The organism is Streptomyces sp. NPDC050287 (assembly GCF_044459385.1).
Lineage (GTDB): Bacteria > Actinomycetota > Actinomycetes > Streptomycetales > Streptomycetaceae > Streptomyces.
Genome location: NZ_JBITIY010000015.1, coordinates 57,672 through 113,486, shown reverse-complemented (window position 1 = coordinate 113,486; position 55,815 = coordinate 57,672). Strand labels below are relative to the sequence as shown.

Sequence of the window (55,815 nt, the reverse complement as noted above, 5' to 3'; positions counted from 1 at the left end):
GTCCGTAGACGACGAAGCCCGTGGAGGGGCCGGAGCGGCGCGGGCGGTAGACGTTGCCCAACTGGGCGGTGAGGGTGCGCAGTGCGTCCACCTGCCGGCGGACCCGCTCGATGTCCCGCACCAGCAAGTGCAGGCTGGCCCGAGCCTGGGCGTCGTGGGTTGCGTGGTCGGCCATGAACAAGCCTCTCGAACCGGCGTTGAAAAGGATGGGGCCGCGTGCGGGCGGCCCGTTGTGGTCAACTCTTTCTTGACCAACGCGGATTCGCTCCGCAGGTCACGCATCGGGGGCGTGTGGGTTTATCTGTACGCCCCTGGTGGGGGTTTGCGCCTCGGCCTACTGCCTCGGAGGTTCTTCCACCCGCGCACCACCCGTTGCCACGGGGCAAGATGTGGGACTCTCCCGGGGGCCCGACATCGGCGGTTTTCCAGCCGCGGACATAGGCCCGGTCATCCGTGCTTTCAGGCGTACGCAGGTCTGGTTCTCGCCGCCGAAGGCCCGCCTCCATTCGTGCGCGGGCCCCCTCCATTCGTGCGCGGGCCCCTCAGGTCGTGCGCGGGCCCCGCCTCAAGTCGTGCTCGGGCCCCTCCTTCAAGTCGTGCTCGGACCCCCGCAGGTTGTGCGTCGGCCTCGCCTCCAGTCGTGCGCGGGCCTCGCCCCCCGTCGTCATAGACTTGTGCGTTGCCCGCCGCCCATCCCGTCCGAGAGGCCCGCACCCACCCATGAAGCTTGTCTTCGCCGGTACCCCCGAGGTCGCCGTTCCCGCTCTGGACGCTCTGCTGGAATCCGGGCGGCATGAGGTGGCCGCTGTCGTCACGCGGCCCGACGCGCCGGCCGGGCGGGGGCGGAGGCTGGTCGCCTCTCCCGTCGCCGAGCGGGCCGAGGAGGCCGGGATCGAGGTGCTGAAGCCCGCGAAGCCCCGGGATCCGGAGTTCCTGGAGCGGCTCCGGGAGATCGCCCCGGACTGCTGTCCCGTCGTCGCGTACGGTGCCCTGCTGCCCAGGGTCGCCCTCGACATCCCCACCCACGGCTGGGTCAACCTGCACTTCTCGCTGCTGCCCGCCTGGCGCGGGGCCGCTCCCGTGCAGCACGCCATCATGGCGGGCGACGAGATCACCGGGGCCTCCACCTTCCTGATCGAGGAGGGGCTCGACTCCGGGCCCGTCTACGGGACGGTGACCGAGACCATCCGGTCCACCGACACCAGCGGTGACCTGCTGACACGGCTCGCCTTCGCCGGTGCGGGGCTGCTGGGGGCGACCATGGACGGGATCGAGGACGGCTCGCTGAAGGCCGTACCGCAGCCGGCCGAGGGCATCACCGTCGCCCCGAAGATCACTGTCGAGGACGCTCAGGTGAAGTGGAGTGAGCCCGCGCTGCGGGTGGACCGGGTGGTGCGCGGGTGCACCCCGGCTCCCGGCGCCTGGACCACGTTCCGCGGTGAGCGGCTCAAACTCGTCCAGGTACGGCCCGTGCCCGAGCGGACGGACCTCGCTCCCGGCACGCCGGCCGTCGGCAAGAACGACGTGCACGTCGGCACGGGGTCCTGCGCCGTCGAGCTGCTGTGGGTGCAGGCCCAGGGCAAGAAGCCGATGAAGGCCGCCGACTGGGCGCGGGGCGTACGCATCGGCGAGGGCGAGATCCTCGGAGGCTGAGCGGCGGGCGAGACCCGCGGTGGTAGCCGAACGGACGGGCGAGACCCGCGGTGGTAGCCGAGTGGACGGGCGAGACCCTTGGCGCAGGACGGTTGTGTACACCTCCTCGCATGACGGTCGCGCACACCCTCGACGGGTGACTCGGTGGTCGGCGGACTTACGCTTGGTGCGTATCCCCTCCTGAAATCCGGAGCACCTTTTCGTGAGCGACCAGCCCCGTCGGCCCCGTAAACCCGCCAAGCCCTACCGCCGGCCCCAGAAGGATCCCGTCCGTATCCTCGCCTTCGAGGCGCTGCGGGCCGTGGACGAGCGGGACGCGTACGCCAACCTCGTTCTGCCGCCGCTGCTGCGCAAGGCGCGGGAGAAGGAGGGGCCCGACAAGTTCGGCGGACGGGACGCGGCCCTGGCCACCGAGCTGGTGTACGGGACGCTGCGGCGGCAGGGGACGTACGACGCCGTCATCGCCGCCTGTGTGGACCGGCCGCTGCGTGAGGTCGACCCGCCGGTGCTCGACGTGCTCAGCCTCGGTGTGCACCAGCTGCTCGGGACGCGGATCCCGACACACGCCGCCGTGTCCGCCTCCGTCGAGCTGGCCCGGGTCGTGCTCGGTGACGGGCGGGCCAAGTTCGTCAACGCCGTGCTGCGGAAGGTCGCGCAGGACGATCTCGCGGGGTGGATCGAGAAGGTCGCCCCGCCCTACGACGACGATCCCGAGGAGCACCTCGCCGTCGTGCACTCGCACCCCCGCTGGGTCGTCTCCGCGCTGTGGGACTCCCTCGGCGGCGGGCGGGCCGCGATCGAGGAGCTGCTGGAGGCCGACAACGAGCGGCCCGAGGTGACCCTGGTGGCCAGGCCGGGTCGGTCCACGGCCGAGGAACTGCTCCGGGAGGAGGCCGCCGTACCGGGGCGCTGGTCGCCGTACGCCGTGCGGCTGAGCGAGGGCGGCGAGCCGGGTGCCGTGGAGGCCGTGCGGGAGGGCCGGGCCGGGGTGCAGGACGAGGGCAGCCAGCTCGTGGCGCTGGCGCTCGCCAACGCGCCGCTCGACGGCCCGGACGAGAAGTGGCTCGACGGGTGTGCCGGACCGGGCGGCAAGGCCGCGCTGCTGGCCGCCCTCGCCGCCGAGCGCGGAGCCTTCCTGCTCGCCTCCGAGAAGCAGCCGCACCGGGCCGGGCTGGTCGCCAAGGCCCTGGCCGGGAACCCGGGGCCGTACCAGGTCATCGCCGCCGACGGGACGCGGCCGCCGTGGCGGGCCGGCTCCTTCGACCGGGTGCTGATGGACGTGCCCTGCACCGGGCTCGGCGCCCTGCGGCGGCGGCCCGAGGCGCGGTGGCGCAGGCGGCCCGAGGACCTGGACGGTTTCGCGCCGCTGCAGCGCGGGCTGCTGCGCACCGCCCTCGACTCCGTGCGGGTCGGCGGGGTCGTCGGCTACGCCACCTGCTCCCCGCACCTGGCCGAGACGCGGGCCGTCGTCGACGACGTGCTCAAGCAGCGGCCCGAGGCCGAACTCCTCGACGCACGGCCACTGTTGCCCGGCGTACCGGATCTGGGCGACGGTCCCGACGTACAGCTGTGGCCGCATCGGCACGGGACCGATGCCATGTATCTGGCGCTCATCCGGAGGACTGGCTGACCCGCTCCGCCCCGGGCAGCGCGGGGGCCCGCTGACCTCCCAAGTCGGCCGGTGTGGCCACCACACCAGGCGGCCGACGGAGGCGATGACCGCGCCGTCGCCGCCGGCCCGTCATCGCGCCCGCGCGGCACCGGGCGCCGGGGCTCCGCGTCGCGGATGCCGTGGTCCGTCAGCTGCTTGAGCCGGCCAGGTCCTCCGTGATCCGCGTCCGGTCCTGAGCCGTCAGACCGCCGTCGCGGGCGCGGACGACGACCACGGGGATCCGCACCGTCCTGAAGCCCTCGGAGATCCGAAGTCTTTGGATATCTACGGGACTTGAGTGGACTCGGGGGAGCGGTGCAGTCAGGAGGCCGCGTCGTTGCCGTGGGCGTCGGCGAGTCACTGGGCGAAGGGCGCGGCCACGAACTTCGCCACCAGCCACAGCACCGGCGCGACCCACCGGGCACGCCGCCCGCACTCCTGGTGCGTGATGCCCCGCTGCCCTTGCCGGTTCTCCTGGATCTCGGTCGCGGCCACCCCCGCGGCCCTGTGCCGACCGAAACGGCCGCCGAGCATGGCACGCACGGACCCCGCACAACATCCGATGAACGGCTTAGGTCTGGACCGGCGAGAACATTCGCGCCCGGGCATGGGAGGCTTGGGTCATGGCCGTGCAGATCAATCCCAGCATTCTGTCCGCCGACTTCGCCCGCCTCGCGGACGAGGCGAGGGCGGTGGAAGGAGCCGACTGGCTCCACGTAGACGTCATGGACAACCATTTCGTCCCGAACCTCACGCTCGGTGTGCCGGTCGTGGAGTCGCTGGCCCGTGCGACGGACACGCCGCTGGACTGCCATCTGATGATCGATGCCCCTGATCGCTGGGCGCCTCAGTACGTGGAGGCGGGGGCCTCGTCCGTCACCTTCCACGTCGAGGCGGCCGCCGCCCCGGTCCGGCTCGCCCGTGAGATCCGCGCCAAGGGCGCCCGCTCCGCCATGGCACTGAAGCCGGCGACGCCGATCGAGCCGTACGAGGATCTGCTCCCCGAGCTCGACATGCTGCTGATCATGACGGTGGAGCCGGGCTTCGGTGGACAGGCGTTCCTCGACATCATGCTCCCGAAGATCCGCCGCACCCGAGAACTGATCAGCAAGCACGGTCTGGAGCTGTGGCTCCAGGTGGACGGCGGAGTTTCGGCCTCGACGATCGAGCGGTGCGCGGACGCCGGCGCGGACGTGTTCGTGGCGGGATCGGCGGTTTACGGGGCGTCCGACCCGGCCGAGGCGGTACGTGCATTGCGCACCCAAGCCGAGGGGGCGAGCGCCAGGGCGAGCTGGGCGTGCGACCACTGAACCAAGGGAAGTTGAACGGCTCCCATCAGGGCTGATCAAGAGCGCCGGATCTGCAAGGATGAACGGCGAATCCAGAATGTGAACAGCAGTGAGGAGATCGCCGTGTCGGGTATGTCGGCGGGCCGGTCAGCCATGCGGATGGGACCCGCTGAGCTGGTGCAGGCGGCGGCCATGGCCCGCCGCTTCTACCTCGAGGGCAAGTCCAAGATCCAGATCGCCGAGGAGTTCGGCGTCAGCCGCTTCAAGGTGGCCCGGGTCCTGGAGACCGCTCTCGAACGGGATCTCGTACGGATCGAGATCCGGGTGCCGGCCGAACTGGACGCGGAGCGCTCCGACGCGCTGCGCGCCCGTTACGGCCTCAGGCACGCCGTCGTGGTCGAGTCCCCGGCCGACGCCGAGGAGACGCCCGACCCCGAGAACCTGGGGGAAGTGGCCGCCGACCTGCTCGGCGAACTCCTGAACGAAGGTGATGTGCTCGGCCTGGCCTGGGGCAGGTCCACCATCCACATGGCCGCGGCGCTGGACCGGCTGCCGCCCTGCACGGTGGTGCAGCTGACGGGTGTGTACGACGCCGGGACCGCCGAACGCGGCTCCGTCGAGGCCGTGCGCCGTGCCGCCCAGGTGTCCGGCGGCGACGCCCACCCCATCTACGCGCCGATGCTGCTGCCGGACGTGGCCACCGCGCAGGCGCTGCGCCACCAGACCGGGATCGCCCGCGCCTTCGAGTACTTCGACAAGGTCACGGTCGCCTGTGTCTCCATCGGCTCCTGGGAGCCGGGCATCTCCACGGTGCACGACATGCTCAGCGACGAGGAGCGCTCGCACTACGCCTCGCTCGGCGTCGCCGCCGAGATGTCCGCGCACCTCTTCGACGCCGAGGGCCGCCGGGTGGGGCGGGACCTGGGCGAGCGGTGCATCACGGTCAAGGCCGACCAGCTGCGCCGTATCCCCGAGGTCGTCGCGATCGCGGGCGGACAGCGGAAGGCGGCGGCGATCGACGCGGTGCTGCGGTCGGGGCTCGTCACCAGCCTGGTGACGGACACGTCGGCGGCGGACTACCTGATGACGGCGGGGTCGACGCCGAAGCCGGCGCTCAACCGGGCCGATCCGGACGGTATCTGACGGGCCGCCGGGCGGGGGCGGCCGGTCATGGCCGCCCCCGTCACGGTTCGGCGGGCAACCGGTCGGCACCGGGGCCGTGGCTGGTCGGCACCGGGTCCACTGCCGGTCGGCACCGGGTCCGTCGACCGGCCGGCAACCGGTCCGCGGCCGGGACGCGTCGGCTCGTCGCTCCCCCCGGCGCCTGGACGTTCCTCCCAAGGCCCCTCTGACCAGCCTGGATGTTTCGCCCGGGGATCGGATTCCGGTCGGCATGGGACAATGAAGTACGTGCTCTTCCCCCTGGCTGACCTGTCCGGGGGCCACCTCTGATCGACTGGGATGTGCAGCACGTGCGTTTCCTCAATGACATCCAGCCCCCGTACGACCTGACGTACGACGACGTGTTCATGGTCCCCAGCCGCAGCGCCGTCGGTTCTCGGCAGGACGTGGACCTCAGCTCCCCGGACGGCACGGGCACCACGATCCCACTGGTCGTCGCCAACATGACCGCGATCGCCGGGCGCCGCATGGCGGAGACGGTGGCCCGGCGCGGCGGACTGGTCGTCATCCCGCAGGACATCCCGATCGAGGTCGTCACCGAGGTCGTCACCTGGGTGAAGAGCCGCCACCACGTCCTGGACACCCCCATCGTGCTGGCACCGCACCAGACCGTGGCCGACGCGCTGTCCCTGCTGCCGAAGCGAGCGCACAACGCCGGCGTGGTCGTCGACGAGGAGCAGCGGCCCATCGGTGTGGTCACCGACCGGGACCTGACCGGTGTGGACCGGTTCACCCAGCTCGAAGTGGTCATGTCCAAGGACCTGCTGCTGCTCGACGCGGACATCGACCCCCGCGAGGCCTTCAACCGCCTGGACCATGCCAACCGCCGCTACGCGCCCGCCGTCGACAAGGACGGCCGTCTCGCGGGCATCCTCACCCGCAAGGGCGCCCTGCGCGCCACGCTCTACACGCCGGCCGTCGACGCGAACGGGCGGCTGCGGATCGCCGCCGCCGTCGGCATCAACGGCGATGTCGCGGGCAAGGCGAAGCAGCTGCTGGACGCTGGCGTCGACACGCTCGTCATCGACACGGCCCACGGCCACCAGGAGTCGATGATCAGCGCGATCAAGCTGGTGCGCGACCTCGACCCGCGGGTGCCGATCGCGGCGGGCAACATCGTCGCCGCGGAAGGCGTGCGCGACCTGGTCGAGGCGGGCGCGGACATCATCAAGGTCGGTGTCGGACCGGGCGCGATGTGCACGACCCGCATGATGACCGGCGTCGGCAGGCCCCAGTTCTCGGCGGTCATGGAGTGCGCCGCCGAGGCGAAGCGGTACGGCAAGCACGTGTGGGCCGACGGCGGTGTCCGGCACCCGCGCGACGTCGCCATGGCGCTCGCGGCCGGCGCGTCCAACGTGATGATCGGGTCCTGGTTCGCGGGCACCTACGAGTCCCCGGGCGACCTCCAGCACGACGCCCAGGGGCGCGCCTACAAGGAGTCCTTCGGCATGGCCTCCGCGCGGGCCGTGGCCAACCGGACGTCGGAGGAGTCGGCGTACGACCGCGCCCGCAAGGCGCTGTTCGAGGAGGGCATCTCCACCTCCCGGATGTTCCTCGACCCGGAACGCCCGGGCGTCGAGGATCTGATCGACGCGATCATCGCGGGCGTCCGCTCGTCCTGCACCTACGCCGGCGCCGGCTCCTTGGAGGAGTTCGCCGAGAAGGCCGTCGTCGGCATCCAGAGCGCGGCCGGCTACGCCGAGGGCCAGCCCCTGCACGCCAGCTGGAGCTGACGCCTCAACTCCCTTTGCGTACGGCCCCTGTTGCTTCCGTCGGTGACGACAGGGGCCGTTCGAGAGCCCGGGCCCCGGCGGACGCGTGGAGACCACCGTCTTCCGGGCCGCCGCGGGACCACCATGCTGATGGTGTCCCTGTTCTGCGGTGTGCCGGCCGCCGCCGTTCCACTGGGCCGGCTCGCCGACGCCACCAGCACCGGCAGCCTGTCCGCCGTCACCTGGGTGGTCTGCCGGGGCTGGATGGCCGTCGGGCTCGTGTTCTACTTCGGGTACGGCCATCGCCGACCCCGACTCGCACCACCGGCACCACCGGCACCACCGGCACCACCGGCACCACCGGCACCACAGGCGCCACCGGCAACAGCGGCACCACACCGCACCCCGCACCATCCGAGAAGTGATCCACCCACTGTGCTGAACGAACTCGACGAACGCATCGTGCACGCCCTCGCCGAGGACGCCCGCCGCTCCTACGCGGACATCGGGCACCTCGTCGGCCTGTCCGCGCCTGCCGTGAAACGGCGCGTGGACCGGCTGCGCGCCACCGGGGCCATCACCGGCTTCACCGTACGGGTGGATCCGGCGGCCCTCGGCTGGGAGACCGAGGGGTTCGTCGAGATCTACTGCCGTCGCAACACCTCTCCGGAGACCATCCAGCGCGGTCTGGAGCGCTACCAGGAGGTGGTGGCGGCGTCGACGGTCACCGGCGACGCGGACGCGGTCGTCCAGGTCTTCGCCTCCGACATGCGGCACTTCGAACGCGTCCTGGAACGGATCGCGGGGGAGCCGTTCGTGGAGCGCACGAAGTCGGTGCTGGTGCTGTCACCGCTCCTGCGCCGGTTCTCGTCCGGATCGCCGGCCTGACCTCCCGCGCCCCTGCTCCGCCCGGCGACGGATCGCCGACAGCAGGCGCCCGGTGAGTACGGCGTGCCCGCCCGAGGAGATGACCAGCAGCCGGTAGAGCCCGCCGCCCGGTCCGGGGAACCTGGCTCGGGTCTCGGCCCGCAGCCGCGTCCGGCCCGGGCCCGCCCCGTCGAGGCGGAAGACCAGCGCGTACGTCGAGAAGTAGTGGCGGCCGATCAGGACCAACTCCCGGCCCGGGTCCGCGGAGGCCACCCGGAAGCCGGGCATCGTCGAGCCTTCGGCCGGCGGCCGGGGCCCGGACGCCGTTCGGTCCGCGCACCCCACCAGGCGCGCGTAGCCGGGCCCGAGACCGGAGCGGTCCAGGGCGTCGCCGATGCCGCGCCAGACGGTGCCGGCGTCGGCCGCGATGACGGTGTCGTGTTCGTCGACGTAGGGCAGGGCGGCGATCTCCACGAGGGCCTCCTTCAGTCGGCCGTCTTCCGGGCAAGCGCGTTGTTGCCGATCGAGTTGTGCACGCTGAAACTCACCGCGTCCGGACGGTAGCGGTCGTCCGACCACTCCACCGGACGCCCTTCACGGGTCGTGGTCACCCGGCGGACCCGCAGCAGCGGGCTGGTCCGGCGGATGCCGAGCAGTTCGGCGTCCCGGGCGCCCGCCGCCACCGCGTCGATCACGTGCTCACCGTAGGCGAAGACGAGGCCGGTGTCGTCGAGGAGGCGCTGCGTCACGGAGGGACAGTCCGGCTCGATCGGCTCGACGGCGGGGGAGACCCAGTCGGCGTACACGGTCCGCTCCAGGAGCACCGGCTCGCCGTCCAGTCCGCGCACCCGCAGGACGTGCAACACCGGGGTCCCCTCGCGCAGATGGAGGCGTACGGCGTCCTCGGTGGTCGCCGGGCGGTACTCCTGCGCCACCACGCGCCCCGTCGCCTCGCGGCCCATCGCGCGCGCCCACTGGGCGAAGCTGCGCAGCTCGGCGAAGCTCTGGCTGCGGCGGCTGGCCAGCACCACCCGGCGGGCGCCCTGGCGGGAGCCGATCAGGCCCTCGGCGGTGAGCGCCGCGATCGCCTGGCGGATCGTGCCACGGGAGACGCCGTAGTGGGCCGCGAGGTCCGTCTCGCCGGGCAGCAGAGCGCCGACCGCGTACTCCTCGCGGTCGATCGCCCGGCGCAGTCCGTCGGCGATCTCCTCGTGTCGCGCCGCCATGCTTCCCCTTTGAGTCGACACCTGTGCACAGCGTGACCAGCGTAGTCGAGAGTCGACGGGTGCCTGGGCTCCTCGGAACTGTGCAGGAGTGAAGGGGCCAGCGTTTCGCCAGTGTTTACGAGCAGGACACCGGAGACGGTCCTACTGAGGCCAACTTGTTCAGACAAGTTATCGCTGTTCGGTCGTTCGTTCCCTCCGCCCCTTCCCACCGTTCGTTCCTCCCTTCCGTTTCCCGCACCCTCGCGCGTCCCCTGGAGAAGCCGTGACCGTGTCCCTGCCGAGAACAGCCGTCCGCGGCGGCGCCCTCGCCGCTGTCGCCGCGCTCGCCCTGAGCGCCTGCGGCGCCGCCCCTGACAACGCCTCGGCCACCGCCGACGGCAAGAGCGCCGCCACCGCCACCTCCCTCGCCGACTTCGGCGGGCTCGCCGCGCTCGTCAAGGCGGCGAAGAAGGAGGGCACGCTGAACGCCATCGCGCTGCCCCGGGACTGGGCCAACTACGGCGCCCTCATCGACGGTTTCCAGAAGAAGTACGGCATCAAGGTCGCGGTCGAGAACCCGGACGGCACCAGCCAGGACGAGATCAACGCCGTGACGTCCCGCAAGGGGCAGGGCCGGGCACCGGACGTCCTCGACCTCGGCAGTTCCTTCGCGCTGAGCGCGGCCCAGCAGGGACTGCTCGCGCCGTACAAGGTGGCCGCCTTCGCCGACATTCCGGCGCAGCAGAAGGACCCGCGGGGACGCTGGTACAACGACTACGGCGGGTATATCTCCATCGGGTGCGACGCGAAGCGGGTCACCGCCTGCCCCACCACCTTCAAGGATCTCCTCGAGCCGCAGTACAAGGGCCAGGTCGCGCTCAACGGCAACCCCACCAAGTCCGGCTCGGCCTTCGGCGGGGTCTGGGCTGCCGCGCTGGCGAACGGCGGCTCCTTCGACGACATCCAGCCCGGTCTCGACTTCTTCGCGAAGCTGAAGAAGAGCGGCAACTACACACCCGTCGAGTCGACTCCGGCGACCGTCGAGAAGGGCGAGACGCCGATCAGCATCGACTGGGACTACCTCAACGCCGGGTACGCCGACGAGTTCACGTCCAAGGGCGTCGAGTGGAAGGTGTCGGTGCCGAGCGACGGCCAGTTCTCGCAGTACTACTCCCAGGCGGTCAACAAGGACGCCCCGCACCCGGCCGCCGCCCGCCTGTGGCAGGAGTACCTCTTCAGCGCCGACGGCCAGAACCTGTGGCTCAAGGGATACGCCCGCCCGGCCCTGATGACCGCCATGGAGAAGGCCGGCACTCTCGACAAGACGGCCGCCGCCAAGCTGCCCGAGGTCTCCAAAAGCCCCTCCTTCCCGACCGAGGCCCAGCAGGATCAGGCCAAGACGGTCCTCGGGCAGGGCTGGGCGAAGGCCGTCTCCGGATGACGGCGACACTCCCACGGGTCGACACGGCGACCGCCGCCGCGGTGAAGCGGCGGCGCCGTCCGCTCGGCTGGCTCGCCGTCGTCCCGCTGCTCGTCTTCACCGCGGTCGCCTTCGGGGTGCCCGCCCTGGCCATGCTCGACGGCGCGTTCACCGCCAAGGACCCGGCCACGGGCGCCGGTTCGTACACCGTCGACAACCTGACCGCCTCGCTGCGGGGCGCGTATCTGACGGCTCTGCTCGGCAGCGTGAAACTGTCCGCCGTGTCGGCCTCGATCGCCGCCGTGGCCGGACTGCCCCTCGCCCAGGCCGTCGTGACCTCCCGGTTCCGCGCGCTGCGCGAGGCCGTGCTCACCGCCTCCGGGGTCCTCGCCAACTTCGGTGGCGTCCCGCTGGCCTTCGCCTTCGTCGCCACGCTCGGCAACGCCGGTGTGCTGACCCGGCACCTGGGCCTCACGGACAAGGGCTGGGACCTCTACAGCTTCTGGGGCCTGGTGATCGTCTACCTGTACTTCCTGATCCCGCTGATGGTCCTCACCATCACCCCCGCCCTGGACGGCCTGCGCTCGCAGTGGCGTGAGGCCGCGCAGAACAACGGCGCCACGTCCGTGCAGTACTGGCGGCACGTCGCCCTGCCCGTCCTGCTGCCCTCGCTGCTCGGCGGCCTCGTGCTGCTGTTCGGCAGCGCCTTCGCCGCGTACGCCACCGCCGCCGCGATGGTCGGCAGCTCCATTCCGCTGGTCACCCTCCAGATCGCCGACGCCCTCTCCGGCAATGTGCTCGTCGGGCAGGAGAACGTGGCGCTCGCCCTCAGCCTCGACATGGTGCTGGTCGCGGGCCTGGTGATGGCCGTCTACCTGCCCCTGCAACGACGGAGCGCGCGATGGCTCGCCTGACCCTGTGGCGGTGGGGCGTGTTCGGCCTCGCCGGCCTGTACTTCCTGGTCCCGCTGGCCGCGTCCGTGGTCTTCACCGTCGACGTGCCCGGGCAGGGCATCGACCTCGACGCCTACACGAGGATCTTCTCGACCGGCGGCTTCACCTCCAGCCTGCTCCTCTCGCTGGAACTGGCCGCCGCCACCATCGCCCTCGTCCTGCTGCTGATGGTGCCCGCCATGGTGGCCCTGCGGCTCGGCGCGCCCCGGCTGCGGCCGATGGTCGAAGTGGTCTGCTCGCTGCCGCTGGTGGTGCCGCCGATCGCGTTCGTCGCCGGGATCGGGACGGTGCTGAAGTGGGGGCCCGAACACCTCTCCCGCACGCCGCTGTTCCAGACCTTCGTGGCGATCCAGAACCCGGACTTCCCGTTCGTCCTCGTCCTGGCGTACGTCGTGATGGCCCTGCCGTTCGTGTACCGGGCCCTGGACGCGGGACTGCGCTCGGTCGACGTACGCACCCTCGTCGAGGCCGCCCGCAGCTGCGGGGCCGGCTGGCCGCAGGCCCTCGTCCGGGCCGTGCTGCCCAACCTGCGCGGCGCGCTGCTCAACGCGTCGTTCCTCACGCTGGCCCTGGTCCTCGGCGAGTTCACCGTGGCCCAGCTGCTCGGCTTCCAGCCGTTCGCGGTGTGGATCGTGAACATCAGCGGCTCGCAGGCCCAGCTGTCCGTCGCCGTGTCCGTGCTCAGCCTGCTCGTGACCTGGGTGCTGCTTCTCACCCTCGCCGGCTTCGGCGGACGTACCCGTACTACCTCCCGGGGATGAACCCATGACCGTGACCACACCCGACACGGCGGCGACCGTTGAATTCCGGGGCCTGCGCAGGGAGTTCGGGCCGACCGTCGCCCTCGACGGACTCGACCTGACCGCCCGCCCCGGTGAGCTCCTCGCCCTGCTCGGCCCGTCCGGCTGCGGCAAGACGACCGCGCTGCGCATGCTCGCCGGGTTCGAACACCCCGACTCCGGCGAGGTACTGGTCGACGGCGAGGACGTCACCCGTGTCCCCGCGCACCGGCGCGACGCCGGGATGGTCTTCCAGTCGTACAGCCTCTTCCCGCATCTCGACGCGCTCGACAACGTCGCGTTCGGGCTGCGCATGCGCAAGGTCCGCACGGCCGGTCGGCGGGCGCGGGCCGCCGAGTTGCTGGAGCTTGTCGGCCTCGCCGACAAGGGCAGGAGCTTCCCGCACCAGCTCTCCGGCGGCCAGCAGCAGCGCGTCGCGCTGGCCCGGGCCCTCGCCCTGCGCCCGCGCGTGCTGCTGCTGGACGAACCGCTGTCGGCGCTGGACGCCAAGGTGCGGCTGACGCTGCGCGAGGAGATCCGGCGGCTCCAGCGGGAGCTCGGCATCACCACCCTGTTCGTGACCCACGACCAGGAGGAGGCGCTGTCCATGGCGGACCAGGTCGCCGTGATGCATGCCGGGCGACTCGAACAGTGCGCCGCTCCGGCCGAGTTGTACGGGCGTCCCGCCACCGCCTTCGTCGCCGAGTTCGTGGGCACGATGAGCCGGATTCCGGGTCGGCTCGTCCAGGGCGGCGTCGAGGTGCTGGGGCAGCGGCTGCCGGTCGACGGCCAGGCGCCCGAGGTGTCCGAGGCGTCCGACGTGGACGTGCTGGTGCGGCCGGAGGCGATGGGAGTACGAGCGGACGACTCTGGGAGCGCACGGGTGGTCGCCACCGCGTTCCTGGGCGCCGCCATCCGCGTCACCGTACGCCTCGCCGACGGCACCGAGGTGAAGGCCGACCTGCCCACGCACGAGGCCGCCGCACTCGTCGCGGGGGCCGCCGTGAGCGTGTCGCTGCCACAGCGGCCCGTGCTGGTGGCCGAACGAACCCGCTGATACCCCCACATGGGAAAGCTGATCCCCCGCACAGGAACAGGAAAGAGGACAACAACCGTGACCCGTCTCCCGCTCCAGGCCGTCCTGTTCGACATGGACGGCACGCTCGTCGACACCGAGCGGCTGTGGTGGGAGGCGGTGGAACGCCTGGCCGGCCGGGCGCTGACCGAGGCGGACCAGCCGGAGGTCCTCGGCCGTCCCGTCGAGCACACCGCTGGCTGGCTGGCCGCGGCCACCGGCACCTCGGCCGCGGACCTGGCCCGCGCGCTCCACCGGGAGTTCGCCGACCGGGTGCGCACCGGCATCGTGCCGCGCCCCGGCGCGCTGGACCTGCTCGACGCCCTGGCCCGCGAGGGCGTGCCGACGGCCCTGGTCACCGCGTCTCCGCGGGCCGTCGCCGACCGGGTCCTCGACGCCCTCGGCGCGAGCCGCTTCGCGGTCTCCGTCACCGCCGACGACACCGAGCACACCAAGCCCGCCCCCGACCCCTACCTCGCCGCCTGCCGCGCTCTCGGCGTCACCCCGGCGGCGTGTGTGGCCGTCGAGGACACCTGGACCGGGGTCGCCTCCGCCGAGGCCGCCGGGTGCGCGGTGCTCGCGGTACCCTCGCTCGCGCCGATCGAGCCCGCCCCCGGCCGGACCGTCCTGTCCGGCCTGGAGGGCGTCACCCCGCAGTGGCTGCGCTCCCTGCTGACGCACGCGTCACCGCCTCGGTGTCATCAGCCGCCACCCGGTCACGGCCCGTTGCGGTGACGCTGCTGGTGCTGGTGCTGGTGCTGGTGCTGGTGCTGGTGCTGGTGCTGGTGCTGGTGCTGGTGCCGTGGACTCCGGGCGGCGGGGCCGGACCTGTCCAGTGCCGCATCAGGCAAGGTTCGCCCTGTTGTGGAACCAAGCGAACACGGCCGCGCCAATGGGTGGCCCGACAAGGAAGCCCGCGAGGAAACCAAGGTGGTGATCAGCCACCACCGGAAAGGCCCAGTCCGCTGTCGCGGCAACGAGCAGCCCCACCGTCGTCAACGCGAGCAGGGCGGCAGCGGCAGCGAGCCGACGCGGTGGCCCTTCGCGGTACAGATCGCCCGCAGGCTTCCCCGCGAACAGAGCGGTCATGACGGCGATGAAATGGGAGTCGGGCAGCCATCCGAACGGCCACGCCACCAGGGCGACAACCCCGCAGAAAGCGAGGCCGACGAGTTGCAGCACAACGGTGGACCGCACCAGGTCCGACGCCCCGCGCCAGATCGAGCCGGTCCCAGTGTCCTTCTCATCGGTCACGCCGGAAGCGTAGCCGTCATCAGGGCGAACGTTGCCTGCCACGGCACTAGCATGGGCACCATGACCTGGCGACATTGATCCAGCAGCCGCGCCTCCCGAGGGCCGCCTCGGACGCCGTACCCCCGGCGTCCGATTCGTCCCTGCGGGAAGGCCTCATGACACTCTCATCCGCGCGTGTGCCCGACACCGGTGTCCGGCGGCTCACGGCCACGCTGTACGGCTACGCGTTCCTGGACGACTTCGTCCTGCTGTACCCGGTGTACGCGCTGCTGTTCGCCGACACCGGTCTGTCCGTGTGGCAGATGTCCTCGCTGTTCGCCCTGTGGTCCCTCACCGGTGTCCTGTTGGAGGTGCCCTCCGGCGCCTGGGCCGACGCCGTCTCGCGCCGGCTGCTGCTGTGGCTCGGCCCGCTGCTCACCGCCGTGGGCTTCGCCCTGTGGGTGCTGGTCCCCTCGTACTGGGCCTTCGCGGCCGGCTTCGTCCTGTGGGGCGTACGCGGGGCACTCGGCTCGGGTGCGCTGGAGGCCCTCGTGTACGAGGAGTTGGTCAGGCTCGGCGCGGCCGACCGGTACGCCCGGGTCATGGGCCGGGCCCGGGCGGCGGGGATGCTGGCCGTGATGGCGGCGATGGGCGCCGCCGGGCCGGTGTTCGCGCTCGGCGGCTACCCGGCCGTCGGCGCCGCGAGCATCCTGGCCTGCCTGCTCACCGCGCTCGCCGCGACCCGGTTCCCGGAACACCGGGCGCCCGGAACCGACGGTGACAGCTGGGCCGCGACCCTGCGGGACGGACTCGCCGCGGCCCGCACCGACCGGTCGCTGCGCCGGGCCCTGCTGCTCGTCCCGGCCATCGGTGCCGTGTGGGGCGCGCTCGACGAGTACACCCCGCTGCTGGTCCGGGACACCGGTGTCCGGGACGAGCTGGTCCCCTATGTGCTTCTGCTGATCTGGACGGGCGCCACGGCCGGAAGCCTGCTGGCCGGCCCGGCCGAACGCCTCGGCAGCCGCGGCCTCGCCCGCGTCCTCGCGGTCGCCGCGCTCGCCCTGGCCGTCGGCGCGGGAACGCGGACACCGGCCGGACTGGTCCTCGTGGCCCTCGCCTTCGGCGGCTTCCAACTCGCGACCGTCCTGGCCGACGTCCGCCTCCAGCACCACATCGAGGACACCGGCCGCGCCACCCTGACCTCGGTCGCGAGCCTGGGCACGGAGTTGGCGACGGTTGCGGTGTACGCCGGGTACGCGGGCCTCGCGGAGGGCGCGACGCACGGCACCGTGTTCGCGGTGTTCGCTGTGCCGTATCTGGTGACGGCGGTGGCGGTGGCGAGGGGTGCGGCCGGGGCGAGGGGGGCCGGGCGGGAGGACGGCGGTCGATGATTCGCGGGGCGCGGAGAGGAGGGAGGCCGGGGGTGCGACAGCGTCGCGGCTGACGTACGCCGTACCCCGCGGCCTACGGCGCCCCGGTCGCGCGCAACGAATCGCCGCCGTTGCCGACGTGCACGCAACGAACCGCCCACCGGCGCGCAACGGCTGCTTCTTGTCCGCCCGAGCCCGCCGCCCGTACCGTCTAGGTGGCCCCCTCAACCACCTTCCGCCCCCCCGTCCCGGTGAGGAACACGCATGCGCACCGCCCTGCTCCAGAGCTCCGGCCGCCCCGGCTCGATCGCCGCGAACCTCAAGGTTCTCGACGAGGCCGCGGGCCGGGCCGCCGCCGCGGGCGCCGGGCTGCTGGCCGCGCCGGAGATGTTCCTCACCGGGTACGCGATCGGCGACGACATCGCCCGCCTCGCCGAGCCCGCCGACGGCGACTCGGCGGACGCGATCGCCGAGCTCGCCGGCCGGCACGGCCTGGCCGTCGCCTACGGCTACCCCGAGCGGGCCGGCGAGACGGTGTACAACTCCGCCCAGCTGATCTCCGCCGACGGCACCCGCCTCGCCAACTACCGCAAGACCCACCTCTTCGGCTGCTTCGAACGCGAGCACTTCACGCCGGGGGAGCAGCCGGTCGTCCAGGCGCAGCTGGGCGGTCTGACCGTCGGGCTCATGATCTGCTACGACGTCGAGTTCCCGGAGAACGTCCGCGCCCACGCCCTCGCCGGCACCGATCTCCTCCTGGTGCCGACCGCGCAGATGCACCCCTTCCAGTTCGTCGCCGAGTCGATGATCCCGGTGCGCGCCTTCGAGAACCAGATGTACGTCGCCTACGTCAACCGGGTCGGCCAGGAAGGGGAGTTCGAGTTCGTCGGCCTCTCCGCGCTCGCCGGACCCGACGGGGTCGCCCGTACCCGGGCCGGCCGCGGCGACGAACTGCTGCTCGCGGACGTCGACCCCGCCTTCCTCGCCGCCTCCCGCGAGGCGAACCCGTATCTGCGGGACCGGCGTCCCGGCCTCTACGGGTCCCTGATCTGAACCCCCTGGTCATCCCCCGAGTTCGTTTCGTGCAAGGAGTCCGTACCCCATGACGTCCACCGTGCCCAACGCCGTCGAGCACGCTGACGAGCAGCAGCCGCCGATCACCATGTTCGGCCCGGACTTCCCGTACGCCTACGACGACTTCCTCGCCCACCCGGCGGGCCTCGGCCAGATACCGGCGACCGAGCACGGCACCGAGGTCGCGGTCATCGGCGGTGGCCTGTCCGGCATCGTGGCCGCCTACGAGCTGATGAAGATGGGTCTCAAGCCCGTCGTGTACGAGGCCGACCGGATCGGTGGGCGCCTGCGGACCGTCGGCTTCGAGGGGTGCGACCCGTCCCTCACCGCCGAGATGGGCGCGATGCGTTTCCCGCCGTCCTCCACGGCCCTGCAGCACTACATCGACCTGGTGGGCCTCACGACCCGTCCCTTCCCCAACCCCCTTGCCGAGGTGACCCCTTCGACCGTCGTCGACCTCAAGGGCGAGTCGCACTACGCCGAGACGATCGACGACCTGCCGCAGGTCTACCGGGACGTCGCCGCGGCCTGGAACAAGTGCCTCGAAGAGGGAGCCGACTTCTCCGACATGAACCAGGCCATGCGCGAGCGTGACGTGCCGCGCATCCGGGAGATCTGGGCCAGGCTCGTCGAGAAGCTCGACAACCAGACCTTCTACGGCTTCCTCTGCGACTCCGAGGCCTTCCGGTCCTTCCGGCACCGCGAGATCTTCGGCCAGGTCGGATTCGGCACCGGCGGCTGGGACACCGACTTCCCCAACTCCATCCTGGAGATCCTCCGCGTCGTCTACACCGAGGCCGACGACCACCACCGCGGCATCGTCGGAGGCTCCCAGCAACTCCCGCTCAGGCTCTGGGAACGCGAGCCGGAGAAGATCGTGCACTGGCCGTACGGCACCTCCCTCGCGAGCCTGCACCCGAACGGCGAACCCCGCCCGGCCGTCACCCGCCTGCACCGTACCGCCGGCAACCGGATCACCGTGACCGACGCCGACGGCGACATCCGCACCTACCGGGCGGCCGTCTTCACCGCCCAGTCCTGGATGCTGCTCTCCAAGATCGCGTGCGACGACTCGCTCTTCCCGATCGACCACTGGACCGCGATCGAGCGGACCCACTACATGGAGAGCTCCAAGCTCTTCGTCCCCGTGGACCGGCCTTTCTGGCTGGACAAGGCCGTCGACGACAGGGGAAATCCGACCGGGCGGGACGTCATGTCGATGACGCTCACCGACCGCATGACACGCGGGACCTACCTCCTCGACGACGGCCCGGACCGGCCCGCCGTCATCTGCCTCTCCTACACCTGGTGCGACGACAGCCTGAAGTGGCTGCCGCTGTCCGCGAACGAGCGGATGGAGGTCATGCTGAAGTCGCTCGGCGAGATCTATCCGAAGGTCGACATCCGCAAGCACATCATCGGCAGCCCGGTGACCGTCTCCTGGGAGAACGAGCCGTACTTCATGGGCGCGTTCAAGGCCAACCTGCCCGGCCACTACCGCTACCAGCGGCGCCTGTTCACCCACTTCATGCAGGACCGGCTGCCCGAGGACAAGCGGGGGATCTTCCTCGCCGGCGACGACATCTCGTGGACGGCCGGCTGGGCCGAGGGCGCCGTGCAGACCGCGCTGAACGCGGTGTGGGGCGTCATGCACCACTTCGGCGGGACGACCGACCCGACCAACCCGGGCCCGGGGGACGTGTACGACGAGATCGCGCCGGTCGAACTCCCGGAGGACTAGGGCCTGTCACGGCACCGGGCCCGGTCCTGTTCTCACCGGTCCGGCAGCGGAGTGAGCAGCATGCGCCCCGCCAGCCCCACCGCCGCGTCCAGCCGCTCGGTGAACTCCCCGGCGACGTCGGGCAGTCCGCGCAGCGCCCACAGGGCCCGGGCCGCGGTCCAGGTGGCGTCCCGGGCCCGTTCCAGGCTCCACGCGCCGAGCAGATGAGTGAGCGGATCGGCGATCTGAAGGAGGTCGGGGCCCGGCATCAGCTCTTCGCGGATGCGCTCCTCCAGCGACACGAGGAGATCGCCCACGTGGTCGTACTCGTCCTCCACCTCGGCGGGTTCGCAGTCGAGCGTACGACAGGTGTCCACGACGGCGAGCGCGAGGTCGTGGCCGATGTGCGCGTTGATGCCCGCGAGGGCGAACTGCAGCGGTCGTACGCCGGGATGGCGGCGCATCTGGAACAGGGGACGCCAGCAGGCGGGCGGGCGCCGCCCGTGGGTCACCGTCTCGACGGCGGCGAGGTAGCGCTCCGCGAACCGTACGTCCAGCGTGATCGCGGCCCGCGCGTCGTCGAACCGCCCGCTGTCGACGCGCTGGTCGACGGCCTCGGTGACCGCGAGGTAGACGCGGTTGAAGACCGCGACACCGTCCCCGGCCGGCAGGGCCGCGTCGAGCGCGCGCATACGGGCGATGACCGCGTCTACGGGAGTGGTGAATTGTTCGCATTGCACCATGAGGGCAGAGTCGCAGCTTTAGGGTGAGCCCGGTACCGGCGGGCCCGACGCTTCCCCAGAACGGGGGAACGCGCCCGCCGCTGGGGGAGGGGGAGCGGCACCGTGTCAGGCTTACGTGCCCAGCGCCTGGCCGCGCGCCGTGCCGAGCGCAGGCGGACCGCACGGCGCGGCGCGATGGTCGCGGCGGCGTCCGTCGTGGTCGCGGTCGGCACCGCGACCGGCATGCTGTCCGCCCTCGACGACCGGCACGCCTCCGACGAGGCGAAACCCGAGGTGAGCAGCTCGCCCTACCTCGCACCGCTGCCCGCCGTACCGACACCGTCCGCCTCGCCGAGCCCGAGCGCCTCCGCCTCGCCGACCCGGGGGAACCCCAAGAAGACGCCGGGCCCCACGCCGACGCCCACCAAGCAGGAGAAGACGCAGAGGACGCAGAAGGGGGAAAATGGGGAGATGGGCCCCACCGCCTTCGTATCCGCGCACCTCTACCGTCACCCCGAGTCGCAGGTGCTGGACTGGGTGCGTGCCAACTCCGGCGACCCGCGGCGGGCGGTCATAGAGTCCCGTATCGCGGACCAGCCGGCCGCTGTCTGGTTCGCCGACTACAGCCCCTCGACGATCACCGCCCGGGTCCGTGCGGTCACCTCGGGCGGGGCCACGCAGGGCCGGGTCCCGGTGCTGGTGGCGTACGCGATCCCGGGCCGTGACTGCGGGGGCGCCTCGCAGGGTGGGGCGCCCGACCTCGACGCCTATGACGCCTGGATCGACGCCTTCGCCGCCGGGCTCGGTTCCGGTGAGGCCGTCGTCATCCTGGAGCCCGACTCGATCGCCCAGGCCGAGTGCCTGTCGTCGGGCCGACGCTCCCGCCGGTTCGCCTCCCTTGCCCGCGCGGGCCGCGTCCTCAAGGCCGCCGACGCCAAGGTCCGGGTCTACTACGACGCTGGGCACTCCGGCTGGAACGCCGCCGCGAAACAGGCGAGTTGGCTCAGGCAGGCCGGGGCCGCCTCGGCCGCCTCCTCCGACGGCGTGTTCAGCAACGTCTCCAACTTCCACCGCACGGCCGACGAGATCGCGTACGACCGCGAGGTCCTCGACGCCCTGGGCGGTCCCGCGAGCCTGGGCGCCGTCATCGACACCAGCCGCAACGGCAACGGCCCCCCGGCCGACGGGGCGTGGTGCGACCCGCCGGGCCGGAAGATCGGCCGGGCGCCCACGCTGAACACCGGCGAGTCGCGGATCGACGCCTACCTGTGGGTGAAGCTGCCGGGGGAGTCGGACGGCTGCCAGGGCTCGCCGGGCACGTTCTCGCCGTCGTACGCCTACGATCTGGCGCGCTGAGTGCCGTTGTCGTGGGTGCTGGTGCCCTCGTCCAGCAAGGTTCCCGGACATTGTCCAGGAAAGCGGGGGCTGAGCGTCCGCTCAGGGTCGATGGTCGAGCGGGCCTGGGCCGAGCGGTGGCAGACCAGGCTTCCTCTCGGCGCCGGGATCCTGGTCCGGCTCGACGCGCGGACGATGCGCCCGGCGCCGTGGAGCGACACGTTCAGGGCCGCGGGCCGGGAACCGCCGCGGCCTCGGCACCGGCCTTCGGCCGGTCGCGGTCGGCCGCGCGCAGCACGCCCGCGAAGGCCACGAGCCCGCAGGCCAGCACGGTCACCAGGCCGAACGAGACGACCAGACTGGTCGCCTGGGCGAGGCCGCCGATGGCACTCGGCGCGACCAGACCCGAGGTGTACGTGATCGTCGCGACGCCCGCGATGGCCAGGCTGGGGTTCGAACCGCTGCGACCCGCGGCGGCGAAGCACAGCGGTACGACGACCGCGATACCGAGGCCCATCAGCGCGAACCCGCCCATCGCCACCGCCGGGTCGCCCGCGACGACGATCAACAGCCCGCCGAGGGCGGCCAGTACCCCGCTCACCCGGACCGTGGCCACCGAACCGAACCGGTCCACCACCTTGTCGCCGGCGATCCGGGCGACGGCCATGGTGAGGGTGAAGCCGGTCGTACAGGCGGCCGCGAGCCCGGCCGAGGTTTCCAGCTGGTCGCGCAGATACACCGCCGACCAGTCCAGGCTCGCGCCCTCCGCGAACACCGCGCAGAACCCGACCGCGCCGATGAGCAGCGCCGACTTCGGCGGCAGCGCGAAGCGGGGCGGCGGCTCCTCGTCCTCGGCGGGCTGGATGTCGAGCACCCAGGCGCACGCGGCCACGCCCAGCACGGTCAGTACGGCGGCGGCCAGCGCGTGGTGCAGCCGGGCGTCCGAACCCAGGTGGGCGGCGAGCGTGCCGGCCGCCGAGCCGACCAGGGCGCCCGCGCTCCACATGCCGTGCAGACCCGACATGATCGAGCGGCCCAGCCGGTTCTCGACCTCGACACCGAGCGCGTTCATCGCCACGTCCGCCATGCCCGCCGTGGCGCCGTAGACGAACAGCGCCAGGCACAGGGTCAGCAGGTTCGGGGCGAGGGACGGCAGGATCAGGGCCATGGTCCACAGGGCGATCAGGCCGCGCAGGGCGTTCCGGGCGCCGAAGCGGTGGGTGATGCTGCCGGCCAGCGGCATCGCAACGGACGCGCCGAGCGCGGGGAAGGCGAGGGCGAGGCCCAGTTGTCCCGCGCTGACCGACGCGTGGTCCTGGATCCACGGCACGCGGGTCGCGAAGGAGCCGGTGACCGCGCCGTGCACGGTGAAGACGGCGGCCACGGCGTACCGGGCCCGCCTCACCTCGCGCTGCTCGTAGATCACTCCACTCATTCTCCGGCCCTCCCGGCTTCCGGTCTCCCCTGGCCCCTGCGCCGCCGTAAACTATCAGGAACCCTGCCTGATAGATAGCGAGTTACCGGCCGCCCGCCGTGCGGCCGCGCCGATCTGGAAGGATCCCGGCATGCCCGCATCCCCGAGCACCGCACGGGCCATCAACGACCGGCTCGCGCTCAGCCTGCTCGCGCAGGAGGGCCCGCTGACGGCGGCGCGGTTGAAGCAGCTCACCGGACTGTCCAGACCCACCGTCGCCGACCTCGTCGACCGCCTCACCGCCGCCGGTCTCATCACCGTGGTCGGGGAGTCCGGCGAGCAACGGCGCGGGCCCAACGCCAAGCTGTACGGCATCGTCGCCGACCGCGCGCAGCTGGCGGCGGTCGACATCCGCACCGAGGGCGTCGCCGTCGTCGTCTCCGACCTGCTCGGCCGCGTGCTCGCGGAGGCCTCCGTACCGATCGGCGACGCCACGGGCACCGGGCCCGCGGTGGAGCAGGCGGTCACGCTGGTCGAACGAGTGGCGAAGGAGGCCGGCGCCGACCGGCTGCACACCGTCGGTATCGGCGCGCCCGGCCTGATCGACCCGGCGAGCGGCGAACTCCGCGACTCCTCGGGCCTGCCCGCCTGGCACCGGCGTCTGGTGACCGCACTCCAGGAGCGGCTCCCCGACGCCCGGTTCAGCGTGGAGAACGAGACCAACCTCGCGGCCCTGGCGGAACAACGCGACGGCGCGGCCCGGGACCGGGACACCTTCGTCCTCCTGTGGCTCGGCGTGGGCATCGGCGGGGCGCTCGTCCTCGACGGCACCCTGCGCCGGGGCGCCTCCGGCGGCGCGGGCGAGCTCGGCTTCCTCCCGGTACCGGGCACCAGGGGGCTGCCGTCGGCGACCGACTGCGACGGGGGCTTCCACTCGCTCGCGGGCGCGGGCGCGGTGGCCGCGCTGGCGGCGGAACACGGGGTGACGGCCGCAGCGACGGCACACGAGCCGGAGGCGGCGGCGCTGGTGCGGGCGGCTGTGTCGCCGGTGGGGGGACGGGCGGCGGTGGGGGGCGGGGCTTCGGTGGCCTCGGCGGCGGACCGGGTTGCGGGGATCGGGGTGCCGGGGGCCTCGGCGGCGGGCCAGGCGTCGGGCGTCGAGGGGGGCGGGGCCCCGGTCCCGACGGCGGGCCAGGCGTCGGGGGTTGAGGCTTCGGGGGTCTCAGCGGAGGTCCAGGCAGCGGTGGATGAGGCTTCGGTGGGGGAGATCGCCGGGGCCGGCGCCGCTCGCTTCCTCGACGCCCTCGCCAACCGGATCGCCCTCGGTGCCGCCGCCGTGATCTCCGTACTGGACCCGGGCTGTGTGGTGCTCGCCGGTGAGGTCGGCCGTGCGGGCGGCGATGTCCTGGCCCGGCGCGTGCAGGACCGTCTCGCCCGGCTGTCCCCGCTGCCCACCGAGGTGCGCTCCAGCACCCTCGGCGGGGGAGCGGTGCTGCGCGGGGCGCTGCTCACGGCGCGGGACCGGGCGCAGGACGAACTGTTCGCGCCCCCGCGTCAGTTGACCGACCGCGCCCGGTGACCGACCACGCCCGGCGACTGTCCCCGCCGGGCGCCGGTGGAGGGGCAAGAGCCCCGGCCTGGAGGTCCGGCGGCGGGCAAGGGCCGTCGTCGCCGTCGCCGGACCGTACGCAGACCCTAAGAGGACTAGACCAGCTGGTCAACAGGTACGGACCAACCGCGAAGCCGGTTACATTCCCGGCACGCTCTGTGAGGCACCCCACACCGTTCACCCGTATGGAGTTCGACCGGGCGTGGCACACTTGCCCTGTACCAGAAGCAGCGCACTCCGGGGTCGGTGAAAGTCCGAACCGGCGGTTACAGTCCGCGACCCGGTCGCTTCCAGCGGCCGGTTGACCAGGTGAAATTCCTGGACCGACGGTTAAAGTCCGGATGGGAGGCAGTGCGCGGCGGGCGGGCATTCGTGCGCGCCGCCGTATCAACTCGTCCTTCGGGACGGGTGTGTTCGGCGTCGCCCCGGTGTTCCTGCTCGTACGTTCTGTCGTCATCGACAGCCCCGGAGTCCGTGCCCCGATGTGGCAGGAGGACCCGGGAAGTGTTCACCGGAATCGTCGAAGAGCTGGGTGAGGTCACCGCCGTCGAGATCCTCGACGACGCCTCCCGCTTCCGTCTTCGTGGCCCCGTCGTCACCAAGGGCGCACAGCACGGCGACTCCATCGCCGTCAACGGCGTCTGTCTCACGGTCGTCGAGCACGAGGGCGACGAGTTCACCGCGGACGTCATGGCGGAGACTCTGAAGCGCTCCAGCCTCGGCGCCCTGACCGTCGGCTCCCGGGTCAACCTCGAACGCCCCATGGCCGTGGGCGCCCGCCTCGGCGGCCACATCGTCCAGGGCCACGTCGACGGCACGGGCACGGTCCTGGAGCGCGAGCCGTCCGAGCACTGGGAGATCGTGAAGATCTCGCTCCCCGCGGACCTCACGCGCTACGTCGTGGAGAAAGGCTCCATCACCGTCGACGGCATCAGCCTCACCGTCGTCGACGCCGGGCCCGACCACTTCACCGTCAGCCTCATCCCCACCACCCTCGACCTGACCACGCTCGGCCGCAAACAGCCCGGCGACCCGGTCAACCTCGAGGTCGACGTCATCGCCAAGTACGTCGAGCGGCTGATGACCCGTCAGGGGGCCGGCGAGTGAACGAGCTGAACTCCGAGGCGTTCGCACTCTTCGGCCAGCACATCCTGTGGTCGGACATGATCGGCAACATCCTCGGCCTGATCACCCTCGCCCTCGGCTGGCGCCGCTCCCTGTGGACCTGGCCGGTGCAGTTCCTGTCCGGCCTCGTCCTCTTCGGGGCCTTCTTCGGCCACCTGACCGGCAGCGCCGGCAAGCAGGCCGTCGTCATGGCCGTCGCCCTGTACGGCTGGTGGCAGTGGAACCGCAACAAGGGCCGGTCCGAGGACGGCCAGATCACCCCACGCTTCGCCACCTGGCGCGAGCGTGCGGCCATGGCCGGCGCCGCCGCCGTCGGCACGATCGCGGTGGCCCTGCTGTTCAAGGCCTACCCGAGCCTGTCCTGGGACCCCTGGCCGGACGCCTACATCTTCGTCGGCACCATCGTCGCCATGTACGCCCAGGCGCGCACCATGGTCGAGTTCTGGTTCGCCTGGCTCCTCGTCGACCTCGTCGGCGTCCCCCTCAACTTCGCCAACGGCTACGCCTTCTCCGGCTTCGTCTACGTCATCTACGGCGCACTCGTCCTGTGGGGCATGCGCGACTGGTGGCTGCGCTCCCGCAAGGACTCGCAGCCCGTCCTGGAAGGAGCGCCGGCATGACGGCCCACCCGTCACCCACCACCGCCCTGAACGAGGCTCCCCCAGAGCCGAAAGCCTGGGGGGACCCCCATCGCGCCGCACCTCTTGACCCACCGATCCTGTACAGCACCGACGGTATCGAGGACTTCGCGCTCGACCCCATCGAGCAGGCCGTCGCGGACATCGCGGCCGGCCGCCCGATCGTGGTCGTCGACGACGAGGACCGGGAGAACGAGGGCGACCTCGTCGTGGCCGCCGAGAAGGTGACCCCGGAGATCGTCGCCTTCATGATGAGCGAGTGCCGCGGCTTGATCTGCGCGCCGATGGAGGGCGACGAACTCGACCGGCTCCAGCTGCCGCAGATGGTCCAGGACAACACCGAGTCGATGAAGACCGCGTTCACGGTCTCCGTGGACGCCACGGCCGCCCACGGGGTGAGCACCGGCATCTCGGCCTCCGACCGCGCCACCACGCTCCAGCTCCTCGCGAGCGGCACGGCCGACCCGTCGGACCTGGTCCGCCCCGGCCACATCTTCCCGCTGCGCGCCAAGTCCGGCGGCGTGCTGGTCCGCGACGGCCACACCGAAGCCGCCGTCGACCTCGCCCGCCTCGCGGGTCTGCGCCCGGCGGGAGCCATCGTCGAGATCGCCGGCGAGGACGGCCGTATGCTCCGGCTGCCCGAACTGATCCCCTTCGCCCGCAAGCACGGCCTGACGATCATCTCCATCGAGGACCTGATCGCCTACCGCCGCAGCTCCGAGCCCACCGTCCGCCGCGAGGCCCAGACCCGGCTGCCCACCCGGCACGGCGAGTTCACGGCGTACGGCTACCGCTCCACCGTCGACGGCGTCGAGCATGTCGCCCTGGTCCACGGCGAGATCGGCGACGGCGACGACGTCCTGGTACGCGTCCACTCCGAGTGCCTCACCGGCGACATCTTCGGCTCCGCCCGCTGCGACTGCGGCCCCCAGCTCGACGCCTCCCTGGAACGCATCCAGACCGAGGGCAGGGGAGTGGTGGTCTACCTGCGCGGCCACGAGGGGCGCGGCATCGGCCTGCTGTCGAAACTGCGCGCCTACGAGCTCCAGGAACAGGGCCACGACACCCTCGACGCCAACCTGGAGCTCGGCCTGCCCGCCGACGCCCGGGACTACGGCGCCGGCGCGCAGATCCTCGAAGACCTGGGTGTCCGCAGCGTGCGCCTGATGACCAACAACCCCGACAAGACCGACGCGCTCGTCCGCCACGGCCTCAAGGTCACCGGCCGTGAGCCGATGCCCGTACAGGCGGGCGAGCACAACCTCCGCTACCTGCGCACCAAGCGGGACCGGATGGGGCACGACCTGCCCTGGCTGGAGACGACCCCCGTCTCCACCTGCGGCAACCAGTAAGCAAGACAAACGAGGAGAGACGTGAGCGGCAAGGGTGCACCGGAACTGTCCGTACGCGATGTCGGGGACCTGCGGGTCGCCGTCATCGCGGCACAGTGGCACGAGAAGGTGATGGACGGTCTGGTGGACGGCGCCCTGCGCGCCCTGCGCGACCTGGGGATCGACGAGCCGACCCTGCTCAGGGTCCCCGGCAGCTGGGAGCTCCCGGTCGTCGCCAAGGTCCTCGCGGGCCGCGGCTACGACGCGATCGTCGCCCTCGGTGTCGTCATCCGCGGCGGCACCCCCCACTTCGAGTACGTGTGCCAGGGCGTCACCCAGGGCCTCACCCAGGTCTCGGTCGACACCGGAGTCCCGATCGGCTTCGGCCTCCTCACCTGCGACACCGAGGAACAGGCCCTGGACCGGGCCGGTCTGGAAGGCTCGAACGAGGACAAGGGACACGAGGCGGTGACGGCCGCGGTGGCGACGGCGGCCACCCTCCGCTCAGTATCCGAACCGTGGCACTGAGGGCTGCGACACACCGCGTAGAGTGGGCGCCACCATGTCCAATAAGACGTTCGAGGAGCTCTTCACCGAGCTCCAGCACAAGGCCGCCAACGCCGATCCCGCCACCTCCCGCACCGCGGAGCTGGTCGGCAAGGGCGTCCATGCCATCGGCAAGAAGGTCGTCGAAGAGGCCGCCGAAGTCTGGATGGCCGCCGAGTACGAGGGCAAGGAAGCGGCCGCCGAGGAGATCTCGCAGCTGCTGTACCACGTCCAGGTGATGATGGTCGCCCGCGGCATCTCCCTGGACGACGTCTACGCCCACCTGTAAGCCGCACCCGTTCCCGCACACCACCACGCAAAGGAAGCCGACCTCATGCTGCGCATCGCCGTCCCCAACAAGGGTTCCCTGTCAGGACCTGCGGCGGAGATGCTGCATGAGGCCGGCTACCAGCAGCGCCGCGAGTCCAAGGAACTGCGGATCGTCGACCCGGAGAACGAGGTCGAGTTCTTCTACCTCCGCCCCCGCGACATCGCGATCTACGTCTCCTCCGGCAAGCTCGACATCGGCATCACCGGCCGCGACCTGCTGATCGACTCCGCCGCCAAGGCAGAGGAGATCCTCCCCCTCGGCTTCGCCCGCTCCACGTTCAGGTACGCCACCAAGCCGGGCACGGCGAAGGGGGTGCAGGACCTGAACGGCATGACGGTCGCCACCTCCTACGAGGGGATCGTCGCGGGGCACCTCGCGGACCACGGCATCGACGCCTCGGTCGTCCACCTGGACGGCGCCGTCGAGACCGCCGTAGAGCTCGGCGTCGCCGAGGTCATCGCGGACGTCGTCGAGACCGGCACCAGCCTGCGCAACGCGGGCCTGGAGGTCATCGGCGAGCCGATCATGAAGTCCGAGGCCGTCGTGATCCGCCGCACCGGCGCGGAGGCCGACGACAGCGTCGAGTCGAAGGTGCAGCAGTTCCTGCGCCGCCTCCAGGGCGTCCTGGTCGCCCGGACGTACGTGATGATGGACTACGACTGCCGGGTCGAGCAGCTCGAGAAGGCCGTCGCCCTCACGCCCGGCCTGGAGTCCCCGACCGTCTCCCCGCTGCACAACGAGGGCTGGGTCGCCGTCCGCGCGATGGTCCCCGCCAAGGAAGCGCAGCGGATCATGGACGACCTCTACGACATCGGCGCCCGGGCCATCCTGACGACGGCCATCCACGCCTGCCGTCTCTGAAAGCCGCACGAGAGCCACAGACCCATGTCCGACCTGCCCCCGCTCCCCGTCACCTTCCGGCCGAGCCGCACCCGTGCCGTCCTGCTGACCGCCGGCGTCGCCATCTTCGTGGTCATCACGACGATCGCGCTGCTTCTGGAGCAGCTCAGCCCCGGCGAGCGCCTCAGCTTCGTGATCACGGCCGCGCTCCTGGCCGGCGTGCTGGTCCTGCTGTCGAGGCCGAAAGTCGTCGCCGACGAGTCCGGGGTCACCGTCGTCAACATCGCCGGCAGGCGCCGTCTGGACTGGGCCGAGATCATCCAGGTGAACCTCCGCCCCGGCGATCCCTGGGTGTTCCTCAATCTCAGTGACGGCACCAGCCTGCCCGCACTCGGCATTCAGCCGGGCATCGCGAAACAGCAGGCCATCGCCGACGCCCGTGCCCTGCGGGCGCTCGCCGAGGCGCGCTCCACGGCCCGCCCCACGACCGGCCCCGACGAAGATCAGGGCTGACTGGGGGCATTCCACTCTGCCGCAGTGGCGGGTGTCTTGATTAATCTGGTGGCGGAGGCGTATTCGCTGCGCCTCCGCCCCTGTGCGCCGCCCGGCGTCCAGGGGTTCCTGCTACGCGAGGAGTGACCCTCTCCGGCGATGGACGGATCGTCCTGTAGTACCTGCGCCGCCCCCTGCCGACATACCGCGGACTGTGACCTCGCAGTCCGCGTGTACGCGGAGGCGGCGGCATCATGACCATCCCCCTGCTGCTCCTCGGAGCGGCGTTCCTGCTGATTCTCGCCAACGGTTTCTTCGTGGCGGCCGAGTTCGGCCTGGTGACGGTCGAGCCGACGGACGCCGAGAAGGCCGCCGCCGAGGGCGACCGACGGGCCCGTACGGTCGTCGAGTCCCTCAAACAGCTGTCCTTCCAGCTCTCCGGCACCCAGCTCGGCATCACCATCACCTCGCTCGTCGTCGGCATGCTCGCCGAACCGGCGCTCGCGGAGCTGTTGCGCGGCCCCATCAGCGCGACCGGCCTCCCCGAGGGCGGCGTCTCCGGTGTCGCCGTGGTCATCGGCATGCTGCTGGCCTCGGCCGTGCAGATGGTGATCGGCGAGCTCGTGCCCAAGAACTGGGCGGTGTCCAAGCCCATGCAGGTCGCGCGGTTCGTGGCCGGCCCGCAGCACGCCTTCGCCCGGCTGTTCCACCCGGTGATCGCCGCGCTGAACGCGGTCGCGAACCGGCTGGTCCGCACCCTGGGCGTCGAGCCCGCCGAGGAGCTGGCCTCCGCCCGCACCCCCGGCGAGCTGGTCTCCCTGGCCCGGCACTCCGCGCAGGCCGGCGCCCTGGAACAGGACACCGCGGACCTCTTCGTACGGACGCTGTCGCTGGCCGAGCTGACCGCGCAGCATGTGATGACCCCGCGCGTGAAGGTCAGCGCCCTGCAGTCCTCGGCGACCGCCGAGGACGTGGTCAACCTGACCCGCGCCACCGGCCTGTCCCGCTTCCCCGTCTACCGGGAGAAGATCGACGAAATCGTCGGCATGGTGCACCTCAAGGACGCGCTCGCGGTGCCCGTGCGGGAGCGTCTGCACACCCCCGTGGGGCGCATCGCGCGTCCGGCGCTGCTCGTGCCCGAGACCCTTCCCGTACAGCCGCTGCTCACCCAGTTGCGCAGCGAGCAGCCCATCGCCGTCGTCGTCGACGAGTACGGCGGCACGGCCGGCGTGGTCACACTGGAGGACATCGTCGAGGAGATCGTCGGCGAGGTCCGCGACGAGCACGACGGGCAGGACCTGCCGGAACTCGCGGCAGTCCCGGCGGAGGACGGCAGGCTCGCCTGGGAGGCCGACGGCAGCTGCCGGGTCGACATCCTGCAGCGCATAGGCCTCGACGTGCCCGAGGGGCCGTACGAGACCGTCGCCGGCCTGGTCGCCGATCTGCTCGGCCGGATCCCGGCCGTCGGCGACAAGGCCGAACTGCCCGGCTGGCGGCTGACCGTGCGCCAGATCGGGCACTACCGGGCGGAGCGAGTGCGCCTGGTCCGAACGACCCCGGCGGTGAACGTCATGGAGGCCGTCCGATGAGCCTGCTCCAACTCCTGTTCGCCGCGCTGCTCGTGCTCGCCAACGGCTTCTTCGTCGGGGCCGAGTTCGCGCTCGTCTCCGTACGCCGCAGCCAGATCGAACCGCTCGGCACCACCCGGGCCCGGCAGGTCCTGTACGGCCTGGAGCGGCTGCCGCAGATGATGGCGGCCGCGCAGTTCGGCATCACCGTCTGCTCGCTGACCCTGGGCGCGGTGGCGGAACCGACGGTCGCGCATCTGCTGGAGCCGGTGTTCGAGTGGATCCACCTGCCGCACGGCATGATCCACCCCCTCGGCTACGTCATCGCGCTCGTAGCGGTCGTCTTCTTCCACCTCGTCATCGGCGAGATGGTCCCGAAGAACCTCGCGATGGCGGCCCCGGAGAAGGCCGCGCTGTGGCTCAGCCCCGGCCTGGTCGCCTTCGCCCGCGTGTGCAGGCCGATCACCGTCGCCCTCGGCGCCTGCGCCCAGGGCATCCTGCGGCTCTTCCACGTCGAGCCCAAGGACGAGGTCGAGGCGGTCTTCACCAGCGAACAGCTCAACCGGCTGGTGGAGGACTCCGGCCAGGCCGGGCTGCTCGACCCCGAGGAGCAGGAACGCCTGGAGGACGCCCTGGAGCTGGGCTCCCGCCCGGTGACGGACGTCCTCCTGGGCCGCGAGTCACTGGTCACGGTCAGCCCCTCGGTCACCCCGGGGCAGATCGTCGAGCTCACCGCCCGCACCGGGTACTCCCGCTTCCCGATCGCCGCGGAGAACGGCGCCTTCATGGGCTACCTGCACGTGAAGGACGTCCTCGACCTGGAGGACTCCGAGCGGGCGGTACCGCAGCAGGTGTGGCGGCCGATGACGACTCTCAGGTCGGAACTCCCGCTGGACGACGCGCTCACGGTGATGCGCCGCGCCGCGACCCACCTCGCCCAGGTCGCGGACGCGTCCGGCAGGGTGCTCGGCCTGGTCGCGCTGGAGGACGTACTGGAACTCCTGGTCGGTGAGGTCCGGGACCCGGCGCACCGGGAGGTGCCGGAGGTGCGGGTGACGGAACCGCGGGCCAGCGGGGCGCAGGAGGAAGCACTGGCCGGCTGACGCGGGGGTGCCGCCGCAACCGACACAGCTCCCGGCGGTTGTGCGGCCGGGGCGCCGCCCACCCGGCACCGGCGCTCGCAGCGTGCGCGGTTGGGTGTGGTCGTGCCGTTCGGGGCGGCCACTGCCCGGTGTGGGGTCCGCGTGTGAGCGGCCGGGGGCGGTTCGGTTGCTGGGGCGGCGCCCGGCCGGCCGCGGTGTCGGCGGCGTGCGCGGTCGCGGGCAGCCGTGCCGCTCGGGGCGGTTGGGTTGCTGGGGGGACGTCCGCCGGCGGCGACGTACAGGGAGCTGCGGGCGGCCGGGATGCCGGGCGGCGCCCGGGCCGGCAGTGGCGTTCGCGCGTCCGCAGCCACCGGCGGTGGGACTGCTGGGGCGGCCCACCAGCAGCGGCACTCGTATCCCGCGCGGCCGCGGCAGCCGTACCCCTGGGGCAGTGCGGGAGGCCGGACGCAGCGGCACCCCGTCGGCGCGGGTGGGCGAAGCCCACCTGGCAGCGCCGCACCAGCGGGGCCTCCCGCCGGCCGGAGCGAGCGAACCCACCCGGCCCCGGCACCGGGGCACAGGGCGGCGAGCCTCATATCGCCGACGGATCCTGCGGCCCCCGCCCCGACAGCACCTCTCCGTACGCCTGCATCAGGTCGGGAAGCCGCAGTGTCGACAAGTCGTCCCGGCTCAGCATCCCCGGATACGTCGACAGCCGAAGATCCCGGTACGCACAGCTCTTCTCGTACAGCGTGCGCAGGAACCGCCCGTTGCCCAGCTCGTCGATCCACCCCTGGTCGACCACGTGCCCGGCGATGGAGCGCAGCTCGTCCAGCGCCTCCTCGTCCCACACGTCACCGTTCTCCTGGGCCAGCACCTCGCCGATGGAGGTGAGTTCGAGGGGGCGGTAGGAGGGAAAGTCGACGCGGGTCGTGAAGCGGGACGACAGCCCCGGGTTGGCGGCCAGCAGCCGGTCCATGCCCTCCGGATAGCCTGCCAGGATCACCACGAGGTGGTCCCGGTTGTCCTCGGCCCGCTTCAGCAGCACCTGCAACGCCTCGTCGCCGTACGCGTCGCCCTTGCCGTACCCGGAGTTGGACAGCGAGTACGCCTCGTCGACGAACAGCACCCCACCGAGCGCGGAGTCGATCAGTTCGTTGGCCTTCACCGCCGTCTGGCCGAGGTACTCGCCGACGAGATCCGCCCGCTGCGCCTCCACCAGATGGTCGCCGCCGAGCAGCCCGAGGGCGTAGAAGACCCGGCCGAGGATGCGGGCCACCGTGGTCTTGCCGGTGCCGGACGGGCCGGAGAAGACGAAGTGCCGCTTCGGCGGCTGGACCGGAAGGCCCTGCCCGGCGCGCAGCCGGGCCATGTTCAACTGCGCGGACAGCGCCTTCACCTGGCGCTTCACGGGCTCCAGACCCACCATGCGCTCCAGCTCGGCGAGCGCCTCTTCGAGCAACGCCGGGTCGGTCGGCCCGGCGGGCAGCGACGGCGAGGACACGAGCTTCTCGCGCACCGCCGGGTCGGTCACCGACGACAGCGGACCGGAGGCCGGCAGATCCGGCTCCGTCAGCTTCAGCTCGCGGCCCTCGATGCCGAAGAGCAGGTCAGGGCCGTCAGGGCCGTCCATCATGTCCTGGCCGGCCCCGGTGAGCGTGATCGCCGCGAGGTCGGCGGAGTCGTCGTACCCGTCGCCTTCGGAGATCGCGGCGAGCCGGGCCGAGGTGTCCATGAAGGCGGGGTCGACGCGGTGCACGGCCCGGTACAGGGGGAGGGCGGCGGCGGAGCGGCCGGTGCCCTCGTGGGCGCGGGCCAGCCAGTAGCGCAGCTCCTTGCGCTGGGGCTGCTCGCTGCGGCAGCGCATCAGGGCCGCCGACAGCAGGGGTTCGGCCTGCCCGTACATCTCCAGCCGGACCCGGGCCATGCCGCCGAACAGACCGGCCTCGATGCCGAGCATGGGGTCGTTGATCAGCGGGTCGGTGTGCCGGACCAGCTGTTCCCAGTCCTTGACCAGATAGGCACGGCAGGCGTGCAGGAACCGGACCTGGGGGTCGGTGTCCACCGGTGGCAGGCCCGCGAGGGCCCGGTCGAGTTCCGGGACGTGCCGTCCGTCCAGCCAGTGCGAGGCGTGCGCGAGCAGCAGATCACGCGGGCCCTCCAGCACCGGTTGTACCCACCAGCCCAGCCAGTACCAGGAGTTGAGGGTGCGGCGATGTCGGGTGCGCTGTTCGCCGAAACGGTCCCGGTGCCGGAACATCCGCAGCAGCGCCGTCGTCGTGTCGACGCGCAGCGCGTGCAGTCCGAGCCAGCCGTCGGCCATCCCGGGATCGATCCGCACCGCGGTGCGGAACTCCTCCTCCGCCTGTGGGTAGGCGCCCATCGTGTAGGCGTCCACGCCTCGCAGCCAGGCGAGGTCGGCCGGGGCCTCGGGGCCCCGCGTGCCGAAATCCATCACGTCCCCCACAAACCGTGCCCCCGTTTGGTTCGCCGACGGGCCGGTGCCCGTCGGCCGCCTTGGTCCAACCGCTGTGCCGCGGACCGGAGTTGCAACGGTGCGCAGAGCAGCCGTCCGCAGGTCGCACCGAAGGCATCGTACCCGCGGGGGTGTCGCTCACCGAAGGGTGCCGCACGGGCCGTTTGTCGAGGTGGGAGCAGATGCGCGCATTCCGTGCGGTGACCGAGGGTGAGCGAATCAGCTCGCAGGGACGCCTGAAAAGTACCTTCAGGGCAGAACGAAGCCCCCGATCACGGGGGAACAACCGGGGGCTTCGCGTCTGTGGGCGGCGCCGAATGGCCGCACATTGAGAACGTAAGTCCTGTACGGCCCCTCGGTCAAGCCGAGTTGAAGTACTCAGGCAACTTGTTCGGCAAGGCCCTTCACGGGTTCAGCACACTGCGGACGATCCGTCACCGTGCGTGATGGAGTGGTCCGGTCCAACCGCCCCGGCAGGCCCACGAAGCAGCTCATATCCCTTCTCGCACTGGCGCACGAGAAGGTCGGCGAAGGGCCGGGAAGGATCCTCGCTGAAGTGCTGTTGTTCCGCCCGTACCCATCCGGCCCAGAACTCCCGCTGTTCTTTCCCGTCCCGGGCCCGCCCACGCGCCCACGCCTCCTCGCGCGGCATGTCCATCCACAGCAGTTGGGCCAGGTACGGGCGCAGTGCGCGGCGGCCGGCGCCGACTCCCTCGACGAGGACCACCGGGGCGGCCGGCAGCGGGTGGGGCGGTCCGAAGCGGCGGGCGTTCCAGTCGTAGGGGGCGTAGTGCGCGGTCTCGCCGCGGCTCAGCGGGGCGATCACCTGGGTCCGCAGTCGGTCCGTCCAGGCGAACAACTCCGCGTGGCTGGCGATGTCGTCGAGGCGCAGCACCGGCGCACCGGCGAGCGCGTGGGCCAACTGCCCGGCGAACGTGGACTTTCCGGAGCCGGCGTGCCCGTCGATCCCGATCAGACGGACCGGACCGCAGGACGGGGGCAGGCGGCGCAGCCGGGTGGCGAGTTCGTGGATGGCGGTTCCTGGGTCGGTGCGGGAGGCGGACGGGGGCGCTGATCGCCAGGCTACGCGGCCTCCCCGGCTGATCGTCGGCACCGGTCGGCGTGCCAGTGGACAAGACCCATATTGGTGGGCGCGACGCGGGCCGAAGTGCTGGCAGGGGCATGCCCCCTGCTCCATAGTGGGCGCACCACCGTGCACTGGATCCGCCCGACTCGGACACCCGGGGGTCATCCCGCCCATGATCAGACCAGAACAGCCGTCCCGCAGAGCCGTCCTGTCCGCCGCGGTCGCCGCCGCTTTAGCCGGCAGCGCGGGCCCGGCGGCCGCCGAGTCCGCGGCCGACCCCGCCGGCCCGGCCGCCCCCGCGCAGGCTCCGGCCCGCCCTGTCGACAACCGCGCCTGGATCACGTACGCCGACTGGCACGGCGGCACCGCCCACGGCACCCGTGCCGTCGCGGGAGCCCGCCCGGGCCTGGTGGTCGCCGCCCCCGCGGGCACCGCCGACTACACCGACCCGCACACCGGCACGACCGCCGCCTGGGAGTACGGGACCTGGACGTCCTCCGTGCACGCCCTCGCCGTCCCCGCCACCGAGGTGGTCGCGTCCTGGAACGCGCACACCCCGGCCGGCACCTGGCTCCAGGTGGAACTGAAGGGGACGTACTCCGACGGTACGGACACCCCCTGGTACGTGATGGGCCGCTGGGCGGCCGGTGACCAGGACATCAAGAGGACCTCGGTCGACGGCCAGAGCGACGGCAGAAGCAGCGTCTGGACGGACACGTTCGCGATCGACGCCCCGGCCGGCGGCCTGCGTCTGTCCTCGTACCGTCTCCGGCTCACCCTCTACCGCAAGCCCGGCACGAAAGCCACGCCCACCGTCTGGCGGCTCGGCGCGATGGGCTCCGACGTCCCCGACCGCTTCACCGTCCCGGCCTCCACGCCGGGCGCGGCCGGGGAACTGATCGTCCCGCGCTACTCGCAGGAGATCCACAAGGGTCAGTACCCGGAGTACGACAACGGCGGCGAGGCCTGGTGCAGTCCCACCTCCTCCCAGATGATCATCGAGTACTGGGGCGGCCGGCTCACCGCCGGGCAACTGGCGTGGGTCGACCCGTCGTACGCCGACCCGCAGGTCTGCCACGCGGCTCGCTTCACCTACGACCACCAGTACGCCGGCTGCGGCAACTGGCCCTTCAACGTCGCCTACGCCGCCACCTTCAAGGACCTCCAGGGTGTGGTCACCCGGCTCGGTTCCCTCACCGACCTGGAGACGCTGATCGCGGCCGGCATCCCGGCCATAACGTCCCAGTCGTTCCTCAAGGAGGAGCTCACCGGGGCGGGGTACGGCACCGCCGGGCACCTGATGACCGTCATCGGGTTCACGGGGGACGGCGATGTGATCGCCAACGACCCGGCCTCGCCCGCCGACGAGGCGGTACGGCGCGTCTACCAGCGGCGCGAGTGGGAGAACATCTGGCTCAGGACCAAGCGGTACAACGCCTCCGGCAAGGTCGTCTCCGGCACCGGCGGCGTCTGCTACCTGTACTTCCCATCCCGTCCGACCGCACGCCAGCGCGCGGCGCTCGCGGCGGTGGGCGTGCGCTGACGAGTCCGTACAGGGCCCCGGAGAACCGGGGCCCTGTGACCGACATCTCGGCCGCGCCGGCCGCCGACGGTGGCAAGGTGGACAGAACTCCGGGGGGAGTCCACCGCACAGCCGAGCCCAGCGAGAGACCATGACCTCAGCAGCAGCCACCGCCGCCCGCGCCCGTACCGGCGGCCCCCGGGAAGACGGCCCGAAGATCGTCGAGCATGTCCTGGGATGGACCCTCGTCGTGGTGATCGCGATGCTCGTCACCCAGCTCGGCCTGCTGTGAGCTGACCCATACCGACCTGCCATACTGCGGGTGTCCCGCCGCCCGTCGAGACCAGGGTCGAAATTGAATATGAGTCAACAGCGCGACGCCGTCCGCCCGCAGGCGCGCGGCACCGAGCGCTCCGTCGCACGCCGTGCCGAACTCATCACCATCGGGCGGAAGCTGTTCGCCGACACGTCGTACGACGCGCTCTCCATGGACGACATCGCCCGCCAGGCGCATGTCGCCAAGGGGCTGATCTACTACTACTTCCAGTCCAAGCGCGGCTACTACCTGGCGATCATCCAGGACTCCGTCGCCGACCTGGTCACCTACGCGGCGAGCGGCCTCGAACTGGAGCCGGTGGACCGCGTCCACCGCACCATCGACAGCTATCTGCGCTACGCCGAGCACAACCAGGCCGCGTACCGCACGATCGTCAGCGGCGGCGTCGGCTTCGACACCGAGGTGCACGCGATCCGGGACGGTGTGCGCGAGGCGATCGTCGCGACCATCGCGGAAGGGGCGTACGGCCGCAGCGACATCGCCCCGTTGCCCCGCATGGGCCTGCTGGCCTGGCTGTGCAGTGTGGAGGGTGCCGCCCTCGACTGGATCGACCGCCCCCAGCTGTCCCGCGCGACGATGTGCGAACTGCTGGTGAAGACGCTCGGCGGTGCGATGCGCGCGATCGAGGAGCTGGACCCCGCCTACCCGGCCCCGGAACCGGCCCGCCGGGACGACGCCTGACGCCGGACAGACCCGTGGGGCGGAGGCCCGTGGTCCTCCGCCCCGAGTCCCCCGTGGCATCGGTCAGTCGATCGCCTTGATCAGCTCACCGTCCGCGGTGTCCCCGCTCAGCTCCCAGAAGAACGTGCCGCCCAGGCCCTGCGCCTCCTTGTACTTCATCTTGCCCTTGATCGTCTTCGGGGTGTCGTAACTCCACCAGTCGCTGCCGCACTTGGCGTAGGCGGTGCCGCCCACGGTCCCGGTCGGCGGGCAGGTGGTCTTCAGCACCTTGTAGTCCTCGCTGCCGGCCTCGTACGTGCCCGCCGCCGGGCCGGTGGCCGTGCCGCCCGGCTCCGTCTGCGTGACGCCGGTCCAGCCGCGCCCGTAGAAGCCGATGCCGAGCAGCAGCTTCGAGGACGGGATGCCCAGGCTCCTGAGCTTGGCGATGGTGGCGGCGGTGTCGTAGCCCTCCTTCGGAATGCCCGGATAGGACGTCAGCGGGGAGTTCGGCGCCGTCGGGCCGGTGGCGTCCCAGGCGCCGAAGTAGTCGTACGTCATGGGGTTGTACCAGTCGACGTACCGTGCCGCGCTCCCGTAGTCCGCCGCGTCGATCTTGCCGCCGCTCGTGGCGTCGGCCGTGATCGCCGCGGTGATCAACTCACGCTTGCCGAACTTGGCGCGCAGCGCGGCCATCACGTCCCTGAAACCTTCCCGCCCGCTGGTGTCGCAGGTCAGGCCGCAGTCGTTGGGGTACTCCCAGTCGATGTCGATGCCGTCGAAGACGTCCGCCCACTTCGAGTTCTCGACCAGGTCGTAGCAGGACTGGGCGAAGGCCGCCGGGTCCTTGGCCGCCTCGCCGAACCCGCCCGACCAGCTCCAGCCGCCGAACGACCAGAGGACCTTGAGGTGGGGATGGAGCTTCTTCAGCTTGCGCAGCTGGTTGAAGTTGCCGCTCAGCGGCTGGTCCGCGGTGTCGGCGACACCGTCCACGGACTGCTCGGCGGTGAACGGCTTGTCGGTGTCGGCCCAGGAGTCGCCGAGGGCGCACTTGCCGTCGGTGACGTTCCCGAAGGCGTAGTTGATGTGGGTGAGCTTGTCGGCGGAGCCGGACGTCTCGATGTTCTTGACGTAGTACTGCCGGCCGTAGATGCCCCAGTCGGTGAAGTAGCCGACCACCTTCGAGCCGGCCGCGCCGGCCGAAGGGGTCGCGACGGTGTCGGCGGTGGCGGTGGCGGTGCCCGCACCGGCGAGCAGGGCGGCGCCCAGTGCGGCGCAGCACGAGGCGGACAGCAGGGCCCGGAAACGGGCGCGGGAGTGGAGCGGGGTGTGCATCGGGTGTCTCCTCGCGGGGGACAGGGAGGGGATCGCACGCCGATTGGCATGAACGCGGGGAAGCGTTGAGGCGAAACGCTAAGAGGACTAGACCAATACGTCAATGGTTCGTACCAATTTCCCCAGAGGTGAGCGTGGCGGAATTTCTTGAAGTGAGCGGTCGTTAACCGGTGACGGGGTGCGTCCGATCGGGCATACTCACAGCGCACAGCCGCTGGTCAGCAGCTTCCGCGACCCGGGAGTGCGAGCATCGGCCGGCACCCAGTGAGACCCGGCGGCGCCGCCCCCACCCGAAGGGCCCGTCCGCCCGCGCCCGACAGGGAGGAGAGCGTCGCCATGCCCGACCGCGCCCCGCAGCCGGTGGACCGGCAACTGCCCACGGACGAGGCCCGGGATCTGATCTCGCTCGTCCGCGACATCGCGCAGCACGAGATCGCCCCGAAGGCGGCCGAGGAGGAGGACACCGGACGCTTTCCGCGCGAGGTCTTCACCCTGCTCTCCGCATCCGGCCTGCTCGGCCTGCCGTACGACTCCGAATACGGCGGCGGCGACCAGCCGTACGAGGTCTACCTCCAGGTCCTCGAAGAACTCGCCGCGGCCCGCCTCACCGTCGGCCTCGGCGTGAGCGTGCACACCCTCGCCTCCTACGCTCTCGCCGCCTACGGCAGCAAGGAACAGCAGGTCGAGCACCTGCCCGCGATGCTCGGCGGCGGTCTGCTGGGCGCGTACTGCCTGTCCGAGCCCTCCTCGGGATCGGACGCGGCCTCACTGCGCACGAAGGCCGTGCGGGACGGTGGGGGAGAGTGGGTGATCACCGGGACCAAGGCCTGGATCACACACGGCGGGGTCGCCGACTTCTACACGGTCATGGCACGTACCGGCGAGGAGGGCCCGCGCGGGATCACCGCGTTCCTGGTGCCGGGCGACGCGGAGGGGCTGAGCGCGGCGCCGCCCGAGAAGAAGATGGGCATGAAGGGTTCGCCGACCGCCCAGGTCCACTTCGACGGGGTGCGGGTGTCCGACGACCGGCGCATCGGCGACGAGGGCCAGGGCTTCGCGATCGCCCTGGCCGCACTCGACTCCGGGCGGCTCGGCATCGCGGCCTGCGCGATCGGCCTGGCCCAGGCGGCGCTGGACGAGGCGGTGGCGTACGCGACCGGACGGCGGCAGTTCGGGCGGCCGATCGCGGACTTCCAGGGGTTGCGCTTCATGCTCGCCGACATGGCGACCCAGATCGAGGCCGGGCGGGCGCTGTACCTGTCGGCGGCGCGGCTGCGGGACGCGGGACGGCCGTTCGCCAAGCAGGCGGCCATGGCCAAACTGCACTGCACCGACTCCGCGATGCGGGTGACCACCGACGCCGTCCAGGTCCTCGGCGGGTACGGCTACACCGCCGACTTCCCGGCCGAGCGGTACATGCGCGAGGCCAAGATGCTGCAGATCGTCGAGGGCACCAACCAGATCCAGCGGATGGTCATCGCCCGTCACCTAGCGGGTCCCGAGACCCGCTGAACTGCCCCGCCGTCACCTGGGGCGCCGCCAGCCGGACCCACTCCGGGTCGTGGCGCCCCGGCAGGGTGCGACCGCGGTCGGCCCAGGTGCGCAGCAGATCGCGGTAGATGGGCGGGTCCTGAACCGGCGGCGGAGGCGGAACCGATTCGCCGTGTCCCCGGGACACGGGGGCGGGAACGAAGAGCCGGCGTTGACGCCCGGTCGCTGAAGAGGTGGGGGTCATACCAGGGCAACGCGGATCCCGGCGCACAGGTCACCGGTCGCCGGAATCGGGCGTGCGTTCACGGACGTCCGGACCGGGTGGCGGGTCGGGGCAGATCACGGTGCCGGGTGTCCGGGTCGGGGTGCCGGGTCGGACGGATCGGGGCGCCGGTCGGCTTTCGGTCTCCTCGGCCAGGCGCCCGTCAGGACACCGCTCAAGGCACACCGAACCGCGCCACGGCGGCTGCGAGCCGTGGCGCGGACCGGTCACGGGGTGGGAGCGAGGGCGTCGCTCAGGCGGCGTGGCGCCGCATCACGGGCACCCGGATCGGGCGCGAGCCCGGGCCGCCGACGTGTGAGAAGGGCTGCTTGCGCCAGTCGAGGCCCTGAGGGAGCGTCAACAGGAGGGCCGTGTCCTGCTCCTGGGGCTCCACCGACTCGTCCGCCGGCTTGGCGTCGGACGCCCGGCGGCCCGTGCCGGCGCAGACCGTCAGCCCGAACGGGTTCCACGGCGAGGCGCACAGCGCGTGCTCCGGCAGGATCTCCTCGTCCGCCAGCAGGGCGATGGGCTGCGCGCAGTCCGGGCAGATCACCCGGTACATCTCGAAGGTGTCGTAGGCGTCGAGTTCGTCGCCGAGAGCGTCGGGATCGACGCCCTCCGGCTCGGGCTCGATCATCAACTGCGGCCGCTTGGACGCGGTACGACCAGGGCGCTTAAGACTCTGCATTGGTTTCTCCCCCTCGGGCTGGGCCGTGAAAGGCGCTGCGGCCTCGACCACAGCAAGCACTTCCCGTCCCGTCTTGGCGGTAATCACGAGAGCATCACGGAGCCTGTTCGGGGGGTGTGGTGTTCGTCACATGCCGCCCGCAGGTGCCCGGGGCGTTCGTTTTGTCCACCGAGAGCCTCACGGACCGCTCTCGGCCACATCACGAACCGGGTATGACCTGCGCCGCTCAGGTATCCGAGGAGATCAGCGGCACTGTAGGTTCTTGCGCCATGGAGGAGCTCGACCGGCAAATCGTGCAGCTGCTCGTCAAGGACGGGCGGATGAGCTACACAGACCTGGGCAAGGCCACCGGTCTGTCCACGTCGGCCGTGCACCAGCGGGTGCGCCGGCTGGAACAGCGGGGCGTGATCCGCGGGTACGCCGCGGTCGTGGACCCGGAGGCCGTCGGGCTGCCGATGACCGCGTTCATCTCGGTGAAACCGTTCGACCCCAGCGCCCCCGACGACATCGCGGAACGCCTCGCCGGCGTCCCCGAGATCGAGGCCTGCCACAGTGTCGCCGGCGACGAGAACTACATCCTCAAGGTGCGCGTGGCCACCCCGCACGAACTCGAGGAACTGCTGGCGCGCCTGCGCTCGCTGGCGGGGGTGTCGACACGGACGACCGTCGTGCTGTCGACGCCCTACGAGGCACGGCCGCCGCGGATCTGACCGACCTGCGTTCGGGGCCGCCGAGCTGAGGCGCGAGACTGTTCCCCATGAGTGAGCGCACCCTCGAAGCGAAGACCGTCCTCCTGCGTCGCGGCGAGGTCCACAGCCCCGCCGACCCGTTCGCGACCGCGATGGTCGTGGAGCGAGGACACATCGCCTGGGTCGGTTCGGAGGGCGCCGCCGACGCCTTCGCGGACGGCGTCGACGAGGTGGTCGACCTCGACGGCGCCCTCGTCACCCCCGCGTTCACCGACGCCCACGTCCACACCACCGCCACCGGCCTCGCCCGCACCGGCCTCGATCTGTCCGGTGCCTCCTCCCTGGACGCGGCCCTCGCGCTCGTACGGGACTTCGCGACCGCCCGCACGGCCGACCGGGTCCTGCTCGGCCACGGCTGGGACGCTTCCCGCTGGCCGGACGGCCGCCCCCCGACGCGCGCCGAGCTCGACGCGGCGACCGGCGGCCGTCCCCTCTACCTCAGCCGGATCGACGTCCATTCGGCGGTCGTCACGACCGCCCTTCTCGACATGACCCCCGGTATCGGCACGGTGGACGGTCCGCTCACCGCCGACGACCATCACGCCGTACGCGCCACCGCCTTCGCCGCCGTCACACCGCGGCAGCGCACCGAGGCCCAGCGCACGGCCCTCGCCCACGCCGCCTCCCTGGGCATCGGAACCGTTCACGAGTGCGCAGGGCCGGACATCTCCTCCGAGGACGACTTCACCGGGCTGCTGAGGCTCGCTGCCCAGGAGGCCGGTCCCCGGGTCGTCGGCTACTGGGCCGAGCGCGACATCGACAAGGCGCGGGAACTCGGCGCGATCGGCGCGGCCGGTGATCTGTTCGTCGACGGCTCCCTCGGCTCGCACACCGCCTGTGTGCACGAGCCGTACACCGACGCCGGCCACACCGGCACCGCCTACCTGGACGCGGCGGCCGTGGCCGCCCACGTCGTCGCGTGCACCGAGGCGGGCCTCCAGGCGGGTTTCCACGCCATCGGGGACGCCGCCGTGACCGCCGTCGTCGAGGGCGTCCGCGCCGCCGCGGAGAAGGTCGGCCTCGCCCGCGTACGTGCTGCCCGGCACCGCGTCGAGCACGCCGAGATGCTCACGCCGGAGACGATCGCCGCCTTCGCCGAACTGGGCCTCACCGCCTCCGTCCAGCCCGCCTTCGACGCGCTGTGGGGCGGCGACGACGGCATGTACGCCCAGCGGCTGGGCGCCGAACGGGCCCGCACCCTGAATCCCTTCGCGGCGCTGCTGCGGGCCGGCGTCCCGCTTGCCTTCGGCTCGGACAGCCCGGTCACGCCCCTGGACCCGTGGGGCACGGTCCGCGCGGCCGCCTTCCACCGCACACCCGGGCACCGCGTCTCCGTGCGCGCCGCGTTCACCGCCCACACGCGGGGCGGCTGGCGGGCCGTCGGGCGGGACGACGCGGGGGTCCTGGTGCCGGGCGCGCCCGCGGACTACGCCGTGTGGCGCACCGACGAACTGGTCGTCCAGGCTCCGGACGACCGGGTGGCCCGCTGGTCGACCGACCCCCGGTCCGGCACCCCCGGTCTGCCGGACCTGACCCCGGGCCGTGACCTCCCGCTCTGTCTGCGCACCGTGGTCGGCGGCCGGACGGTGTTCGTGCGGCCGGGCGAGTGATCTCCAGGAGCGGCGCACCCCCGATCGGCCGCCGACGCGCCGAGGGGCAACCTGCGTCTGCACCGCGCTGACCTGGGCATTGACAGAAGACCCGCAGGTCGAACGGCTGTTGACAGCCGACGGCAGCGGGCCGGTAGGTTCGGCCGAGTCCACCACCGGACGCCCGACCTCAGAACGTCCGCGCACGCGTCGTGGCGCCGCTGGGTCAGGGACGGTGTGCCGCACCGGGGCACCGCCACTGGGAACCAGGCTCAGCGCCCGCGCCACGGCGAGGGAATGTTCCGGCCGGTCGGGGAGGTGTGACCCGGGTGGGGCCCGGGCGCTCAGTAGACAACGGCTTTCGGTCGACCCGCAGCCAGCGGGTCCCAGGTCGGCCCGAAGGGCGCCGGGCCCCCATCCGCAGCACGCACAGCCCCCGTTCCGGCACACAGCGCACACAAAAGACGATCTCTTACCCCGCTTTTGTGGAAACGACACCACCATACGAACGTCCTGTCACGTCATCGCAGGCGGCGGCCACTAAGGTGGACCTCCGCGGACGGACATGGAGGGGCAGCAGTGAACGACGGTGACGGGGCCTTCGTGGCGAAGGACCGGGGGAGAGAGTTCGGCCCGCTCGGAACGGTCTTGGTGATCATCCCGACCTACAACGAGGCCGAGAACATCAAGAGGATCGTCGGCCGGGTGCGCAAGGCGGTCCCTGAGGCGCACGTGCTGGTGGCCGACGACAACAGCCCGGACGGCACCGGCAAGTTCGCCGACGAACTGGCCGCCGCCGACGACCACGTCCAGGTCCTGCACCGCAAAGGCAAGGAAGGCCTCGGCGCCGCCTACCTCGCGGGCTTCCGCTGGGGCCTGGACAACGGGTACGGCGTCCTCGTCGAGATGGATGCCGACGGTTCCCACCAGCCCGAGGAACTGCCCCGTCTGCTGACCGCCCTCAAGGGTGCCGACCTGGTCCTCGGCTCCCGCTGGGTGCCGGGAGGCCGGGTCGTGAACTGGCCCAAGTCCCGCGAGTACATCTCCCGCGGCGGCAGCCTCTACTCCCGCCTCGCCCTGGACCTGCCGCTGCGCGACATCACCGGCGGCTACCGCGCCTTCCGCCGCGAGACCCTGGAAGGCCTCGGCCTCGACCAGGTCGCCTCCCAGGGGTACTGCTTCCAGGTCGACCTGGCCCGCCGCGCGGTCAAGGCCGGTTACCACGTCGTCGAGGTCCCGATCACCTTCGTCGAGCGGGAACTCGGCGACTCCAAGATGAGCCGGGACATCCTGGTGGAGGCCCTGTGGCGGGTCACCACCTGGGGTGTGGGGGAGCGGGTCGGCAAGATCGTGGGCCGGACGAAGCCCTCCGGGTCGTAGCACTGCCACTGGCCCATGACCCACGGCCGCGGCTGATCGTCCCCTTATCCCGTGCTGAGCCGGTACCGGGCACACTGGACGCATGACGACTGGCGCTTCGACCTCCCCGTACCCCGCCCGGCCCCGGCGCTCCCGGCTGCGCACGTTCCTGCCCCTGGGTGTCGCCGCCTGGCTCGTGCTGGAGATCTGGCTGCTGAGCGTGGTGGCCGGCGCGGCGAGCGGGTTCGCGGTGTTCCTGCTGCTGGTCGCCGGATTCGTGCTCGGCTCGGTGGTCATCAAGCGGGCGGGCCGGCGCGCTTTCCAGAACCTGAACGAGGCGCTCCAGCGTGGCGGGGCCCCCTCGGACTCGTCGAGCGGCGGCGGCAACGGCCTGATGATGCTGGGCGGCCTGCTGCTGATGATCCCCGGCCTGATCTCGGACGCGGTGGGTCTGCTTCTGCTGGTCCCGCCGGTCCAGAAGGCCCTCAGCCGCTATGCCGAGCGCACCGTCGAGCGTAAGCTCCGCGAGGCCGCCCCGGGGCCGCTGGGTGACGCCTTCCAGCAGGCCCGTATGCGCCGGCCCGACGGCAAGGTGGTCCAGGGCGAGGTCATCCGGGACGAGCCGGGCGACGCCCACCAGGACCCGCGCCCGCCGCTGACGCGCTGACCGGACCCGGACCCGGCGCGCTGACCCTGGCCCCGGGCGCGGGGCGGCCACGCGCACGGGCGCACGCGTCCACACGTCCGGGATGAACGGCGTACAACGTCCGGGCTGTTACGTGTAGACAGGCCCGGATGGACGCGTACAGACGTCCGGGGCGCACGCGTCGGCGCGGCCGGGGTGCACCGTCCGCACAAGAAAGACCGCGGGCGCCGTACGTGGAGTACGGCGCCCGCGGTCTTTCGTGCGCGCATTGTGTTGCGTGCGTTGTGTCGCGCCCAACCCGTGGAGGGTTACGCCGACTTTCGGCTGTCCCTCGGATGAACAGCGATGTTCATCGCGCCGGAGCGCAGAACGGCCAGGCGCTCCTCGAGGACCTCTTCGAGTTCCTCGCGGGTGCGCCGCTCCATCAGCATGTCCCAGTGCGTACGCGCAGGCTTGGCCTTCTTCTCTTCAGGGCCGTCGCCGTCGACCAGGAGTGCCTGGGCCCCGCAGACCTTGCACTCCCACTCCGGCGGAATCTCCGCCTCGACCGAGAAGGGCATCTCGAAACGGTGCCCCTTCTCGCATGCGTACTCCACGGCCTGGCGCGGGGCCAGGTCGATACCGCGGTCCGTCTCGTAGCTGGTCACCACGAGGCGCGTGCCGCGAAGAGCTCGCTCACTCATGAATCGTGCCTCCCGGGCTTGTCGCCCACAGGACAGGTGTCGCTGTCGTCGTCATCCGGTCAACGTCCGGTCGGCGGTAAAGATTCCCGTTCCGGGTCCCGTCCCGGGCAACGCGTCGCCGTCGTAGCCGCCCCTTGTTGTACCCACCAGCGCCCGGTTTGTCACATCTGCTAGCAGATGTGACCCAGCGTTCGGCATCTTTGACGCGCAGTAACGGTACGCCTGGCAGGCCAAACGCGTACACTACAGCGCTTTCGTGCTGAACGCTAAATCCTCTCGGGTACCGGGTTGCCCGCGTCGGTGATCGCCTGCCGTACCTGGACCCGGGCGAGCAGCGCGAATCCGATGACGAAGAAGGCCACCAGCGAGAGGATCGCGTCCCGGTAACTGCCTGTGAGCTGGTAGGTGAGCCCGAACAGGAGGGGCCCGAGCCAGCTCATGCCACGGTCGCTCATCTCGTACGCCGAGAAGTACTCGGCCTCCTTGCCGGGCGGGACCAGATGCGAGAACAGGGACCGGGACAGCGCCTGGCTGCCGCCGAGCACGAGCCCGATTCCGGCAGCCAGGACGAAGAACCACACCGGAGCCCCGGCCGGAAGGAAATAACCGGCGGCCAGGGTCACCGTCCAGGCCACCAGCGAGCCGAGGATCGTGCGCTTGGCGCCGTAGGCCCGGGCCAGCCGGCCCATGCCCAGGGCTCCTGCCACGGCGAGCACCTGGACCAGCAGGACCGCGACGATGAGCGTCGACTGCCCGAGACCGAGTTCCTCGGAGCCGTAGACCGACGCCTGGGAGATCACGGTCTGGATGCCGTCGTTGTAGACGAGATAGGCCAGCAGGAAGGCGAGGGTCAGCGGGTGCCGGCGCATGCCGCGCACGGTCGCGGCGAGCTGCCGGAAGCCGGGAGCCGTGGGCTCACCCGTGGAGCCACCGCTCGTCCTCTGCTCGGAGCGGCGGTCGCGCAGGCGTCGTAGGGGGACGAGCGCGAACGCGCCCCACCACAGGCCGGCGGAGGCCAGACAGATACGGACCGCCGCGCTCTCCGAGAGGCCGAAGGACTCGTGGCCGGTGTAGAGGACGAGGTTCGCGATCAGCACCAGGGAGCCCGCCGCGTAGCCGAAGGCCCAGCCCCGGGAGGAGACCGCGTCGCGCTCCTCGGGCGGCGCGATCTGCGGCAGATAGGAGTTGTAGAGCATCATCGCCACCGACTGGGCCGCGTTCGCCACCACCAGCAGGAGGCCGCCGAGCAGATAGCGGTCGCCGTCGAGGAAGAACATGGCCGTCGTGGCGGCGGCCCCGGTGTAGGCGGCCGCCGCGAGGAGGGGCTTCTTGCGGCCGGTGCGGTCGGCTGCCGCGCCCACCAGGGGCATCATCAGCACGGCCACGATCACCGACAGGGACACCGAGTACGCGAAGAACGACCCGGTGCGCACCGGGATCCCCAGAGGATGGACGAAGCCTTCCGCGTCCGCCGCCTTCTCGGCGACCGACGTCAGATACGGGCCCAGGAACACGGTGAGCACGCTCGTCGAGTAGACCGAGCACGCCCAGTCGTAGAAGTACCAGCCGCGCTGTTCACGCAGTCGCTCGCCGGCCGGGCCGGCCGTCTCCGTCCGCACGGTGTCGGTGCCCACCCGTGCCCCTCGCTTCCCCGTGAAGGTCCCCGCGCGAGGGCGGCGGGACGAGCGCCCCGGGTCTCAGACCCAGACGCCCCGGTCCTCCATGACCTTGCGCAGTGTGTCGATGTGATCGGTCATGATGCCATCGACTCCCAGATCCAGAAGCCGGTGCATGCGCTCGGGTTCGTTGACCGTCCACACGTGCACCTGGAGCCCGAGCGCGTGGGCGGTGCGCAGGAAGCGGTGGTCCACCACCTGGATGCCGGACTGCGCCTCAGGTACCTGTGCTGCCACCGCCGACCGGCGTACCCGGGCCGGCATCCCCCAGGAACGCAGCCGCAGTCCGAGCACCCCACGGGTGCCGTACGACGTGGCCAGGCGCGGACCGGCCAGCCGCTGGGCACGGACCACGCGCGCCTCCTCGAAGGAGCCGAGGCAGATCCGGTCCCAGGAGCCGGTGCGCTCGATCAGCTCCAGGAAGGGGAGGAGGGCGGGCTCCGCCTTGACGTCGACGTTCCAGCGGGCGTCGGGAAAGGTCTCCAGGAGCTCCTCGAAGAGGGGGACCGGTTCCTTGCCCGCCACGCGCGCGTGCCGTACGTCCTTCCACGGCAGGTCCGCGATCCGGCCCGCGCCGTCCGTGAGCCGGTCCAGGGTCGCGTCGTGGAACGCGACGAGCCTGCCGTCGACGGTGGCGTGGACGTCGGTCTCCAGGTAGCGGTAGCCCGCCTCGACCGCGCGCCGGAACTGCAGGGCGGTGTTCTCCAGACCGTCGGCCGCTCCACCGCGGTGGGCGAAGGCTATGGGGCCGGGATGGTCGAGGTAGGGATGGCGTATCCGGGGGGTCACGGTCGCAGTATCGCTCCCTGTGGTGGCCCGGCGGCAACGACCGTGCTACTGCCGGATGCCGAGGGGACGGCGAAGACCCGCAGGAAGAGCTGGGCGAGCGGGCCGATCGCCACCGCGTACAGCAGGGTGCCGACGCCGAGGGTGCCGCCCAGGGCGAAGCCGGTCACGACGACCGCCGCCTCCACGGCGGTCCGCATCAGGCGGATCGAGCGGCCGGTGCGCTGATGCAGGCCGGTCATCAGCCCGTCCCGGGGGCCGGGGCCGAAGCGGGCGGTGATGTAGAGGCCGGTGGCCGCGCCGTTGAGCAGGATGCCGCCGAGGAGGAGGGGGATCCGTACGGCGAGGGTGTGCGTTTCAGGGATCAGGGCGAGGGTGCCGTCCATCGCGAGGCCGACCACGAAGACGTTCGAGACCGTGCCCAGTCCGGGGCGCTGGCGCAGCGGGATCCACAGCACCAGCACCACCGCGCCGACGACGATCGAGACGACCCCGATCGACAGGCCGGTGAGTTCGGACAGGCCCTGGTGCAGCACACCCCAGGGCTCCAGGCCCAGTCCCGCCTCCACCAGGAGGGCGGCACTCGCCCCGTACAGCGCGAGACCGGCGTACAGCTGGATCAGTCGTCGCCCGAAGCGGCCCGGGCTGTTCGTGGACAAGAGGTCCCCCAGTGGTGGTAGTGGCCTGACTCGTGACACCCTGAGGTGTGGGTGGAGACATCATCCATGGCCAATTCGGGGAAGGTGGACTGATTTCCATGGCGCAGTGGACCTCGGCGATGGGCGCGGTGCAGCTGGCCCGGCTGCTCAACTCCCAGCAGGACCGCCCGGCCGGCCCTGGCACGCGCCGCCCGCCGGCCTACCGGGCGCTGGCCGACGGCATCCGCCTGCTGGTCCTCGAAGGGCGCGTGCCGGTGGCCGCCCGGCTGCCCGCCGAACGCGAACTGGCGCTGGCCCTGTCCGTCAGCCGTACGACGGTCGCCGCCGCCTATGAGGCGCTGCGCACCGAAGGATTCCTGGAGTCCCGGCGGGGAGCCGGCAGCTGGACGGCGGTACCGGCGGGCAACCCGCTGCCCGCCCGCGGCCTGGAGCCCCTCCCGCCGGAGGCCCTCGGCTCCATGATCGACCTCGGCTGCGCGGCGCTTCCGGCGCCCGAGCCGTGGCTGACCCGCGCCGTGCAAGGGGCCCTTGAGGAGCTGCCGCCGTACGCCCACACCCACGGGGACTATCCGGCGGGGCTGCCCGCCCTGCGCGCGATGATCGCCGAGCGGTACAGCGCGCGCGGGATCCCGACGATGCCCGAGCAGATCATGGTGACGACCGGGGCGATGGGCGCCATCGACGCGATCTGCCATCTGTTCGCGGGGCGGGGTGAACGTATCGCCGTCGAGTCGCCGTCGTACGCCAACATCCTCCAGCTGATGCGGGAGGCGGGTGCCCGGCTCGTGCCCGTCGCCATGGCCGAGGGGCTGACCGGATGGGACATGGACCGCTGGCGTCAGGTGCTGCGGGACGCGGCGCCCCGGCTGGCGTACGTCGTCGCCGACTTCCACAACCCGACCGGCGCGCTCGCCGACGAGGACCAGCGGCGGCGGCTGGTGGAGGCGGCGCGGTCGGCGGGGACGGTGCTGGTCGCCGACGAGACCATGAGTGAACTGTGGCTGGACGAGGAGATCGCGGGGGTGATGCCGCGGCCCGTGTGCGCCTTCGACCCGGCCGGGTCCACGGTGATCACCGTCGGGTCGGCCAGCAAGGCGTTCTGGGCGGGGATGCGGATCGGGTGGGTGCGGGCGGCACCGGACGTCATCCGCAGCCTGGTCGCCGCGCGGGCGTACGCCGATCTGGGCACCCCGGTGCTGGAGCAGCTGGCGGTGAACTGGCTGTTCAGCACGGGGGGCTGGGCGAAGGCCGTGGAGGTGCGGCGGGAGCAGGCGCGGGACAACCGGGACGCGCTGGTGGCGGCGGTACGCAGGGAACTGCCGGCGTGGGAGTTCGAGGTGCCGCAGGGTGGGTTGACGCTGTGGGTGCGGGCGGGCGGGCTGTCCGGGTCGCGGCTCGCGGAGGTGGGGGAGCGGGTCGGGGTACGGGTGCCGTCCGGGCCCCGCTTCGGGGTCGACGGGGCCTTCGAGGGGTATGTGCGGTTGCCGTTCACCGTGGGGGGTGCGGTGGCTGAGGAGGCGGCGGTGCGGTTGGCCGCGGCGGCGCGGCTGGTGGAGAGCGGGGGGTCCGGGGCCGGGGAGGCGCCTCGTACGTTTGTGGCGTGAGCGGGGGCGGGGTTCGTGCGGACGGGGCCGAGGGTGAAACGGGGTTCATGCGGGCGGGTCGGTTCGCCTGCCCGCTCCGGCGGGCTGCCGCCGAGCCCACCCTCCTTCACGCGCCGCTTCGGCTCGGGTGCGGGAGCCTGGTCGCCCCCGCGGCATGACTGCCCCCTCATCGCCCCAGCGGCCCGACTGCCCACAGCTGTGGCGATGGCGGCGATGACGGCTATGAAGTCTCCGCCGCTACTGCTTCGGTCGTTGCCGCCTTCGCCGGAGCCGCTCCCGTCGTGACCGCCTCCGCCGCTACTGCTCCCGTCGTGACCGCCTCCGCCGGAACCGTCTCCACTGGAACCGCCTTGCTCGTCACCGCCCCCGCAGGAGCCGCCTCCGCCGCCACTTCCTCGGCGGCCGTTTTCACTCCGGGCAGGTTCTCCCCGTCCGCCGGTGTCGTCCTGGGGGGCAGGAGCGCCAGGACCGCCTGGCGGTCCGTGTCGCTGGTGGCCTCGTCGTACGGGTCCGGGGCGGACGGGACCTGGAGGCGGTGGACCGGGCCGGTGCCGAGGCGGGCGTAGCCGCGGCCGGGTGGGACGTGGGTGACCGGGGTGGTGGGCGGGCGCATGCCCAGGACCGCCTCCAGTTGCCGGCCGGTGGCCGGGCCGAGCACGACCCGCGCGCGTGTGTGCCGGTGTACCGCGTCGCTGAGGGTGTCCGTGGTGTCGAACTGCTCGGCGACGACCACCGTGACGTTCGCCGCGCGGCCGTGCCGGAGGGGGACCTGGAGCAGGGACTGCGGTTCCTCACGGCCGTCGGCAAGGGCGATGTGGGTGAACGCGCTCGGGCGGTCCAGCAGGAGCCAGAGCGGCCGTCTGGTGTCGTCCGGCGGTGGATCGCCCGCCTGCCGGGCCCGGTTGGCCGCGATCAGGCGCCGCTCCGTCTCCGTCGCCGCCCACTCCAGACTGGCCAGTGCCCCGGCCAGTCCGCACTCGACCGCGAGGACGCCGTCCCGGCCGGTGAGGCAGGCGTACTCACCGGTGCCGCCGCCCTCGACGATCACCACGTCGCCGTACCGCAGGGCCTGGAGGGCGATCGAGCGGAGCAGGGTCGAGGTGCCGCTGCCCGGCTGCCCCACGACCAGCAGATGCGGCTCGGTGGAGCGGATGCCGGTGCGCCAGACGACCGGGGGGACATCGCGCTGCTGCTCACCGTAGGCGAGGGGGAGCCTGCGCTGGACCTCCGAGGGGTCGGTGAAGCCGAGCACCGTCTCGCCGGGGGCGGTGACGAATCGCTGGGCGGCGATGTCGGTGGGCAGCGGGGGCAGGGCGGTGACCGTGAGGTGGTTGCCCTCCTCGTCCCAGGCGAAGCGGTACTCGCGGCCACGACCCGACTTGGCGTGCAGCAACTGCTCGATGCGGGCGCGGGACTCCGCCTCGCCGTCGGTGAAGTACGCCGGGTAGCGGATCACGAGGTGGGTGGTGCGGCCCGTCTCGTCGAACTCGTACGCGGGGAACACCTTCTCCCAGTCGCCGCCGTGCGCGTACAGCGGTGCCGGGTCCTCGGCGGTCGAGAAGTACGGGACGAGGGCCTCGTACAGTGACTGGAGTCGTTGGGTCTGCGACTCGTCGGGGCCCTCCTGCTCCGCCTGCCCGCGGTCCCGGCCCTGCCAGGCTGCCGCCGCCATCAGGGTGATGACGGCGAGCAGCGGGCCGTACGGAACGAGGGCCACCACAAGGATCACCGATGCCACCAGGAACAGCAGCGGCCCGCGCTTGTCCTTGGGAGTGTCGGTCCACCTGCGCCACCCGGCCGATGCCAGCCGCCGCAGCCCGCGGGTGATCGTGATCAGCGGGTGGAGGACGTCGGTGGCGCTGTCGGCCGCCGTCCGGGCCAGCTCCCGGCTCCGGGCGATCTGCGCGCTGCCTGTGCTCAGGATGCGGGGGAGGGGGCGCCGGGCCACTGCTGTCTCCTGATGTGCGTACGGGCGTGGGGCGTCAGAACTTGATTCCGCCGAGGAGGCTCGCCAGGCTCTCGCCGCCGGCCTTGATGCTCGGAGCGATGGCCGTGCTCGCCAGATAGAAGCCGAACAGCACCGAGACCATGGCGTGCGAGGCCTTGAGGCCGTCCTTGCGGAAGAAGAGGAAGACGATGATGCCGAGCAGGACCACGCCTGAGATGGACAGGATCATTTGGGCTCTCCTGGTTCGCGGGGACAGTCACCATGAGTACTTCCAGGATCACAGCATGTATCTATACGATAAAAGGTGCAACTGGGTGAATCAGGGGTGATTTCCCCCGCGTGGTGGAGCCGTCTTGGGCCGGTTGGGCTGGGCTCCTGTGCCCGCCCGGGCCCGCGGTGATCTTTACCTCCGGCGCCGCGGGTCATGTGCGGCCCGAGCCAGTACCCTGGCGATTCACCTGAACGGTTGCATGGAGAGGCGGTCCGGCCGATGAGTGAAGCCCCCGACCCCGAGGTCGTGGAGCTCGCGACCAAGATCTTCGATCTGGCCCGGCGGGGGCAGACCGAGGCGCTCGTGGCGTACGTGGACGCGGGCGTGCCGGCCAACCTGACCAACGACCGCGGCGACTCCCTGGTGATGCTCGCCGCGTACCACGGCCACGCCGAAGCCGTACGCGCCCTGCTCGCCCGGGGCGCCGAGGCCGACCGGATCAACGACCGGGGACAGACCCCGCTCGCCGGGGCCGTCTTCAAGGGCGAGGGAGAAGTGATCGAGGCTCTTCTGGAGGCCGGTGCCGATCCCGCGGCGGGCACGCCGTCGGCCGTCGACACGGCCCGGATGTTCGGCAGGACGCAGTTGCTCGATTTGTTCGGCGCACACTGAAACACCTGCCCTGACCAGGGCAGACACGCAGAACGGGGGAGGCGGTAACGGGCCGCCGAAATTTCGGTCGCGGTGGATGGAACTGCCGAGTCATCATGACCTCGTGATTGACGGACGTGATGGCTGGGCGGATGACGCCGCACCGCGCGGACCGTGACACGGTCCGCATGGGCCACCGACGAGAGGCAGAGGAAGATGGCTTGCAGCAAGCAGGAAACGGCGGGCGCCCCGACGTGTTGTCACGCGGCCAGGTAATGCAGGTCCCCGGTTGCGTCGACGCTTGATGTGAGGCTGTTTCCCATGTTCGATCCGGTCATAGCGCCCAGCGGTACGCTGCTCGGCCTGCTCCAGCGGGGCCGCGGCGACGGCACACTGCACGCGCTCACCGCACCGCGCGCCGAAGCGCTCGCGGCACTGAACCACTGCGTGCTGCACGATCCCCGCCACGACTGGCAGGTGGAGAACCGCTCCCTCTACTACGCCCGTCTCTTCCTCGACCTGAACGGCGAGCTGGACGAGATCGAGGCCCACCTCTTCGACGTCGAGGACGTACTCGACACCGAGGAGTCACGCACCGGGCTGGCCCTCGCGGTCCTCGGCCACCTCGCCTCGTACGGCCGGCGGGACGCGCTCGCGCTGCTGCGCAGGTACGCCGCCGCCGGCTCCAACTGGGCCTGGGCCCTGGACGAACTGGCGCTGCGCGACGACGACGCCGGACTGCGTGCCCTGGCGGCGCCCGTCCTGGCGCGGTTCGCGACCGACGCCGAGGGCGAGGCCGAGCTGGCCGCCGTCGTGCGGGACGCGTTCGAGCCCCGGCCCTGGCGGTTGTGGGCGGACGACCCGCGCGAATCGATCGCCACGCGCGTGCGTGCCGCCCAGGAGACCGGCTGCTTCGACCGCTGGCAACGGCAGATGCGACCGAGCGGGCCCCGCCCGGGGTGGAGCGTTCAGGCCGTCTTCGACTGGGCCCAGCAGGGGATGGAGCGCGGCGCGGCCCGCTATGTGCCGGCCGCCCGCTGTCTGGTGGCCGTCGCCGGACCCGAGGACCGGCCGGAGATCGTCCGGGCCGCCCAGGACGGCACCGACGGTGCCCGCTGTACCGCGCTGCGCTATCTCGCCGACAGCAACGATCCCGAGGCCCTCGACCTGATCGAGGTGGCGG

The 55,815-nt window shown here is 71.8% G+C and carries 53 protein-coding genes, 2 pseudogenes and 1 riboswitch (2 of these 56 running past the window's edge); of the genes and pseudogenes, 37 read left to right on the top strand and 18 right to left on the bottom strand.

Annotation, left to right across the window (positions count from 1 at the left end):
* Positions 1-175: the beginning of a hypothetical protein gene (locus ACIBK3_RS38255; RefSeq protein WP_399372496.1), read on the bottom strand. It extends 371 nt beyond the left edge of the window; 175 of the gene's 546 nt are visible here — the first part of the coding sequence; its start codon is at positions 173-175; the stop codon falls past the left edge of the window.
* A 545-nt stretch (positions 176-720) separates the two neighbouring features.
* Here ACIBK3_RS38255 and fmt point away from each other — a divergent pair.
* Entirely contained in the window at positions 721-1,653 is a 933-nt protein-coding gene (fmt, locus tag ACIBK3_RS38250) for a methionyl-tRNA formyltransferase (protein WP_399372494.1), read from the top strand.
* 202 nt (positions 1,654-1,855) lie between these two features.
* Positions 1,856-3,283: an RsmB/NOP family class I SAM-dependent RNA methyltransferase gene (locus tag ACIBK3_RS38245; protein ID WP_399372493.1), complete on the top strand. Its 1,428-nt coding sequence runs from the start codon at positions 1,856-1,858 to the stop codon at positions 3,281-3,283.
* A gap of 378 nt (positions 3,284-3,661) precedes the next feature.
* Here the strand turns inward: ACIBK3_RS38245 and ACIBK3_RS38240 are convergent, their stop codons facing one another.
* Positions 3,662-3,847, bottom strand: coding sequence for a hypothetical protein (locus tag ACIBK3_RS38240; protein WP_399372491.1), 186 nt, complete (start codon positions 3,845-3,847; stop codon positions 3,662-3,664).
* Positions 3,848-3,927: 80 nt separating this feature from the next.
* On the opposite strand from ACIBK3_RS38240, the gene rpe reads away from it, so the two are divergent.
* The 4 genes from rpe (at position 3,928) to ACIBK3_RS38220 (ending at position 8,375) form a co-directional block, all read left to right on the top strand.
* Positions 3,928-4,614, top strand: a complete 687-nt coding sequence (gene rpe / locus ACIBK3_RS38235) for a ribulose-phosphate 3-epimerase (RefSeq protein ID WP_399372490.1) — start codon at positions 3,928-3,930, stop codon at positions 4,612-4,614.
* A gap of 78 nt (positions 4,615-4,692) precedes the next feature.
* A complete protein-coding gene (locus ACIBK3_RS38230; protein WP_399372488.1) occupies positions 4,693-5,736 on the top strand; it encodes a sugar-binding transcriptional regulator in 1,044 nt (347 codons plus the stop codon).
* Between the two features lie 329 nt (positions 5,737-6,065).
* Positions 6,066-7,508 carry a GuaB1 family IMP dehydrogenase-related protein gene (locus tag ACIBK3_RS38225; protein ID WP_399372650.1) on the top strand — a complete coding sequence of 481 codons (1,443 nt, stop codon included), beginning with the start codon at positions 6,066-6,068 and terminating at the stop codon, positions 7,506-7,508.
* Positions 7,509-7,922: 414 nt separating this feature from the next.
* Entirely contained in the window at positions 7,923-8,375 is a 453-nt protein-coding gene (locus ACIBK3_RS38220; RefSeq protein WP_399372649.1) for an Lrp/AsnC family transcriptional regulator, read from the top strand.
* On the opposite strand, the gene ACIBK3_RS38215 is transcribed toward ACIBK3_RS38220, so the two are convergent.
* The gene (locus tag ACIBK3_RS38215) at positions 8,334-8,828 is read right to left on the bottom strand and encodes a hypothetical protein (protein WP_399372487.1); all 495 of its coding nucleotides are present in this window, start codon (positions 8,826-8,828) and stop codon (positions 8,334-8,336) included. The two genes, ACIBK3_RS38220 and ACIBK3_RS38215, sit on opposite strands and share 42 nt — an antisense overlap.
* A gap of 11 nt (positions 8,829-8,839) precedes the next feature.
* Complete coding sequence (locus ACIBK3_RS38210; protein ID WP_399372486.1) at positions 8,840-9,580, bottom strand: GntR family transcriptional regulator; 741 nt, start codon at positions 9,578-9,580, stop codon at positions 8,840-8,842.
* A gap of 262 nt (positions 9,581-9,842) precedes the next feature.
* Between ACIBK3_RS38210 and ACIBK3_RS38205 the strand changes: the two genes are divergently transcribed.
* From ACIBK3_RS38205 to ACIBK3_RS38185, 5 genes and pseudogenes are all read left to right on the top strand, one after another.
* Positions 9,843-11,000 carry an ABC transporter substrate-binding protein gene (locus ACIBK3_RS38205; protein WP_399372485.1) on the top strand — a complete coding sequence of 386 codons (1,158 nt, stop codon included), beginning with the start codon at positions 9,843-9,845 and terminating at the stop codon, positions 10,998-11,000.
* Complete coding sequence (locus ACIBK3_RS38200; RefSeq protein ID WP_399372484.1) at positions 10,997-11,893, top strand: ABC transporter permease; 897 nt, start codon at positions 10,997-10,999, stop codon at positions 11,891-11,893. Before ACIBK3_RS38205 ends, ACIBK3_RS38200 begins: the two co-directional genes overlap by 4 nt.
* The gene (locus ACIBK3_RS38195) at positions 11,881-12,693 is read left to right on the top strand and encodes an ABC transporter permease (protein ID WP_399372483.1); all 813 of its coding nucleotides are present in this window, start codon (positions 11,881-11,883) and stop codon (positions 12,691-12,693) included. The genes ACIBK3_RS38200 and ACIBK3_RS38195 overlap by 13 nt, the downstream gene beginning before the upstream one ends.
* Positions 12,694-12,697: 4 nt before the next feature.
* Complete coding sequence (locus ACIBK3_RS38190) at positions 12,698-13,768, top strand: ABC transporter ATP-binding protein (RefSeq protein WP_399372481.1); 1,071 nt, start codon at positions 12,698-12,700, stop codon at positions 13,766-13,768.
* 9 nt (positions 13,769-13,777) lie between these two features.
* Positions 13,778-14,467: pseudogene (locus tag ACIBK3_RS38185) on the top strand (HAD family hydrolase); the annotation flags it as partial.
* 162 nt (positions 14,468-14,629) lie between these two features.
* On the opposite strand, the gene ACIBK3_RS38180 reads toward ACIBK3_RS38185, so the two are convergent.
* A complete protein-coding gene (locus ACIBK3_RS38180; protein ID WP_399372480.1) occupies positions 14,630-15,040 on the bottom strand; it encodes a hypothetical protein in 411 nt (136 codons plus the stop codon).
* 155 nt (positions 15,041-15,195) lie between these two features.
* Here ACIBK3_RS38180 and ACIBK3_RS38175 point away from each other — a divergent pair, with 155 nt between their 5' ends.
* The 3 genes from ACIBK3_RS38175 (at position 15,196) to ACIBK3_RS38165 (ending at position 19,204) form a co-directional block, all read left to right on the top strand.
* Positions 15,196-16,410, top strand: a complete 1,215-nt coding sequence (locus tag ACIBK3_RS38175; protein ID WP_399372478.1) for an MFS transporter — start codon at positions 15,196-15,198, stop codon at positions 16,408-16,410.
* Between the two features lie 243 nt (positions 16,411-16,653).
* Positions 16,654-17,442: a carbon-nitrogen hydrolase family protein gene (locus ACIBK3_RS38170; protein ID WP_399372476.1), complete on the top strand. Its 789-nt coding sequence runs from the start codon at positions 16,654-16,656 to the stop codon at positions 17,440-17,442.
* Between the two features lie 49 nt (positions 17,443-17,491).
* Positions 17,492-19,204 carry a flavin monoamine oxidase family protein gene (locus ACIBK3_RS38165; RefSeq protein ID WP_399372474.1) on the top strand — a complete coding sequence of 571 codons (1,713 nt, stop codon included), beginning with the start codon at positions 17,492-17,494 and terminating at the stop codon, positions 19,202-19,204.
* Positions 19,205-19,236: 32 nt separating this feature from the next.
* Here the strand turns inward: ACIBK3_RS38165 and ACIBK3_RS38160 are convergent, their stop codons facing one another.
* The gene (locus ACIBK3_RS38160) at positions 19,237-19,926 is read right to left on the bottom strand and encodes a DUF5995 family protein (RefSeq protein ID WP_399372473.1); all 690 of its coding nucleotides are present in this window, start codon (positions 19,924-19,926) and stop codon (positions 19,237-19,239) included.
* A 174-nt stretch (positions 19,927-20,100) separates the two neighbouring features.
* Here ACIBK3_RS38160 and ACIBK3_RS38155 point away from each other — a divergent pair, with 174 nt between their 5' ends.
* Positions 20,101-21,261, top strand: a complete 1,161-nt coding sequence (locus ACIBK3_RS38155; protein WP_399372648.1) for a glycoside hydrolase family 6 protein — start codon at positions 20,101-20,103, stop codon at positions 21,259-21,261.
* Positions 21,262-21,399: 138 nt separating this feature from the next.
* Positions 21,400-21,495: pseudogene (locus tag ACIBK3_RS38150) on the top strand (acyl-CoA thioesterase); the annotation flags it as partial.
* Here ACIBK3_RS38150 and ACIBK3_RS38145 read toward each other — a convergent pair.
* Positions 21,464-22,675 carry an MFS transporter gene (locus ACIBK3_RS38145; RefSeq protein WP_399372471.1) on the bottom strand — a complete coding sequence of 404 codons (1,212 nt, stop codon included), beginning with the start codon at positions 22,673-22,675 and terminating at the stop codon, positions 21,464-21,466. The pseudogene ACIBK3_RS38150 and the gene ACIBK3_RS38145 overlap by 32 nt on opposite strands.
* Positions 22,676-22,805: 130 nt before the next feature.
* Between ACIBK3_RS38145 and ACIBK3_RS38140 the strand changes: the two genes are divergently transcribed.
* The 10 genes from ACIBK3_RS38140 to ACIBK3_RS38095 all read left to right on the top strand — a co-directional run bounded on the left by ACIBK3_RS38140 (position 22,806) and on the right by ACIBK3_RS38095 (position 32,237).
* Positions 22,806-24,233 carry an ROK family transcriptional regulator gene (locus tag ACIBK3_RS38140; RefSeq protein WP_399372470.1) on the top strand — a complete coding sequence of 476 codons (1,428 nt, stop codon included), beginning with the start codon at positions 22,806-22,808 and terminating at the stop codon, positions 24,231-24,233.
* A gap of 258 nt (positions 24,234-24,491) precedes the next feature.
* Positions 24,492-24,622, top strand: a riboswitch (FMN riboswitch).
* A 145-nt stretch (positions 24,623-24,767) separates the two neighbouring features.
* Positions 24,768-25,370 (top strand): riboflavin synthase, encoded by a 603-nt coding sequence (locus ACIBK3_RS38135; RefSeq protein ID WP_399372469.1) that lies wholly within the window; start codon positions 24,768-24,770, stop codon positions 25,368-25,370.
* Positions 25,367-26,008: a nicotinamide riboside transporter PnuC gene (locus tag ACIBK3_RS38130; protein WP_399372468.1), complete on the top strand. Its 642-nt coding sequence runs from the start codon at positions 25,367-25,369 to the stop codon at positions 26,006-26,008. The genes ACIBK3_RS38135 and ACIBK3_RS38130 overlap by 4 nt, the downstream gene beginning before the upstream one ends.
* A complete protein-coding gene (locus ACIBK3_RS38125; RefSeq protein WP_399372467.1) occupies positions 26,005-27,378 on the top strand; it encodes a bifunctional 3,4-dihydroxy-2-butanone-4-phosphate synthase/GTP cyclohydrolase II in 1,374 nt (457 codons plus the stop codon). The genes ACIBK3_RS38130 and ACIBK3_RS38125 overlap by 4 nt, the downstream gene beginning before the upstream one ends.
* A 21-nt stretch (positions 27,379-27,399) precedes the next feature.
* Complete coding sequence (ribH, locus tag ACIBK3_RS38120; RefSeq protein ID WP_399372465.1) at positions 27,400-27,885, top strand: 6,7-dimethyl-8-ribityllumazine synthase; 486 nt, start codon at positions 27,400-27,402, stop codon at positions 27,883-27,885.
* Positions 27,886-27,919: 34 nt separating this feature from the next.
* Positions 27,920-28,192, top strand: coding sequence for a phosphoribosyl-ATP diphosphatase (locus ACIBK3_RS38115; RefSeq protein ID WP_399372464.1), 273 nt, complete (start codon positions 27,920-27,922; stop codon positions 28,190-28,192).
* A gap of 45 nt (positions 28,193-28,237) precedes the next feature.
* Complete coding sequence (gene hisG, locus ACIBK3_RS38110) at positions 28,238-29,095, top strand: ATP phosphoribosyltransferase (protein WP_399372462.1); 858 nt, start codon at positions 28,238-28,240, stop codon at positions 29,093-29,095.
* A 24-nt stretch (positions 29,096-29,119) separates the two neighbouring features.
* Positions 29,120-29,587 carry a PH domain-containing protein gene (locus ACIBK3_RS38105; RefSeq protein WP_399372461.1) on the top strand — a complete coding sequence of 156 codons (468 nt, stop codon included), beginning with the start codon at positions 29,120-29,122 and terminating at the stop codon, positions 29,585-29,587.
* A gap of 233 nt (positions 29,588-29,820) precedes the next feature.
* Positions 29,821-31,155, top strand: coding sequence for a hemolysin family protein (locus ACIBK3_RS38100; RefSeq protein ID WP_399372460.1), 1,335 nt, complete (start codon positions 29,821-29,823; stop codon positions 31,153-31,155).
* Positions 31,152-32,237 (top strand): hemolysin family protein, encoded by a 1,086-nt coding sequence (locus ACIBK3_RS38095; RefSeq protein WP_399372458.1) that lies wholly within the window; start codon positions 31,152-31,154, stop codon positions 32,235-32,237. Before ACIBK3_RS38100 ends, ACIBK3_RS38095 begins: the two co-directional genes overlap by 4 nt.
* 571 nt (positions 32,238-32,808) lie before the next feature.
* Here ACIBK3_RS38095 and ACIBK3_RS38090 read toward each other — a convergent pair.
* Both ACIBK3_RS38090 and ACIBK3_RS38085 read right to left on the bottom strand, forming a co-directional pair.
* On the bottom strand, positions 32,809-34,671 hold the full coding sequence (locus ACIBK3_RS38090; RefSeq protein WP_399372456.1) for an AAA family ATPase: 1,863 nt from the start codon (positions 34,669-34,671) through the stop codon (positions 32,809-32,811).
* Positions 34,672-35,104: 433 nt separating this feature from the next.
* Positions 35,105-35,725, bottom strand: coding sequence for a uridine kinase (locus tag ACIBK3_RS38085; RefSeq protein ID WP_399372647.1), 621 nt, complete (start codon positions 35,723-35,725; stop codon positions 35,105-35,107).
* A 226-nt stretch (positions 35,726-35,951) separates the two neighbouring features.
* On the opposite strand from ACIBK3_RS38085, the gene ACIBK3_RS38080 reads away from it, so the two are divergent.
* The 3 genes from ACIBK3_RS38080 to ACIBK3_RS38070 all read left to right on the top strand — a co-directional run bounded on the left by ACIBK3_RS38080 (position 35,952) and on the right by ACIBK3_RS38070 (position 38,319).
* On the top strand, positions 35,952-37,322 hold the full coding sequence (locus ACIBK3_RS38080; protein WP_399372455.1) for a peptidase C39 family protein: 1,371 nt from the start codon (positions 35,952-35,954) through the stop codon (positions 37,320-37,322).
* A 130-nt stretch (positions 37,323-37,452) separates the two neighbouring features.
* Positions 37,453-37,593 (top strand): SCO1431 family membrane protein, encoded by a 141-nt coding sequence (locus ACIBK3_RS38075; RefSeq protein WP_399372454.1) that lies wholly within the window; start codon positions 37,453-37,455, stop codon positions 37,591-37,593.
* Positions 37,594-37,656: 63 nt separating this feature from the next.
* Complete coding sequence (locus ACIBK3_RS38070; protein ID WP_399372452.1) at positions 37,657-38,319, top strand: TetR/AcrR family transcriptional regulator; 663 nt, start codon at positions 37,657-37,659, stop codon at positions 38,317-38,319.
* A 63-nt stretch (positions 38,320-38,382) separates the two neighbouring features.
* Here the strand turns inward: ACIBK3_RS38070 and ACIBK3_RS38065 are convergent, their stop codons facing one another.
* Positions 38,383-39,630, bottom strand: a complete 1,248-nt coding sequence (locus ACIBK3_RS38065; protein WP_399372451.1) for a glycoside hydrolase family 18 protein — start codon at positions 39,628-39,630, stop codon at positions 38,383-38,385.
* A gap of 336 nt (positions 39,631-39,966) precedes the next feature.
* Between ACIBK3_RS38065 and ACIBK3_RS38060 the strand changes: the two genes are divergently transcribed.
* Positions 39,967-41,142, top strand: coding sequence for an acyl-CoA dehydrogenase family protein (locus ACIBK3_RS38060; protein WP_399372449.1), 1,176 nt, complete (start codon positions 39,967-39,969; stop codon positions 41,140-41,142).
* On the opposite strand, the gene ACIBK3_RS38055 is transcribed toward ACIBK3_RS38060, so the two are convergent.
* Both ACIBK3_RS38055 and ACIBK3_RS38050 read right to left on the bottom strand, forming a co-directional pair.
* Entirely contained in the window at positions 41,105-41,365 is a 261-nt protein-coding gene (locus tag ACIBK3_RS38055; protein WP_399372448.1) for a hypothetical protein, read from the bottom strand. The genes ACIBK3_RS38060 and ACIBK3_RS38055 overlap by 38 nt on opposite strands.
* A 271-nt stretch (positions 41,366-41,636) precedes the next feature.
* Complete coding sequence (locus ACIBK3_RS38050) at positions 41,637-42,071, bottom strand: hypothetical protein (protein WP_399372447.1); 435 nt, start codon at positions 42,069-42,071, stop codon at positions 41,637-41,639.
* A gap of 269 nt (positions 42,072-42,340) precedes the next feature.
* Here ACIBK3_RS38050 and ACIBK3_RS38045 point away from each other — a divergent pair, with 269 nt between their 5' ends.
* The 4 genes from ACIBK3_RS38045 to fxsA all read left to right on the top strand — a co-directional run bounded on the left by ACIBK3_RS38045 (position 42,341) and on the right by fxsA (position 46,435).
* Positions 42,341-42,781, top strand: a complete 441-nt coding sequence (locus tag ACIBK3_RS38045; RefSeq protein WP_030677853.1) for an Lrp/AsnC family transcriptional regulator — start codon at positions 42,341-42,343, stop codon at positions 42,779-42,781.
* Positions 42,782-42,828: 47 nt separating this feature from the next.
* Positions 42,829-44,430: an amidohydrolase gene (locus tag ACIBK3_RS38040; protein ID WP_399372445.1), complete on the top strand. Its 1,602-nt coding sequence runs from the start codon at positions 42,829-42,831 to the stop codon at positions 44,428-44,430.
* A 558-nt stretch (positions 44,431-44,988) separates the two neighbouring features.
* Positions 44,989-45,789 (top strand): polyprenol monophosphomannose synthase, encoded by an 801-nt coding sequence (locus tag ACIBK3_RS38035; RefSeq protein WP_399372443.1) that lies wholly within the window; start codon positions 44,989-44,991, stop codon positions 45,787-45,789.
* An 82-nt stretch (positions 45,790-45,871) separates the two neighbouring features.
* On the top strand, positions 45,872-46,435 hold the full coding sequence (fxsA, locus tag ACIBK3_RS38030; RefSeq protein ID WP_399372441.1) for an FxsA family membrane protein: 564 nt from the start codon (positions 45,872-45,874) through the stop codon (positions 46,433-46,435).
* 287 nt (positions 46,436-46,722) lie between these two features.
* On the opposite strand, the gene ACIBK3_RS38025 is transcribed toward fxsA, so the two are convergent.
* From ACIBK3_RS38025 to ACIBK3_RS38010, 4 genes are all read right to left on the bottom strand, one after another.
* Positions 46,723-47,097, bottom strand: a complete 375-nt coding sequence (locus ACIBK3_RS38025; protein ID WP_003977404.1) for an RNA polymerase-binding protein RbpA — start codon at positions 47,095-47,097, stop codon at positions 46,723-46,725.
* 266 nt (positions 47,098-47,363) lie between these two features.
* On the bottom strand, positions 47,364-48,731 hold the full coding sequence (locus ACIBK3_RS38020) for an MFS transporter (RefSeq protein WP_399372439.1): 1,368 nt from the start codon (positions 48,729-48,731) through the stop codon (positions 47,364-47,366).
* Between the two features lie 63 nt (positions 48,732-48,794).
* Complete coding sequence (locus tag ACIBK3_RS38015) at positions 48,795-49,562, bottom strand: glycerophosphodiester phosphodiesterase (RefSeq protein WP_399372437.1); 768 nt, start codon at positions 49,560-49,562, stop codon at positions 48,795-48,797.
* Entirely contained in the window at positions 49,559-50,218 is a 660-nt protein-coding gene (locus ACIBK3_RS38010) for a YitT family protein (RefSeq protein ID WP_399372435.1), read from the bottom strand. The genes ACIBK3_RS38015 and ACIBK3_RS38010 overlap by 4 nt, the downstream gene beginning before the upstream one ends.
* A gap of 98 nt (positions 50,219-50,316) precedes the next feature.
* Between ACIBK3_RS38010 and ACIBK3_RS38005 the strand changes: the two genes are divergently transcribed.
* On the top strand, positions 50,317-51,822 hold the full coding sequence (locus tag ACIBK3_RS38005; protein WP_399372434.1) for a PLP-dependent aminotransferase family protein: 1,506 nt from the start codon (positions 50,317-50,319) through the stop codon (positions 51,820-51,822).
* A 220-nt stretch (positions 51,823-52,042) separates the two neighbouring features.
* On the opposite strand, the gene ACIBK3_RS38000 is transcribed toward ACIBK3_RS38005, so the two are convergent.
* Both ACIBK3_RS38000 and ACIBK3_RS37995 read right to left on the bottom strand, forming a co-directional pair.
* Positions 52,043-53,770 carry a hypothetical protein gene (locus ACIBK3_RS38000; RefSeq protein WP_399372433.1) on the bottom strand — a complete coding sequence of 576 codons (1,728 nt, stop codon included), beginning with the start codon at positions 53,768-53,770 and terminating at the stop codon, positions 52,043-52,045.
* Between the two features lie 34 nt (positions 53,771-53,804).
* A complete protein-coding gene (locus ACIBK3_RS37995; RefSeq protein ID WP_388351916.1) occupies positions 53,805-53,999 on the bottom strand; it encodes a hypothetical protein in 195 nt (64 codons plus the stop codon).
* A 261-nt stretch (positions 54,000-54,260) separates the two neighbouring features.
* Here ACIBK3_RS37995 and ACIBK3_RS37990 point away from each other — a divergent pair, with 261 nt between their 5' ends.
* Both ACIBK3_RS37990 and ACIBK3_RS37985 read left to right on the top strand, forming a co-directional pair.
* Positions 54,261-54,653, top strand: a complete 393-nt coding sequence (locus tag ACIBK3_RS37990; RefSeq protein WP_399372431.1) for an ankyrin repeat domain-containing protein — start codon at positions 54,261-54,263, stop codon at positions 54,651-54,653.
* Between the two features lie 300 nt (positions 54,654-54,953).
* A protein-coding gene (locus tag ACIBK3_RS37985; RefSeq protein WP_399372430.1) for a HEAT repeat domain-containing protein crosses the window boundary here: on the top strand, positions 54,954-55,815 show its 5' portion. The gene runs 557 nt beyond the window's last position; only the first 862 of its 1,419 coding nucleotides appear in the window; the start codon lies at positions 54,954-54,956; its stop codon lies beyond the right edge, outside the window.

Bases quoted from the DNA above. Each gene is read 5' to 3' on its own strand.
- fmt (WP_399372494.1), top strand. From the start codon at position 721: ATGAAGCTTGTCTTCGCCGGTACCCCCGAGGTCGCCGTTCCCGCTCTG.
- rpe (WP_399372490.1), top strand. From the start codon at position 3,928: ATGGCCGTGCAGATCAATCCCAGCATTCTGTCCGCCGACTTCGCCCGC.
- ACIBK3_RS38210 (WP_399372486.1), bottom strand. From the start codon at position 9,580: ATGGCGGCGCGACACGAGGAGATCGCCGACGGACTGCGCCGGGCGATC.
- ACIBK3_RS38200 (WP_399372484.1), top strand. From the start codon at position 10,997: ATGACGGCGACACTCCCACGGGTCGACACGGCGACCGCCGCCGCGGTG.
- ACIBK3_RS38195 (WP_399372483.1), top strand. From the start codon at position 11,881: ATGGCTCGCCTGACCCTGTGGCGGTGGGGCGTGTTCGGCCTCGCCGGC.
- ACIBK3_RS38190 (WP_399372481.1), top strand. From the start codon at position 12,698: ATGACCGTGACCACACCCGACACGGCGGCGACCGTTGAATTCCGGGGC.
- ACIBK3_RS38175 (WP_399372478.1), top strand. From the start codon at position 15,196: ATGACACTCTCATCCGCGCGTGTGCCCGACACCGGTGTCCGGCGGCTC.
- ACIBK3_RS38170 (WP_399372476.1), top strand. From the start codon at position 16,654: ATGCGCACCGCCCTGCTCCAGAGCTCCGGCCGCCCCGGCTCGATCGCC.
- ACIBK3_RS38165 (WP_399372474.1), top strand. From the start codon at position 17,492: ATGACGTCCACCGTGCCCAACGCCGTCGAGCACGCTGACGAGCAGCAG.
- ACIBK3_RS38160 (WP_399372473.1), bottom strand. From the start codon at position 19,926: ATGGTGCAATGCGAACAATTCACCACTCCCGTAGACGCGGTCATCGCC.
- ACIBK3_RS38155 (WP_399372648.1), top strand. From the start codon at position 20,101: ATGGTCGCGGCGGCGTCCGTCGTGGTCGCGGTCGGCACCGCGACCGGC.
- ACIBK3_RS38145 (WP_399372471.1), bottom strand. From the start codon at position 22,675: ATGAGTGGAGTGATCTACGAGCAGCGCGAGGTGAGGCGGGCCCGGTAC.
- ACIBK3_RS38140 (WP_399372470.1), top strand. From the start codon at position 22,806: ATGCCCGCATCCCCGAGCACCGCACGGGCCATCAACGACCGGCTCGCG.
- ACIBK3_RS38125 (WP_399372467.1), top strand. From the start codon at position 26,005: ATGACGGCCCACCCGTCACCCACCACCGCCCTGAACGAGGCTCCCCCA.
- ACIBK3_RS38115 (WP_399372464.1), top strand. From the start codon at position 27,920: ATGTCCAATAAGACGTTCGAGGAGCTCTTCACCGAGCTCCAGCACAAG.
- hisG (WP_399372462.1), top strand. From the start codon at position 28,238: ATGCTGCGCATCGCCGTCCCCAACAAGGGTTCCCTGTCAGGACCTGCG.
- ACIBK3_RS38105 (WP_399372461.1), top strand. From the start codon at position 29,120: ATGTCCGACCTGCCCCCGCTCCCCGTCACCTTCCGGCCGAGCCGCACC.
- ACIBK3_RS38100 (WP_399372460.1), top strand. From the start codon at position 29,821: ATGACCATCCCCCTGCTGCTCCTCGGAGCGGCGTTCCTGCTGATTCTC.
- ACIBK3_RS38095 (WP_399372458.1), top strand. From the start codon at position 31,152: ATGAGCCTGCTCCAACTCCTGTTCGCCGCGCTGCTCGTGCTCGCCAAC.
- ACIBK3_RS38090 (WP_399372456.1), bottom strand. From the start codon at position 34,671: ATGGATTTCGGCACGCGGGGCCCCGAGGCCCCGGCCGACCTCGCCTGG.
- ACIBK3_RS38080 (WP_399372455.1), top strand. From the start codon at position 35,952: ATGATCAGACCAGAACAGCCGTCCCGCAGAGCCGTCCTGTCCGCCGCG.
- ACIBK3_RS38075 (WP_399372454.1), top strand. From the start codon at position 37,453: ATGACCTCAGCAGCAGCCACCGCCGCCCGCGCCCGTACCGGCGGCCCC.
- ACIBK3_RS38065 (WP_399372451.1), bottom strand. From the start codon at position 39,630: ATGCACACCCCGCTCCACTCCCGCGCCCGTTTCCGGGCCCTGCTGTCC.
- ACIBK3_RS38060 (WP_399372449.1), top strand. From the start codon at position 39,967: ATGCCCGACCGCGCCCCGCAGCCGGTGGACCGGCAACTGCCCACGGAC.
- ACIBK3_RS38055 (WP_399372448.1), bottom strand. From the start codon at position 41,365: ATGACCCCCACCTCTTCAGCGACCGGGCGTCAACGCCGGCTCTTCGTT.
- ACIBK3_RS38050 (WP_399372447.1), bottom strand. From the start codon at position 42,071: ATGCAGAGTCTTAAGCGCCCTGGTCGTACCGCGTCCAAGCGGCCGCAG.
- ACIBK3_RS38045 (WP_030677853.1), top strand. From the start codon at position 42,341: ATGGAGGAGCTCGACCGGCAAATCGTGCAGCTGCTCGTCAAGGACGGG.
- ACIBK3_RS38040 (WP_399372445.1), top strand. From the start codon at position 42,829: ATGAGTGAGCGCACCCTCGAAGCGAAGACCGTCCTCCTGCGTCGCGGC.
- fxsA (WP_399372441.1), top strand. From the start codon at position 45,872: ATGACGACTGGCGCTTCGACCTCCCCGTACCCCGCCCGGCCCCGGCGC.
- ACIBK3_RS38025 (WP_003977404.1), bottom strand. From the start codon at position 47,097: ATGAGTGAGCGAGCTCTTCGCGGCACGCGCCTCGTGGTGACCAGCTAC.
- ACIBK3_RS38005 (WP_399372434.1), top strand. From the start codon at position 50,317: ATGGCGCAGTGGACCTCGGCGATGGGCGCGGTGCAGCTGGCCCGGCTG.
- ACIBK3_RS37995 (WP_388351916.1), bottom strand. From the start codon at position 53,999: ATGATCCTGTCCATCTCAGGCGTGGTCCTGCTCGGCATCATCGTCTTC.
- ACIBK3_RS37990 (WP_399372431.1), top strand. From the start codon at position 54,261: ATGAGTGAAGCCCCCGACCCCGAGGTCGTGGAGCTCGCGACCAAGATC.